The following is a 57,671-nucleotide window of genomic DNA, read 5'->3' on the forward strand; positions in this document are numbered from 1 at the left end:
TCCTGCGCGGGATCTCCGCTGGTCAGCGCTCGTTCCAAGCGCGGCACCAGCGTCCATCGGTGCAGCGCTCCCAAACCCAGCATTCCAGCGAACAGGGCCAGTTTGAACAGCAGCAACTTCCCGTAGGTGCTCTGGAACAGGGCCGAAAACGACCACGCGGTGAGATCCCCGTAGTGCGCGATGCCGGACACGATGAGCGCACCAACGAAGATCGTTCCCAGCGTCGAAAAACCATGCAGAAAGTCATGCGTTGATCGCAGACGCCCGCTGCCGTTCGTCTCTTTGCCGCGCAGCAGCATGGCAAGGAACATCAGGACCGCTGCGATCCAGCCGCCTGCCGCGAGAAGATGGACGATGCCTGCAGCAAGCCGGACCGCGCCTGCCAAGCCCTCGCCAGCGGCGGCGTGGCCGTTCCATGCCAGCGAAGCGAGTGCGCCGCCCGCCAGCATCGCCCCCAGCGGGAAGGCGGTCTCCACCTTCCCGCGGCGACGATGCCATCCGAGCACGAACATCAGGGCGACCAGCAGCGCGCCTCTCGCCATGGCTGCCCGGCCCGCGGACGTCTCGAGCAGATACCAGCCAAGCGATGCGCGATCAACCTCGGCAAGCGGCATTCCCATGATGCCCGCGGTCTTGAAGACGACATCGAGCCCGGTGAGCACGAGACCGGCTACGGCACCCGCCAATAGAACGCCCATGAGTGACCACCCGGCCAAGGCGTCGGCGAGTGCCGATCGACGCGACCCGTACCAACCGAAGAGTGGAACCCCGAAAAGAACCATGATGACAAGGTATTCCAGGAATCTCAGTGCATAAGCCGACAGGTCGAACATTCGCGACTCCTCAGCGCACCGTGAAGCTGAAGCTGCCCGGCATGGGGTGGTTGTCACCACCGACGGCGCGGTATTCCACGGTATAGACGCCCGGAGTCAGCGGCTGGGGCAACTTGGCACGCAGGGTCTTACCGTTGTTGACGATCTCGGTCGTGAAATTCTCGATCGGCATGGTGGAACTGCCGTGCTTCATGAGCAACTTGAGACGCGACGCCCGCGGAATCAATGTTTCGTTGAACACGAGATCGATCTGGCCCGGCGAAGCCACCACCGCATTTGCCGCCGGTGTGGACTGCTGCAGCGCGGCGTGGGCGTGCGCGATCTGCAGGGAGAACTGCCCAGCCGCAATCGCGAGGACGAGCGCGAAGGAGCGAAGGACGTTTGATGATTTCATAGGGATAAATCCTCATTGCGAATGTGATGCAAAGCCCCGTTCGGCGCCGTGCTGTGTTGGATCCGACAAGCGTTAGGTGTCGGGCTGTCACCGAAACCACGGTTGGTCGGCTTTTGATATTTGAGATGAGGATCCCGCCGCTCAGGCGGGATCCTCGACGCGTCAAGCCGCCATGGCGCTGCAGCTTTCCGCGCAACGGCGACAAACTTCGGCGCAGCGCGCCATCTCCGGGTCGTTCATGGCGTCGCATGCTTCGGCGCACTGGCGGCAGATCTCCGCGCAGGCACTGCAAACCACCGAGTGAGCGCTGGCGCCACGCAACATGGCGTCGGCGCTGGTGGCGCAGATATCGGCACACGTCGCCAGCAGGGCGATGTGCTCCGGGGCTGCGTGGGCACCTCCTTTGCTCAGGCAATAGTTGATGGTCTCAAGGCAAATCGCGTGGCATTGCGTGCAGTTGTCGATGCACTCGTTCATGGCCTGAGACCGGTGGTCTTCGGAATGGTGAGTCATGTGGATCTCCTGCTTCATCGCGGACGAGAATCGGCGCGCCCGCAACACCGCCCCCTGTTGCTCTTGCGGATCAATGCTGTGCGAAGGGTTCGGTGGTTCCGTCGTGATGGACCAGCTCGACCGTATACGGCTGCTGGCGTCCTTCCGGGACCTCCATGCCCGGCGAACCGAGCGGCATTCCGGGCAGGACCAGGCCGCGTGCGTCCGGCTTTTCTTCGAGGAGGCGCTTGATGTCCTCGGCCGGGACATGGCCTTCGATGACGTATCCGTCGACCTCGGCCGTGTGGCAGGAGCCCTTTGCATAGGGGACACCCAGGCGCTCCTTGACCGGACCCAGGTCATCCATGTCATGCACATCCACGGTGAACCCCGCCTTCTTCACGTGGTCGATCCAGCTACCGCAGCACCCGCAGGTCGGGGTCTTGTGGACGGTCATGCGTGGCAGGGCGGCTGGAGTCGCGTCGGCTGTTTCCGGGACGACCTGTGCAGTGGGCGCGATGGTGGATTGCGCGGGTGTAGCCGCTTGGGTGCAGGCACCCAGGCCGGCGACCGCAAAAGCCGCCCACGCCAGTCGGTTCAATCTGCAGGTTTTCATTTCTGGTTCTCCGCTTAGCGCTTGGTCCGCGAAGACCAGTGGATGTGGGCGATCCGCCAACCGTCGGTGGTCTGCTTCAGCACCATGGTCTCGGTGCTCTGGACGGTCAGTGGCTTACCGTCTTTCTGGGCGTGCAGCTCGCTTTCGGTTCCGACCCATGCGAACTCACCAGCGGTGCGTGCACGCTGACGGAGCAGCTGGCGATGGGCGCCCTTGAGGAATGCCGCATCGCTGACTGCGTGATGACCCAGATATTCCTCGCGGCTGCGCTCGGCACCCCCGGACTCGAGGATGAGGACGTCGGCAGCGAGCAGGGCTTCGACCGTGGCCAGATCGCCGCTAGACAGGGCCCTGTTGAAACGCTCCGCTACGGCGACCGCGGCCTCTGCAGTGACTGGGACGTCGACGTCCGCAGATGCCGCGGCAGCGGGGTGATGTGCGTGCGGCTGTGTCGCCTGCGCCATTGCGGGGGACACGACGGCCAGTGCCAGTGCGAGGGTGAACGAGATTGCTGTTGCGTTCATTGCGTGGGCTCCAAGGAGATCAATGGGTGTGCGCATGGCCGTCATCGGCCACGGGCGTGTGTGGTGCAGGGTGCGACTCCACCTTGCCGTCGGGATGGCCGTGGCTCACCAACCCGACTTCCGTGTCGCTGGGTGTCGGGCCGTGGTGATCGTCGTCCACGCCCGGCGGGTGCGCATGCGGCATGGAGTTGTTGCCCGGCTCGAATAGGGCAGGGTGATCCTCGGCCTTTTCGTCGTCATGGTGGCCTTGCGTCTCGCCGCCGCCATGCGAATGACCATCACTGCTGGCCACCAACGCCTGGTAACCGGCCTTGTCCAGCGTGGGCAGCTTCTGCAGGAAGGCCGACATGTTCCAGATGAACTCATCGTCCATGCTGCCGCCCCACGCGGGCATGCCGCTGGCCTTGATGCCGTGCTTGATCACCCAGAACGCCTCAGCTGGAGCGACCGACTGTTTGCTTAGGTTCGGTGGCGCGGGGTACAGGCCCTTGCTCATCTCGGTGGCCGCCGCCTCTGGCGAAAGATGGCAGGTCACGCACATGGCGTTGTAGTTGCCCGCACCCTGGCGGATACGCTCAGGATCATCCAGGTTCGTGGGCACCTGAAGCTTGGCGGCGCGCACCTCAATGGAACGCTCGCGCGCCGTTTCAAGTAGCGCATACACCGGGCGACTATGCGGATCGTCGGCGGCCACGTTGTACACGCCCAGAGAGACCGTGGCAGTTGCCGCGACCGCAACCAATCCCACGCCGGCACCGAGCCATACCCACATCCTTTTGTTGGATTTCATTGTCAGTTCCCCTTAGAACCAGGTACGAAGGCCGATGACCAAGCGCGTGTCTTCAAAGGACTCGCCATGCTCGCGTCGCATGTCTGCGGTATTGCCAAACGCGCGCTCGTACACCACGCCGATGTAGGGAGCGAACTTTCGGGTGAACTCATAACGAAGTCGTAGCCCCGCCTCAGCGGTACTCAGACCCGAACCTATCCCGCGCAATGGATCGTTCTTGCCATAGGCGGTGACTTCCACCAGCGGCTGCAAGATCAGCCGGTTGGTTAGCAGCAATTCGTACTCGGCCTCGACATTGGCGGCAGTCTGGCCCCCTTCGCCGAGATAGGCTGTGGCGGACACTTCGAACTTCATCGGCGCCAAGCCCTGTACACCGATAGCGGCGAAGTTTTGAGATGCCCCAGGCTTGAAGTCATGACGCACACCGGCCACCACATCCCACCACGTGGAGATACTGCGGCCGTAGAGCACTTCCAGATCAGCCGACTCGGTCTGACCATCCGTGCGTTCGCCTTCACTGCGGAGCCAGACGCGATTGAGGTCCGTACCGATCCAAGCCTGGCCCTCCCAGCCCAGCCCGGTGCCCGGATCGGCATCCCAGGCTTCCAGGCGATTGAGCAGCACGTAGCTCTTGATCGAGTTGTCATGCACCGGATGCGCGTGTTCCGGCGCGATGGCCGCCTTGCGATCCGCGTCCGTCACCGCGGGTATCGGGGTGCGCGGCTGCGTTGGCACTGCAGGCCCGTGTCCCATCTGACTGTGGTCCATGCCCTGCATCGACTGTGTCTGCGCTTTGGGCGTTGCGGGCGTGCTCGGAGGCGCGCCGTGCCCCATCTTGGAATGGTCCATCCCCTGCATCGCAGGCGTGGCCGTACTAGAGGTGTCGGCTGCAGCGGGCTGTGCCATCTGACTGTGATCCATGCCCTGCATCGACTGCGCCTGTGCTGTGGGCGCCGCAGGTGTGCTCGCGGGCGAGACGTGCCCCATTTGCGAATGGTCCATGCCCTGCATGGCAGGCTCGGCTGCTTTAGCCTGCGGCGCGGCGTGGCCCATCGTCGCATGATCGATCGTCGCTTCGCTCGGCTTGGCCGGTGTTGCAGGCTTTTGGGCTGGCGCAGGTTTTGATGTCGGCGCCTGTTGTGCAGAGTGATCCTGAGTCTGGGTCTGCGCGCCCTGCTCCATCGGCATGGAGCCGTGCTGCATGGATTGGGCGCTGGCCGCATTGGCCAGGGCCAGCGAGATAGCCAGCGTCAGCGCAGTCAGGGTGGTATCGCGTCTATTGATGTTCATTCGTCGACCCTCACCGTGCGCATCATTCCGGCTTCCATGTGATAAAGCAGGTGGCAATGGAACGCCCAGCTGCCCAACGCATCGGCACGCACGCGATACGTGCGTCGGCTACCCGGCGGCATATCCACCGTGTGCTTGCGCACCATGAAGTTGCCGTTGTCGTCCTCCACGTCACTCCACATGCCGTGCAAATGGATGGGATGGGTCATCATCGTGTCGTTAACCAATACGATGCGCATACGCTCGCCGTAGTTCAGCCGCAGCGGCTTGACATCGGAGAACTTCTGACCGTTGAAGCCCCAGGAGAATTTCTCCATATGTCCGGTCAGATGCAGCTCGATCTCGCGACCGGGGTCGCGTCCGTCAGGGTCTTCAAAGGTGCTCTTGAGCATGGAATACGTCAGTACATGACGGCCGTTATCGCGCAGGCCATTACCCGGATCATCCAAGCGCGAACTCACGCTCATGGCCTGGTTGTCCAACAGGGGATTGTTGGTCTCGCTGGCAGGGTGTGATTGCATGCCCCCGTGCTGCATGCCTGCCATGGCACCATCGCCGGCGGCGGGCATCGCATGGCCTGCATGGGCCGAGGTCGCGTTACCGCTGGCAGGTGGGGTCATGCCAGGCATGCCCATGGCCGCACCACAGCCGCCTTCCATGCCCTTGCTGCCGCCAGACATATCCATCGATCCATGATCCATGCCCATGTCTGCCATCGTCAGCAGCGGCCGGGGATCCACAGACGGAACGGGCGCGCGTAATCCTTCGCGCACGGCGAGCGTGCCGCTGACGTAGCCGGTGCGACCGGAGTCTTGGGCAAAGATGGTGAATGCGTCCTGCCCGGAGGGCTCCACGATCACATCGAAGGTTTCTGCTACCGCGATGCGGAACTCGTCGACGGAAACCGGATGGACATACAAGCCATCTGCTGCCACCACGGTCATCTTTAGCCCCGGAATACGCACATCGAAGTACGTCATGGCAGAGCCATTGATGAAACGCAGGCGCACCTTCTCGCCACTGCGGAACAAACCGGTCCAGTTGCCCAGCGAGGTCGTGCCGTTCATCAGGTAGGTGTAGGTGTTGGCGTTGACGTCGGACAGATCCGTGGGCGTCATCCGCATCACGCCCCACATCTTGCGATCTTCCAACGTGGCCGACAGGCCGTTGCGCTTCACATCGCGCGCAAAATCGCCGACCGTGCGCTTGTAGTAATTGTCATGGCCCGGCATCTTCTTCAAACGATCGAACAGGGCCGTCGGGTCCAGGTCTGTCCAATCGCTCAGCATCACGACGTAGTCGCGATCGAAGCTGAAGGGCTCCGGCTCCAATGGGTCGATGATGATCGGGCCATAGAGCCCGGCTTGTTCCTGGAACCCCGAGTGGCTGTGGTACCAGTAGGTGCCGCCCTGATGCAGGGTGAACCGGTAGTGGTAGGTCTCACCACGTCCGATACCGTCAAAGCTCAGGCCCGGCACGCCGTCCATGTTGGCCGGCAAAATGATGCCGTGCCAATGGATGGAGGTGTCCGCGCCATGGAGGGAGTTAGCGGGCAATGCATTGGAGACACGCAGGTTGACCGTGGTGCCTTCCCGCCAACGCAGCAACGGCGCCGGAACGGACCCATTGACGGTGATCGCGGTGCGGGTCTTGCCGGTGAAGTTCATCGGCGTCTCGCCGATGGTTAGGTCAAACTCGGTGCCCGATAGTACGTTGGGTTGTCCCGGGCCCTTGAGCGCCCAACTGGCTTTGGGCCAGAAACCTAATCCTGCGACTGCGCCTCCCAAGGCCAAGCCCTGGACAAATCGCCGCCGCGAAGGTAGCAGCGGCGGTCCACCGTGTGGACCACGAAAATCATCATGCGACATGAAAATGCTCCAAGCGTCGTGTTGCCACCGGCGGGCGGTGGTACAGAGCGGGCGGCTGGCCTATAAATAGGCATGCAAGCCACACCAACGGCGCCATTGCGGCGCTTAGGGACGCTTAGCCGATCGGTGGTCGGATCAGATGAGGCAAGGCAGGTGCCGCATGCCCTAGGGGCAGCGGCATGACATCCAGGCCCAAGGCCAGTTGCACCGAAACATGCAGGCGCGCCGGAAGTGCGCTCGCGCACGCGTGTACGCAGGCGCACCGGCACGCAGAAGACTTGCAACAGTCGGGACCGGCATGGTCGCCATGCCCAGTGCCAGCCCTTTCAATCGAGGTGGCATCGGGATGATTCTCAGCACTGTGATGGGCGACGCAGTCTTCGTCGCCTTGCACCGCGGCAGCCACTTCGCTGGCCTGCGCTTCCATGGCCGGGTTCATACTGATCGACGCAAATGCCGACCACGCGCCGTTAAGCACGAGCATGACGATCAGGAGCAGTCGCAGTAGAAGTGAGGAGGCTGACACGGGCGACATTGTAAATCACTTTAGACAAGGCGCGTGTGTATCGGTCGTGAACAAAATCTCAAGTAGGCCTGAGATGCCGCCACTTGTCAGTCGCACTAGTCACGGCCACTGCAGCTCCCTCCAGGAGCGCCCAATGGGCGGGTTGAGGCGAAGGGTTGCCCATAGGGCTAGCGCTTGTTCGGTTTACTTCTCGGGTGTGGCCTCGATCAGCTTCACCAACTCCCGCTTCTGCTGCTTGCTTAGCGAGCCCCAGCGCAGGAGCAACTTGGCCAGCAGATCATCGTCGGTGTAAAGGAAGGCGGCGGGGATCCCCAACGCTTGGGCCAACCGCTCAGCAGTCTCCAGCTTGGGCTCGTGCTTGCCACGTTCGTACTGGTTGACTCGGGGGCTGGCCACGTAAGGATCCAGACCGGCCCGGATGCCCAACTCCTTCTGCGACAAACCCGTGTGCAGGCGGGCTTGTTGGAGGCGTCGAGCGAAGGTCGGTGTTGAGTCGACGGACAAAGTCACGCGCACCCCCCATGGAAACCCCATAAGGATGGCGGATGTGGGGTTAAGCCGAGATACGTGCAAAAATGCCCCCCAGAATTTTTTTTTCTTCCGTGAAATCATTTGGTTGCCGGATTTTTGTTGGTACCTGAACTGTCGGCGCGATCGGGCCGCAACTGCGCCAGCAACTGCTCCAAGGTGTCCTGGCGCACACCGGCACGCAACGCTTCGGCCTCGGCTTGTTCACGCCGTTCTCGCTCCTTGGCCAAGTCGGCGTGAGCATTGGCCAGCTTGACCCGTGCGCTCTCCAACGCTTGGGCGTCCTGGGTCCAGCGTGCCAGCAAGGCCTGGTACTCCGCAGCCGTAAGCCGCAGCGCCGACGTCCCCCCGGTTTTGAGTAGCACGGCGATTTGGAGTCCAATCCCGCAACCCAAGGAGATTGGACGTGAAGAAGCGTTTTACCGAGGAACAGATCATCGGCTTCCTGCGTGAGGCCGATGCCGGCATGGCGGTGAAGGACCTGTGCCGACGGCACGGATTCAGCGAAGCCTCGTACTACCTGTGGCGCAGCAAATTCGGCGGGATGAGCGTGCCGGACGCGAAGCGGCTGAAGGAGCTGGAGGCGGAGAACGCCCGGCTGAAGAAGCTGCTGGCCGAACAGATGTTCGAGAACGACGTGATCAAGGACGTCCTGCGAAAAAAGCCGTGACCGCACCCGTCCGGCGCGACGTGGTGCGACAGATGATCGTGAAGGGACTGAGCGAACGGCGGGCGCTGGCGGCGGTGCGGATGAGCGCCAGCGCGTATCGCTATGCACCACGGCCCGACCGCAATGTCGAGCTGCGTGCGCGGATCCTGGCATTGGCGCAGCGGCACAAGCGCTATGGCGTCGGGATGATCCACCTCAAGCTTCGTCAGGCGGGAATGCACGTGAACTACAAGCGCGTGGAGCGGCTGTATCGGGAGGCACAGTTGCAGGTGCGGCGACGCAAGCGCAAGAAGGTGCCGGTTGCCGAGCGACAGCCGCTGCTGCGGCCGTCCGCAGCCAACCAGGTGTGGTCGATGGACTTCGTGTTCGATCGCACCGCCGAGGGGCGCGTGCTCAAGTGCCTGACGATCGTCGACGACGCCACCCACGAGGCGGTGGCGATCGAGGTGGAGCGTGCGATTTCCGGCTTGATGCTGACGCGGATCCTAGACCGTCTGGCGCTCAGTCGCGGCCTGCCCCAGGTGATCCGCACCGACAACGGCAAGGAGTTCTGCGGCAAGGCCATGGTGAGTTGGGCGCATGCGCGCGGCGTCGCGCTGCGCCTGATCGAGCCCGGCAAGCCGAACCAGAATGCGTACATCGAGTCCTTCAACGGCCGCCTGCGCGATGAATGCCTCAACGAGCACTGGTTCATCGGCCTGCTGCAGGCCCGTACCGTCATCGAAACCTGGCGGCGTGAATACAACGAGGAGCGGCCGAAAAAAGCACTCGGCGGCCTGACGCCCGCCGCCTATGCACGACAACTCGCGGCCAATACCGCTACGATGAGCACCGGACTCTAAACAGCCCCGCTACTGAAGACGGGAGGACGTCGCCGTCTGCGTTATGTGAAGTCGCGCTGACGCTTATTGCATCGTCCGGAGTTCGTCAGATTCTCATAGATGAAGCGGGAAATCTTCTCAACGCGGGGAGGTCGACACAGCAGCAATCTTTAGCGTTCATCAAGGCAATCACAAATCGCGGCGTCACTATTTCCATCGCCTCCACAATGAACCTGGTGAACGTCCTAGCTGCTGATGAGCAGCTTCAGTCACGCTTCACTCGAGTAGAAATCCCTATGTGGGCTGAGTCAGAGTCATTTCGGTCCTTCCTCGCAAGCATTGAACTAGAGCTCCGGTTGCCTCAGGCATCAGGCCTGAGCGACCAAGCGATTGTTCGGTGGTTGGTGTCCCGAGGCTGCTGTACTACATCGCGGGTTCTTGAAGTCATATGTAACGCGAAACGTATTGCTGACTCGCAAGGTCTGGCGCGCATCGACATTCGGCTACTTGATATCGCCCTAAGCCATGGATACGTGGGGGAGGGGACTCGGCATGGAGATTTCTAACCTTCCGGTGTGGGCCGACGTGTTCCCGGGAGAAAGCATTCGTTCCTGGCTGGATGCCACGCGCGTTCGTCTCGGGCTTGCGGAGGAAGAATGGTGGGCTTGGTGCGGGATTGACCCTGCTGAGCCAGAGCGCCTAGCACATAAGAAGTGTTGGTCAGGATTGCCTCCTGGACTCGGTCAGATAAACGAGATTCCCGTGGATCTTCGGGTTGCACCGGTTTGGCGGGAAATCTACTGTCCCAATTGTGCTCTCGAAGGCTTGTCAGGAATACGCCATCCGGTTCTAGCCAAGTGGCTGGATGTAAGAAGTATCAGCTGCGATGAGCACAGAGTTCTTCTTTGGTACAGGTCACCATCTAGATGCGTGAACATCTCGGATGATCCGGAGTTGGAGGCGTGGGATCGCTGGCTGCGCGAGTGGCGAGATGACAAAAGCCTTTATTTAGTCGAGCGTCGCTTCAGGCGAGATCTCCTTTTGGCGGCTTCAAGAAACTGGAGCCCGACCTCTGCGATGATCGCTAGCGTTGGTTGCAACTGGCTGTTGACTGAGAAGGGTTGGTTGGCTAAGTCTTTGCCCAACAATCTTCACCCGCCAAACGGCCCGAGCAGAGTTGGCGCGCTTGGGCCTGCGGATCGAATGTCAGCGCTCTTTTCTGCGTGGAGAGCTTGGATTGCCATGAGAGAAAGAATGCCCACCGCGTTGCCAAGATGGCCTCTGGAAGCATGGCAATGGTTGGAGGCGCGCTGGCGTACACGAGTGCACTACGGATGTGGGACGCAGTTAGCTGAAATTGCGAGAGCTTTGGAGCGGCGTCAAAGTGGGGATCTCAGGCGCCCCCCACGTAGGAGTCGCTCTTAAAAAAACGTGGCCGTTGACGATGATAGCTCAGGTTGTCCGCCCAGTTGCGAAGGCAACGCGCCGCAAAGCTGCTTCTTTTTCTTGAGGGATAGCAAAATGGAAAGTTGCGATTGAACGCGGGTTACCTGTTGGTTCGCCGACGGGGGGAGGAACGTTTGAGCTTTGGCCGCGCGGCCAGCAACGGGCAGTGCTTGTCCAAGAATTCGGTCATGTCGCTTCGTCGCTGCAGTACTCCGGAGGGAATCTCCACCTGAAGCTTCCGCGCAATGGAGACCGCAAAGTAGATTTGCGCACTTGTAGGTGGCTTGAGATCCCAATCCAGGCAGTCAGCGAGAACGGGGAGCACTCGCATGCTCAGCCGCTCGCCGAACGACTCTCGCTCAGGATCATGTTGCAGTCGGGACCATTGTTCTTGTATCGACTCTAGTAGCCCCGGAGTTGCGTCGAGAGCAATCAGGAGGTCGCAATCAGGATCAATTAGGAGCAGGGCCATGGCAAGGCTCGAGCGATACTTATAAGTAGTCTACTTATACAGTGGTAGCGATAGAAGTAGCCTGAGAACAATGCTCTGCTGTATGCAGCAAGACATTCAGGCCCGACAACTTGGCTTGGCAATTCGCGCCGTGCGTTCAGCTAAAGGCTGGAGCCAAGAGCAATTTGCCGATTCGATCTCAATGCACCGTGCTTACTACAGCGCGATCGAGAGAGGTGAGAAAAACATTACTATTGCGACTCTCAGCAGACTGGCCGTCGGCCTGGGTGTGAGGGCACACGAGCTTCTACGCGACGCTCAGCTGTAAGCGAGAGAGCAGAAGGCGATGACCCCCAACTTTCGTGTCATCTGAGCCTAGCTGACGCGCGGCTCGGCTCTGGCCCACTCAACCGCTGCGCGCCTAAATTCTGCACTGAACTCCCTTTGCTTTGACACGGACACTCGTCAAGGCCTCGGTTAGCCTTCTCGGGGTGCCGGTGAATACGGGGGGGAGCCCGGGTAATCGCTAACGACCCGGGGCTGGAACAATTCGCATTCGATCAAAAAGACAGTACTCAGTAAGGGCGAGCGATGACGGATGTGCTGAATGCGGCCGTTGCTTGGCCACTGCGCCTCATTCTGTCTGCTGATGTTGGTTTATGCGATGACTACTTCCAGGCCCTAGAACGGCGGTGAACGTTCCGATTAGGGTGCGTTATCAGGGGTAGGGCGGGGGTCAGCTTCTGGCCTGGGATTCAACCGCTCAATGCGGCCATCTGGTGTGCAGGTCATCTATTACGAAGCGATGCGAGTGCCTCCCTGTCACTGCTGGATGTTCGGCCCAGTGCGGATGGTCGCTAGGCAAATTATCGTGGCCGTGCTCGATTTCTTCAGGATCTGCTTTTGGCCATGAGCGCCATGCCGCCGCGAAGCCGACGATGGCTAGACAGGCCAGCGCACCTATGGCTATCGGCATTCCCCATTTCGCACCGACCATGCCTGCAAGCTGATAAGCAATCAGCCAGCAAATATGCGATAGCGAAAATTGCGCAGCGAACAAAAATGGCAGATCTGCGGAATCAGCGGAACGGCGAAGCAAGCGACCTCCGGGGGTGACCAGCCCCGCGTAAGCCACTCCGAGAAGTACCCAGCTTGGTATGACCACAAGCCAATTGACGGCTCCATTCAGTCCAATCCAGATTCCCAGAAGGCAGGCCAGCACCGCGCACATCAATCCGGCAGCCGAGAGCATGACTCGTCGATCTGAGACCTTGTCCAGAAGCCTCGGCAGAAGCATGGCGATGGCCATCGATCCGATACCAAAAGCAGCCAGCGCCCAGGCGACTTCACGCTCACCACCTTGAAGGACGCTACGCACCACAACCACCGTGTTGACGAAAACCAACGATCCGCCCGCAGCAGCGACAAGGTTCAGTGCCAGCAGACCACGCAGACGCGGTGTGCGCAGGTAGATGCGCATTCCTCGAATGGCTCGCGTGTACGGTCCCTCATCTCCTCGCTTGGCGGCGATCAAGGGAAAGACGGTTGAGAAAACTAGTACCGCGGAGAGTACGAAGCCAACAGAAGTCCCGGCAAATAACCCATGGAAACTGATCAGAGTAAGCAACGCCGCAGCCAACGCAGGGCTCAACAGACTTTCAAGGTCATACGCCAAGCGGGAGAGCGATAGTGCCTTGGTGTAGTCCTTCTCATCCTTGAGAATCTCTGGAATGAGTGACTGGAAAAGGGGAGTGAAACATGCGGAGGCAGATTGCAACAGCGCAATCAGGATGTACACCTGCCAGATTTCGGTGACGAATGGCAGGGTAAGAGCAGCCGCGGCGCGGGCCAGGTCAAGTGCGATCAAGACTGTCTTTCGCAATGCTGGAGGCACTACGGCCGCTGAGACTGGGGCGAGTGTCACATAGACGATCATCTTGATCGCCAGTGCTGTCCCGAGCACGGCGCCAGCTTCGGCACCGGCTAGGTCGTAGGCCAGCAGGGCCAATGCAACCGTCGCCAGGCCCGTGCCCACCAGAGCTACGACCTGGGCGGCAAACAGGTTCCGGAAGCTTGAGTTCTTCAGAACGTCGATCATGGAAGGAATCTCGAGAAGTGCATGCAAGGAGATAGAGCGGGACCAGCTGGGTCCCGCTCGCTCTTTCAAACAGATTACTTCTTCGCCGCACCCGCCTTTTGAGCATCACAGGAGGTCTTCAGCGCCTTGGTGGCCGAGTCATTGAGATTGACGTCGTACCTGGATGTATCAGCCAACTGCTCGCAGGTGGTGGGCTTAGGCTTCTTCACTACCGCTGCGGGAGCCGGGGTGGGCTCATGCAGGGCAGGGTCATGCGCGACTGCAGCTCCGGAGGTGGAGGCTGCTGCGAGGAAGCAAGCTACGAGAACATTGCGGATCTTCATGGGTAACACTCCGGAAAATGCGGTGTACACACCGCGGGTTGAAATCAAGTGTGGGGAGATCAAGGGCGATACAGGTCAGCCTGGAAACCGACGACTTCGACCGAAACGTCCACCGGTGTGGTGCCACGGTTCTGCCAGTACCAGCCGTGCGTCCCATCGAAGGGGGCAATGAACGTGCCTTCGGCTTGGCTCTGCGCGGCTTCGACTGAATAACTGGTCCAAGCGCCCTTAACGTCCGGGCGCTCGCCGTGCATATCCACGGCCACGTCGCCGGTAGCTTTCCAACGGTAGATAGCGCCGGCACCCTGCTTGAAATGTGCTTTTACTTCGGCGCCCTTGCCCGGCTCCAATGTCACGGTAAGCGTGTCCGTACGCACTGGACCTGCAGAAAGTGAGTTTGCAGCGGCATCGAGCGTCTGCCCCTTGTTCTCACCAAAAGCAGCTTTGGCCTTTTCGGCCAACGTCTGGTTGGCCTCGTTGTTGGAACCCGTGACAGGCGCGGCGGCAACTGGCGCATCGTCCGCAGAAGTTTCGGCCAGCGTGGTCAGGCCCAACGCCCGACCGACACCGGTCGGGTCAATGCCGTACTCGGCAGGCATGACGGTAGTGACCAGTAGTACAGATGCCACGGCTGCGGCGATGAAGGTGGCGCGGACCAGACGGCCGGTGCTGGGAAGAGGCTGATTTGCAGTAATGGACATTGAATTATCTCGATCAGGAAACGAAGTAACCGGTGAGCTGGTAGCCGATGAGCAGGAAGCCAGCGGTCATCAACACGGCGTTGGCACCAAAGGCTTGACGGGCAAACATCGGCGAGCGGCGCCAGAAACCCATGACGATCAGGATGAACGCCAGAGCAAGAAGCTGGCCGATCTCCACGCCGACGTTGAATGCCAACATGTTGGCGACGAGGCCTTCCGGGGACAGTGAGAAGTCCTGGAGCTTGGTAGCAAGGCCAAGACCGTGGAACAGACCAAAAATCATCACCGCGGCTTTGGTGTTGGGCTGAAAACCGAACCAACGGCGGAAGGCGCCCATGTTGTCCAGCGCCTTATAGACGACAGACAAACCGATGATGGCGTCCACGATGTACGGATTGACGTGGAAGCCGCCCAGCACGCCGAGCAGCAGCGTGATGCTGTGGCCGATGGCGAACAACGTGACGTAGATGCCTACGTCCTTCATCCGGTACAGGAAGAACACCACCCCCAGCAGGAAGAGGATGTGGTCGTACCCGGTGAACATGTGCTTGGCACCAAGATAGGTGAACGCGAGCAGATTCCGGCCGGAACTCTCTTCGAGGAACGCGGCGTCTCCCTCGCTGACGCCATGGGCCACCGCAGCTGCTGTTGTGGTCAGCAGCGCAAGGCCTGCGAGTGCTGCCGCAGGTAGCTTGATGTTGCGCAAGAAACTCTCCTTTACTTTCGGAATTGAAGGAGCGCTCATGCGCGCTCCGTGTTGTTGAGGTCCCCATCGCGATGGATGAGGCGGTAGAGCGCCGGTAGCACCAGCAGGGTCAGCAACGTGGATGACACGATTCCGCCGATAACGACTGTGGCGAGCGGGCGCTGCACTTCTGCGCCGGCACCAACGTTAAGGGCCATGGGCAGGAACCCAAGGCTGGCCACCAGCGCGGTCATCAGCACCGGTCGCAGGCGCGTTATCGCCCCCTCATGGACGGCGTGTTCGAGAGAGGCACCGTCCTCGCGCAGCTTCTTGATGAAGCTGATCATCACCAAGCCGTTGAGGACCGCGACACCCGATAGAGCGATGAAGCCAACGCCCGCTGAGATGGACAGCGGGATTCCCCGCATCGCCAGCGCCAGCACGCCGCCAGTGAGAGCCAATGGCACGCCGCTGAAGACGATCGCGGCATCCTTGCCCGAGCCGAAGGCCATGAACAGCAGGCCGAAGATCAGCACCAATACCACCGGCACCACAATCGAAAGGCGCTTGCTGGCAGAGATCAGCTGTTCGAACGTGCCGCCATACTCGACCCAGTAGCCTTCTGGCATCGCCACCTCCGTACCGACGCGCTCACGCAGCTCCTCCACGAAGGAACCAAGATCACGACCACGAACATTGCTGGTGATCACCACACGCCGCTTGCCGTTCTCGCGACTGACCTGGTTCGGGCCTGGGGCGATTTCCACCTTGGCCAGTTGGCCCAGCGGCACATAGCCCCGAGCTGCTCCCTCGCTCGCAGGCAACGCGACGGGAAGTGACGCCAGGGTCTTGGGGTTCTCGCGCATGCTTTCAGGCAGGCGGACCACGATGTCGAAGCGGCGATCACCTTCGAATACCTGGCCGGCGGCTTCACCGCCCAGGGCCATGGAGATCGTCTTCTGTACCGCGTCGATCGATACGCCGTAGCGGGCCAAGGCATCCAGGTCAGGAGTAATGGTCATCAGCGGCAAGCCGGTGACCTGTTCCAGCTTCACGTCGGCATTGCCTTCGATGCTGCTGGCAACCTTTTCAATCTGGCTGCCGATGGCTGCCAGCTGCTCCAGATCATCGCCGTACAGCTTGATGGCCACCTCGGCACGAACGCCCGCGATGAGCTCGTTCATACGCATCTGGACCGGCTGCGTGAACTCATAGTTGTTGCCGGGGATGGCACGCACGGCCTTCTCCAGCTCGGCAATGAGTTCGGCCTTGGGCTTGCGTGGATCTGGCCATTGGCTGCGGTCCTTCAACATGATGAAGGTGTCAGCCACCGAAGGCGGCATCGGATCGGTGGCCACCTCGGCAGTGCCGATCTTGGCCACGACTTCGTCCACTTCCGGGAACTCCTTGATCCGAGCTTCCAGTTGCCGCTGCATGCCGATCGCTTGGGTCAGGCTTGTGCCTGGAATACGCAGGGCATGCAGCGCGATATCGCCCTCATCCAGATTCGGAATGAACTCAGTACCCAGTCGGGTCGCAAGTACGCCGGAAAGGACGATCAGTACGGCGGCGGCTGCCACCACCAGCTTGCGGGCAGACATGACCTTGTCCAGCAGCGGGCCATAGAAACGGCTCACCGCACGCATCGCGCGGGTTTCCTTCTCCGAGACCTTGCCCGTCACGAACTGGGCCACTGCCGCCGGCACGAACGTCAGCGATAGCGCCATCGCTCCGGTCAACGCGATGACCACGGTCAGCGCCATCGGATGGAACATCTTTCCTTCCACCCCGGACAGGGCGAAGATCGGGATGTAGACGGCGGCGATGATGAACAAGCCGAACAGGCTTGGCTTGATCACTTCAGCGCTCGCACTGGCAGCCAGCTCAAATCGCTCCTTGCGGGTGAGCAGGCGTCCCAATGCATGTTGTTGCTCGCCAAAGCGACGCAGGCAGTTCTCCACGATGATTACCGCACCATCGACGATCAGGCCGAAGTCCAACGCACCCAGGCTCATCAGGTTTGCCGAGACGCGGTTCTGCACCATTCCGCTGATCGTCAACAGCATGGTCAGTGGGATCACCGCGGCGGTGATCAATGCCGCGCGCAAGTTGCCAAGCAGCAGGAACAGCACGGCAATGACGAGCAGGGCACCTTCCAGCAGGTTCTTGCGAACGGTTTCGATGGTGCGATCGACCAGTTCGGTGCGGTCGTATACCGCGTGTACACGAACCCCCTCAGGCAAGGTCTTGTCGATTTCCTTGAGCTTTGCAGCGCTGCGCTGCGCGACTTCCCGGCTGTTTTCCCCGATCAGCATGAACACGGTGCCAAGCACCACTTCCTTGCCATCCTTGGTAGCGGCACCCGTACGCAGTTCGCTGCCTTCAAGCACTTCGGCAACATCACCCACCCGCAACGGAAGGCCATCGCGTGTGGCCACCACAATTTTCCGAAGCCCGGCGATGTCCGCCACCTGGCCGGGTACGCGGATCAGGTACTGCTCGCCGGATCGTTCGATATAGCCGGCGCCGACGTTGGCATTGCTGCGGTCCACCGCATCAAGAACGTCCTGCATGGTCAGGCCATAGGCCTGAAGCTTCGAAGGGTCGGGGGTGACGTGGAACTGCCGCACATACCCGCCGACGGTGTTGACCTCGGTGACTCCCTTGAGGTGGCGCATCTGCGGGCGGACGACCCAGTCCTGCAGCGTGCGCAAAGCCATGGGGGTCCAGGTGTCTTCTGCGCCGGGCTCTGCTTCGACCGTGTACATGAAGATTTCGCCCAGGCCGGTGGCAACCGGCCCCAGCGAAGGTTTCAGGCCAGAGGGCAGGGCAGAGGCTGCCTGTTGCAGACGTTCGGCAACCTGCTGACGGGCGAAGTAGATATCGGTTCCGTCTTCGAACACCACCGTGACCTGGGAAAGGCCGTAGCGGGAAACCGAGCGGGTGTACTCAAGCTTGGCCAAGCCGGCCAATGCCGTTTCAACCGGGAACGTGACGCGCTGTTCTGCCTCCAAAGGCGAGTAGCCGGGCGCTTCGGTGTTGACCTGCACCTGTACGTTGGTGATGTCGGGCACAGCATCGATGGGGAGCCGGTTGTAGTTCCAGATGCCAAGGCCACACAGCCCAAGCACAAGGAGCAGCACCAGCCATCTGTGAGCGATCGACGCTCGTATGATTCTTTCGAGCATGGCCGTTCCTTAGTGGTCGTGGCTGGCGCCAGACTTCTCGATGTCTGCGCGGATCAGGTAGCTTTGCTCTGCCACATAAGGTGTGCCGGGCTTCAGCCCGCCCAGTACCTCGACGTACTCGCCGTCCCTGCGGCCCAGCTCAAGCATGCGCACCTCGTAGGTGTCCTTCACCTGCGCGAACACGACGGTGAAATCGCGGAATCGCTGCAGGCCGGATTCCTTCACTGCCAGCGGCACTTCTTCGGAAGACAACGTCACTTCGGCCGCGACCGTCATTCCTGGCCGCCAACGACCATCCGGATTGGGAAGGCTCACGCGAGCGACCACGCTCTGACCGCTGGATGCCACTGGCAGCAGCGAGGCAATAGTGGATTCCACGGTGGTCTCGCCGGTCGCCGAGCGCACCTGTACCGCCTGGCCGGCCGCCAAGCGCTCGGCATCGGTGCCGATGGCCCGCAGGTCCACCCAGACCTCGCCCAGGTTGGCGATCTCGATCAGGGTGTTGTCGGCAGCCACATCGCCCACGTTGGTTGCACGCGTCAGCACGACGCCATCAAACGGCGCGGTCACGGCGTAGGTGCGCATGCTCTCGTTGCCTTCGATGGTGGCCAGAGTTTGCCCGCGCGCAACGCGATCACCCACTTGAACCTGCACGGCGCGGACGATTCCCGGGAACCTTGCCTTGATTGCAGCAAGACGGTTCTCATTCAATGCGACCGTTCCCATCAATTGAACGGTGTCGCGAATCGTGGCCGGGCCGGCGCTCTGGATGACAACGCCGGCATCCTTTGCCGCCTCAGCATCAATCGTGGTTCGGCCTTCATAGGAGGCGTAGGTCCAGCTATAGGCTTTGCCGCCGAGCGTGGCATTGACCTTCACGTCGAACGAATGCGGCTCCACGACCTCGGCACTCGCGGCCAGGTAGTCCTTCTCAGCCTTGAAGCTGAAGGCGTTGACCTCGCCATCGAGTCGCGTGACTTCCATGCTCGCGGTCACCCCACTTGGGGCGATCGGCTGGTTGTCCCGATAGGCATACAGACGGAAGTGCGGCGGCGTGTTGGTTTCGTACACCGTCACTTCGATGGCGACGTTGCCATCGCGCAGCATTCGGCCGCGATGCGGTCCGCGCTCGTAATCGGCGCCGGCAGCTGCCGAGGCTTCTTCCGCAGCGGGTTCAGTGCTCTGCTTCTCGCCACAAGCAGCGAGCATCAGTGGTAGCAGGATCAGGAATGCATAGCGCTTCATCAGGAGGCATCCGGAATGTGGGCGGTCAGGCGTTCAACCTCGACCAGAAGGGTGTAATAGCGAGCGGCCGCTTCGATCTCGCGTTCGCGCAGGTCGAACAACGTCTTCTCGGCTTGCGCGAGGGCCAGGAATGAGAATCGACCGGCTTCAAAGCCACGGCGCGTCAGGCTGACCGCCTCTTGGGCCTTGGGCAGCATCCGGGTGCGGAGCGCTTCCACTTCCGAGCGGGCTTGCTGCATCAACTGATAGCGATCGAACAATTGCTGGCGTTGTTCCAAACCTGTGGCTTGGGCGCGAGCATGCACAGCGGCCAGATCCGCATCGGCTTCAGCGACGGAGTAGGACGCGCGGCGTTGGCTTCCAAGTGGCAGGGAGAAGGACATCACCAGCCCCTGATCACCCGTAGCCTCCAAACGACGAACGCCAAGACTGACGTTCACATCCGGCTTGCCACTTGCAACTGCAATCCGACGACGAGCGGCAATAGACGCTGTTTCGAGCTGCGCAAGACGCTGTTGCGGTGTTTGCGGCAGGCGGCCGGCCAAGGTTCCGAAATCCGCGAGTGGGGGCAGGGTGTCCAGATTCGCGTCAACGGTATCGAAGTCCGGGGTTAGGGCTCCCCAGCTGGCAGCAAGACGTGCCTTGGCTCCCTGGAGGGCTTGAAGCGCCTGCTCGTGTTTCAGTTCGGCATCGGCCAACGTAATCTCAGCGGCCCGAAGGTCGGAGTCCGGATTACGTGCTGCCTGCACCCACCTGGCAACTTCTCTACGCGTACTGTTCGCGTGGCGAACCCGCTCTTCGGCGTGTTCCACATGCTCCTGCGCGACAGCGGCCTGGATGAATCTCTGCGTGGTGCTATTGGTGATGTCGAGTCTGGCCACGCCTTCAGCGCCTCGCTGAAGGTTGATCTCGGCATCCCCCAATGCGGTGCGGGCATGACGCTTCCCACCCAGCTCTAGGACGCGCCCAATACGCAAGGTGGTTTCAGCTGAGTCAACACCGCTCAGCCCGCCGGTACCGGCCACGTTCTCAAAGTCGGCCCCCACTACATAGGGAGCAGGAAGGGCCTCTCGTTGTGCACGATTACGTACCGCCTCCAGGCGGGCGGCTTCGGCTTGGATTGTAGGATTTGCCTGGAGAGCGCGGGCAACCGCTTCTTCCAGGCGCAAAGGTTCAGCAGCGAAGCCGCACGGGGCAACGCTGCAGGTACCGACCAAAGTCAGTACCCACATGCAACGCAAATTCACGGAATCTTCTCCGATAGTTCGACGAATAGCGCAGCCGGCCACAAATTGCAGCCAGCACTGTCAGACCGCTACGAGGCGGCCGGATTCGTCAAACGATGGGAGGTCTGAAGGGACTGGAGGGTTGTTGCGAAGGACGCCAATGGACGTCGAGGGCAGGAACCGAGGTCTCGGGCGCGACTGTGGGCGCCCAATGACTGTGGTTCCAGAGGCTTACTGCACCGTTGGCATCAGCAGAGTGAAGCAGGGCGTGCGAGCCCTTGGCATGATCACGATCGGAATCCGAATCGTGATCGCCGGGGTGGTGGTGGCCATGCTCAGCAGCCGCCACAACCGCATGTTCTGTGGAGTGCAGGTCTCCAACCAAGTTCAACATCGGGCGCACCAACGAAACCAAAGCCAGCAGCGCAAAGAGGCTGACTCGGAGCAGATTGAAGGTGGCTGGGATGCGGAGCATTACAGTTAGCGTATATGGCTTTGGAGGCCTTTGTCGATACCCAAGTTGGAGCAGACACCCAGTCCAAGGCACGCTCATCTCCTTGGCTACTCGGACGGACATGGAAGTGGTTAGGGATGTTTATCGGGGGTAGGGAAGGCGGGCTTTCGATCCCATAGCGACGGAAGTTCGCGGCAATCTAGTCCGCGGTGAAGATCCGCTTTGTATCTCTTGGACTGCGGCTTAACATAACCGAACCCCATACAGTCAACTGTCGGAGTTCCATTGAGCTTTCTGAAGACACTCTCGATCGCCGGGTACCGCGGCTTCAATGAGCCTCGCTTGATTCATTTGGCCGTGCCCAAAGATCAGGGCGAGGGCAGTGGCCTAACGATCATTACTGGCGCCAATAATTCGGGCAAGTCCACGGCAATCGAAGCACTGCGGGCGCGATCTGGTCACCAAGCGCCGAGCTTCTCCGAGGGGGTTCGCAATAAGCACGCAGATTTCGTTCGGATCATTTACGAGTTCGAGGAAGGATCCGCGGGAGTAGACGGCCAGTCCGCAGTGGTCGAAGCTCGGATAGAAGTGGTCGAGAGCCAAACCGCAGGCAGCAGCCAATCGGTTCATATGCGAAGTGGCGTCCATAATACAGATCGAGTTGACGAACCAGACCCGATCCGAGTGGTTCCTTCGCGCCGCGGATTCCAGCCATATTTTGGACGCCAGCTGGGAACGTTGCAGGATTTTCAACGACAGGGCGGGTTACCCGCCCGTCGGATGGCAGAGCTGTCCTCGTTTGAGATGCGGCTCTTCGACATCGAGAAAGACCCGAGTAAGTTCAACACGCTGCTCGGTGAGCTTCTGGGATACACCCCGAAGTGGACCATCGACCAGACATCGGAGGGCAACTACTACATTCGCTTGGGTAATGGGGTTGTGAGCCACTCCAGCGATGGTGCAGGCGAAGGCATTGTCAGCCTGTTCTCCATTGTCGACGCGCTCACGAGTACCCCTCCCGGCGGCATCGTTGCTATAGATGAGCCCGAACTGTCCCTACACCCGGCGATCATTCGGCGCCTTGTGCGCGCTATCGTACGGTTGTCCGCCGAAAAGCAGGTCATCGTTGCGACGCATTCACCATACTTCATCGACCCCGAAGCAATCGCCCGAGGTGCTGCCCTTGTTCGGGTTACTTCCGAGATCGGGGGTTCGAACGTCTACCAGCTCAGCGACCAAGGAAGAGCGGCGCTCAAAAAGATCCACGATCCAGAGAACCCGAATACCAAGGCGCCCCACACGTTTGGCCTGGATGCCCGTGAGTTATTCTTTCAGGATGACGGCATCGTGCTTACTGAGGGCCAGGACGACGTGATGCTGTACCCGAGCGTGGCGCGTCAGTTGCCGATCGGCCGTGTGCCGGGCCATATGTTCGGCTGGGGTGTCGGCGGCGCTGGGAATATGCAACACCTCTGTCGTCTTCTGCAGGACATGGGTTACAGGAAGGTGGCCGGGCTTCTTGACAACGACCAGACAGCCACTTTGCCCAAGCTCGAACGCGATTTTCCGGACTACTTGTTCTTTACGATCCCCGCCAAGGACGTGCGTGACAAAAATGCGGAGGGCGCACGACCTGCGGTGATCGGCTTGCTCGAAAACGCGAAGATCCTGCGCGAGGAGTATCGCGAGCCGATGCAGTCGATCTTTGAATCGATTCTGGCTGCGTTCGGAGGCGATGCGACCCAAGCTCCAGCGTCGCCTGTTGGAGGTAATGCCTAGCGCCCGCTTGAGGACAAGCTGGCCCGGGGTTCGTCAGCTGATGCGGCTCGGCCTGCGTCAGCCGCCGCTTGGAAGCGAACTTCAGCAGAGAAGGGATAAGGAAGATTTATCAGGGGTAGGGATCGGTACTTAGCTGATTCGCACCGCATGTTGCGGGCTTTCGGCCCAGGACCGGCCGTTGCGTCTCTCGCAGTTGCTGCGAATGACAGAAGAGTCCGATCGGTCGATTGGAGGGCTCCCTGACGCAAGGGGGGGCGGTCATAGCCCCAGAAAGGAGGGCAACCAGACAAGCGGTTGCATCCAAGATCAGCCTTGAGGCGACCCAGCTCGGGCTGCGAGCCCGAATCTATGCTCGTAATTTTCTCTAGGGGCTATAATACGCAAAAAAGGGGGGGGCATGCCAGCAGTCTTCATACACTTGTCGGACATTCATTTCGGCCAAGAGAAGGACGGCGGACGGATTACGATAAATGACGATGCGAAGGAACAGTTGCTTCAAGACGCCGCATCTGAGATCGCGAAACTCGACACGAATGCAACGGGCATTATTGTGACCGGAGATATCGCCTATTCTGCAAAATATGAAGAGTATGAGAAGGCCGGCAAGTGGCTGGACCGGCTAGCAGAAGGCATTGGTTGTAGCCGCCTTGACATTCAGATGGTCCCCGGTAACCACGACATCGATCGGAACGCCATAACCCCCATCACGAAGTTCCATCTTGATGCCATCCGGGAGCATGGAGATAGCATGCTGGACATGCTCCTCGATGACGACGTCCAGCGCGAGGTGCTCTACGAACGATTCGCGGCATACCGGGACTTTTCTAGCGGCTACGGTTGCGCTCTAGATGTCGGCGGCGCGTACTCGGCCGACGTGGTTGTCACCGTGGCACCGGAGCGGACTGTTCGCTTCGTACACCTAAACTCCGCCCTAATCTGCTCACTGAAGGATGATGAGGGCAAGCTAATACTCGGTGCGCGGCAACGTGTATTTACGCCGATTGATGGGGAGGAAATGGTGGTGCTTGTCCATCACCCTCTCAACTGGCTTCAAGATTCAGACGAGGCGGCACGCTATTTCAAGTCAAGAGCCCGCGTTATCATTTCGGGGCACGAACACTTCCCCTCGTTGACCATTATGGGGGTTGAGGATAATTGCGACCTCCTAATGCTGGCTGCTGGCGCGACCGCGCCTGACGACGTAGACGAGAAGTACACGTATAAATATAACATCCTGACTTTCGATTGGGACGACGAGTCCGATGCGCTGGCAGTGACCATCAATCCGCGGACTTGGAACTTCGAGATGAAGCGGTTTGAGCGGGACACCCCCTTTCTGGAAGGCAGGTCAGAGCGCAATGTCCTCGGTTCTCCCAACTTTCGTAAGGGTGCTCCACCGGCTAAGCCAATACTGGGCATGCGGGACGAGCAGCCTCAAGCGCAGCCAGTCGCAAACCCAGTTACTGGGTCGAAAGAGGTGGACTTTTCCATGACCGAGGACGTTCGCTTGGTCCGTCTGCGTTTCTTTAGGGATATTCCTGAGGACGGTCGCCGACGTATCCTTGTCGGCCTCAACGTGATACCCGCCGATCTGACGGACCGTCTCGATAACACTATTGAACAGCGCTTTTTCGGAAAGCTGGTCGCACAGGGGCGCCTCGGCGAATTGTCAGCCGCGATAGACGCGGCGATACTAGAATCAAAATCAGGGGACGATGAATGAGTGCAATGGCGAAGTACGTCAGGATCTTCTGGCCAGACCCTAAGGATGAGGACGTCAGTCGTCGCAATACTGCGGTAGCTGCGATCCAGTCCTGGATTACGGAGTTCAAGGATCCTCAGTCGGCAATCCAGCTGGCCTCCGCGCTGGCCGATGGTGTCGCCGACGGGAAGGCGCGCGATGAGTTCGCCTCGAAAGTGGAGCAGGCAATCGTCAACGCAGGAAGCGCCGCGTTCGTGCGCGAGGGCCACGATCTTGAGATCATTGTCGTGACACTTGTTTCGGCCTTAGGCCTCGTCCAGAGCGAACGGGACCTGCCAGGTTGGACGCCTGTCGATACGCTTGCGGCCGCCCTCTGGTCGGCGCTCTCGTTCCAGCCCTCTGTTTTGGAGGAGCCCATCGAAGTTCTCCGTCAGGAGGTGCTCGTCGCCTCGCGGACTAGGACAATGTTGATCGCCGAGCGGTCGCGCAAGCGAGTGCCGGTTCCTGAGATCGGACCGCTTACGTTGCCGGAGGCTCAGCCTACGGGCTCGAGAGCGAGCGCCGTTTATCGGAAAGCGACCGAACCGTTGGTCAAAGCGTTGCGGGAGAACGCCGAGCTCGACCGCGAGGAGCTCGAGTTCCTGTGGTGGATGATGGAAGACTGGAGCGACGTGCTTGACGGTCGCTTCTCTGACGCTGATCCGCTTGTCCGCGCAGTGGTCGCCGGCATCGATGGCGCCTCGAAGCTGCGTCGCCTGCCAGCCTCGGGCCACCGAAATGTGGTGCTGCGCGGAGTGCAGCCCGGAAGCCCTGCCACGTTGACAGCCTTATTGACGGCACTTGGAAACCATCGTGAGACACTAGCTACATCAGTAGATGCGGATTACGTTCGCAAGTTCGCCGCTGTTTTCCCACTACTTGGGGCGATCACGAGCGGTGATGTCAGCACTGCCGGCGTGGAGACCGCGCGCGACGCACGTGATTGGGGCGCGCGGGCATTACTTGAGGGCGGCATTTTACAGGTCGCAAAGCTGCGAGGCGCTTGATTATGGTTCAGGGCCCATGCCAGCTGAGCGAGTGCACGTACAACGTGACGAAAGCATGTGTGTTGAACCGCCCCGTTGATACCTGCTCGAATCGGAGGGATCCGGGAGAGGCAGGGAACAAGTTCGAAGAGGACGAACTTGACGACTGCATTCCCATACCGGATCCAGTGACCGAAGGGCGGCCCTCTGTCGATCTGGGCGGTGCGGTACTGGCTAGCCCGGATGAAACCCCGCGACTGCCTTCGAGCCTGACGATGGGTCTAGAGGAGGCGACGTCACTTATGACGCGGCGCCACACCACGATGGTTGGCATCCTAGGGCTCCCTGATTCTGGTAAGACGGCCTGCCTTGTGAGCGCTTACCTTCTTCTCGCAAAGGGCGGGTTCGCAGGATACGACTTCGCTGAGAGCGCCACTCTAATGGCATTCGAGCAGATCTCACGCGGCAGCCGTCACTGGACAGAGGGCGACGAGCCAGGACAGCTCACCACCCACACCGAGATGGTCGACGATCGGCAGGCCGGGTTCTTGCATTTTAGGTTGCGCCGGCACAAAGACAACCGTTTCTTCGATATGTTGATGCCAGACCTCCCCGGCGAATGGTCGAAGGCCCTAATCGACAAGGCCGACAGCGACCGTTTTTCGTTCCTCGGATCGGCATCAGTGATCTGGTTGATGGTTGACGGCCGTGCGTTCGCAAGCCCGAAGACGAAGAGATATGCAACCTACAGGGCTGAGATGCTGGTCGAGCGCTTATCAGCAATCCTTCCAACGCCCCGGCCGCGGGTCATACTCGTCCCGAGTTGGCGGGACATCGGCGAATTTCCGGCAGATGCCTACGAGAGCATATGCGAGGCTGGCCGCGGGCATGGGATGGAGATCGCGCTTGCGCCAATTGCTTCCTTCTCGTTCGGAGACGTCGAACCAGGTTCGGGCATTGCGTCGCTGATCGAGAAGACACTGAACCATGGGCGAGCGGTGCCGGAATTCTGGTCCGACCACCAAAGCCCAAGTACAAGGAAGCTTATTTGCTTCAGGAGTGTCGCGTGACTAGGAGATCAATTGTTCTTCTGGGTGGTCCCGATTCGGGTAAGACCAACTACATCGGTCGCCTCTGGCCCTCATTCAAGAAGCGGAAGGGCGTGCTGCGGGCCGAGCGGTTGCCGGACAACATCGCCTATGTTGACGGGGCGGTCGAGCATTTGATGCAAGGCAGCTTCGCGCCACGCTCCGATCGGAACCTTGAGGTCGGTCGTGCGGATTTCTCGATCAGTGTCCGGGGCGCAAACGGCCAGGGCGCACTGACCGAGCTGATGGTGCCGGACATTTCGGGTGAGCTGTGGACCCATACTGTAGCGACGTTCGAGATCTCCCAGGAATGGCTGGATGTCCTGAACGAAGCGGAAGGCGCCGTAATTTTCGTTCGAGCGCTATCCGATCAGAATGTCAAGCCGCTCGACTGGGTTACTGCTCGCAACATCCTGCGTCTGTGCGCAGATGAGGAAGAGGTCCCCGACGGCAACGCTGATGGAGCGGAGCCCGAGGGTAACGCTGATGGAGCGGAGCCCGACGAAAAGTCTCAGGGCACCGTCGCATTGGCGTCCGAGCCGGATCTTCCCACGCAGGTGCTTTTATGCGAACTCGTCCGATATCTCGACCTTTACTTGGCGAACCGTGCCGACGGTAGTCGCCCCCATGTCGCCGTCGTCGTGGCAGCCTATGACCTGCTCGATCCGCAGATCCGCGACGCTGGGCCAATGGCCTATCTCAGAAAGGAATTCCCATTGTTCGCCGGGCGTCTTGCCGATACGGGCCGTCTGAACGTGAAGCTCTTTGGGCTTTCTGTGGTTGGCGGAGACTTGGAGGACGACGACGAATTCCGGAATAGCTACCTTGAACGTGACATCTCGGAGCAGGGGTGGGTGGTTGTCGAGGATGGGGACGGCTCGAGGACCGACGAGGATGTGATGCTGCCCATCGCTTGGGCGATGGGAAACTAGGTTGAACGGATTCGATCAGCAGTTGCATGGTTATCGGCAGGGGCATCAGCTCCTTTCAAGTACCATCCGGCTACCTAAGCCAGATCAGGATCTGATCGATAGGCTGTCTGACGTCGCCGGTCCGCTTTCGCCGGGCGAGCGCTTTGAGCCTTATCTTACCCTCTACCCCCTGCCGAGCGGGTCGTACTACGTGGTCGCCAGAACCTGGCAAGACTTCGAGGCGCCTCGGGCTGGTTGCGTTCGAACCCGTAGTGTCTTGGTGCCGATGGCTGACTGGCAGGAAATGCAAGGCGTGGCCGCCGTCGTTGCCGTCGCCACAGAGGGCGGAGCAAACCGGCCGGCGGAGCGCAGGGCGGTTGCCGCTGTTTCGAACCCTCTTCCGCCGGTCGATCCGCTGCAGGGAACCGAGCTCATTGAGGCGATGTTCCTCGAGGAGCGGGCTCCCATCGTCGTGTTCGATGCGGAGAAGCCGGAACCGCTCGCACTCCGATTGACTACCGCTCTTTGGCCGGGTTTCCGCCGGACCTTCAGCATGTCAACCTTCGCCCGCTCTCCTCGTACAATCGGCCGCCGTAGCTTTGATCTCGTTTTCGCTTCAAAAGAAGCCCGGTCCCGGTTCGGCGACTGGGAGGGGCGCCGGATCGATGGGCGGAAGCGGGGGGCAGCCCGCCATCCATGGTCTGAGCTCATCGTCCCCCGGGTGCTCAGCTCTCCTGAGCCGTCGCTAAAAAACTTCGATGCCCTCGGCGAGATGTCATCGGATGGCGTCGGTAGCGAGTCGGCTCTGCGTGTCTCGCTCCTTTGGGAGGATCTTCGTCGCAAGCTGCCTAGTTCGCCCACTGCGGCGTTAGGCATGCTCGACATCGCTAACACTCGTAAGGTCAGACAGATCGATTTGATCCGCGAGCTGGAGCCTGCGCTGGCCAAATCGGCGGCGTTGGCAGCCACCTCCATGCAAGCAGAGGATGCTTGGAGATATCTCAGCGCCCTTATTCAGAAGCTCGAAGGCCTTCTCCCGTCCATGTCAGTGGCGAGATCCATTCGGACTACAGCCGTGGACCTTGCGGCCCATCACCCGGTCGAGACTGTGGAAGTGCTTTCCGCGCTTAAAGTTGAGCCTCAGAGGGGGGTGCTAGTGAGTGCGGCGGCCGAGGGGCTCGCACGAACGCTCGATCTCGAAGTTGCGGAGCTGCTGAGCCGCCTCCATGGTGAAGATCTTCTCGATCTACTGTTCGCCAGCGCAAAGCTGGCTGAAGAAGCTATTGGCAGGTTCCCGGTCTTCTCATCCGCGCTGACAATGGCGCTCCGTACCGCCGACGACGAGGTGCGAGCGGAAGCGAGGCGCCAATTGCTTGGTCTCTTGGTTGACGATCACCACGTAGATCCCGCCCGGCTGCTCATCCATGATCTCGATTTCGACGGCTTGATCAAAGAGGTCACGCACATCCATGCAGTCAACGGGCTGAGCTCGCCTGGGATGCGTAGCGTTATCATCGAACGAGTAAGGGCGCTTCAAGCCGAAGTTGCCTTACGCGACGCGGTGATCGGGATGGGCGCGAGCGCTGGAGGCGACGCGCTCGTTGAGTCCATGTTGCGTCAAACTCCGGCAGATATGAATTGGCTGATCACCAGCCCTATGCTGAAGCAGGGCCGTCGGATCGAGTTGATCAGATCTCTTCTCGCCACAGCGAATTCGCAACAGCTGCGCGGCATGCTGGCCGACGAGAACACGCTGACCGGGACCATCGCCTTGCTGAATGCGGAGGACGGGTCGGACGCCGAATTGCTTTCCCGCATCGCCTACAACGTGACGATGCTGCGTCACCATTACATCGCTCTTGTGATCGCGCTGCTTCCAAACCTGAAGGGTCGCATCGGTGCAGAGCTGGTCAGCAAGGCGCTCGAACTCGCGCTACCTCAAGAGCCAAACGAAGTCTCACCCGCCGTACTCGATCAACTTCTGTCGGCAGTAGGATCCAAGATAGATGGAGGCAGGACAATGCGGGTGGGAGTGCGGCGGGGGGTGTCCCCGGCGGCGGCGTCCCGCAACCTCGTTGCATTCGGCCGCGCATCCGCCGCTACCCGTGGCTCTCTCCTCGTCGGTATCGAAGAGATGGCGGCGGCCATGATAGGGCGGCATCAGCTGGACATATCCCTCGAGGCAGCAGAGACCGCCGGGAAGCTGCTGTGGGAATCTGGATCAGTGGCTCCTAAGGGTTTCGTTCGGGCCTCGGCCATACTCCTGCCATTCGCGCTCGGCAATCGATGCGAAGCCGCGTCGCCTCTAATCGCGGCGGCGTTTCCGCCCGTGTACCGGGAGCTCGCCGAGGGTAGCGCGTTCGACCTGCTGAGCTACATGTTCGTCTTCCTCGATTGGGACAAGCGCAAAAGCGCACGACGGCGTCTGGCCGATGCCTTCGTCCATTCAGAATGGCGAATCTCTGATATAGCTATCGCAGCCGCGCGCGCCGGTGACCCGGCCCGTATCCTACGAAGAATTGCCCGGGAGCGCGGCGGAGAAGAAGTACTTCAGGGTCTCAACGCCGATCTGAGCCATCTGCCAGCAGAAGTGCGAAAGCCGATCCAAGTAGCCCTAAGAGAGCTTGGACTGACCTGACAACGGTTCGGCTCTGTACGCTGTTACGTTGGCTCCAAGCACTACTTCAGTAACCGTGCCGCTGGATTGTCTTCAGCGGCACCCGCTTGGAAATACCCAATCACGCTAGCTACAGATCGGTGCTCAGTCATCGCCATCACCGCGGGCAGCGGGACGCCTTGTTTCCCCGCTTCCGTAACGAAGCCCGACCGCAAGCTATGTGCCCCGAAATCCCCTTCCAATCCCGCCAAGCGGGCCCGGCGCTTTACGATGGTGGCCACTGAACCGGGGAGCAGGGCAGGACCGACCCGGCCTTTCCAGACCCGTCGAAAGATTGCCCCGTCTTGGATGTCAGCCCCTTCCAGCCAAGCTGCCAGCGCCTGAGCGCTTCGCCCCAAGATGGGCTTGTCCGGGGTCGAATCCACTGCCGCGCCGGCCTGCTGCGTCTTCGAGTACTCGAGCCGGTAGATGTAGCCGCCGTCGCCAACCTTGCGCAGGTCGCGCATGTCCGCGGCGGCGATCTCGCTGCGCCGGCGCCCGCCACTGGCGAACCCGAAGCAGAGTAGGGCACGGTCACGCAGTCCTTCCAAACTGTAATCACAAGTCGCCAACATGGCCTCAAGCTCGGGGCGCGTGATGGCGGTCTTCTTGGTTGGTCGCTCTCCACGTTTGACCGAGGCGCGCCGGGCGCGGCTCAACAGCGTCCTGACAGAAGGCAGCTCGCAGGGGTTAGTCAGGCGCTTGAGCTTGTGGGCTGTGGACAGCACAGCCATGCGCTGGACCACCGTCGATAGCTTCAACGGCCCGACCTTGGGGTTCAGCCGAGATACGTGTAAAAATGCCCCATAGAATCCGTTTTCCCTTTCTGATTCATAGGGTTGCCGGATAAAAATGGGACTCTCCGGTTTATCGGTGACCCCGCGCCTTTTCGCCTGACGCCGCGTCATCGGCAGACTGATCGGGTTTTAGCTGCGTCAGTAGCTGCTCCAGTGTTTCCAGGCGCACGCCGGCGCGCAAGGCATCGGCTTCGGCCTGCTCGCGACGTTCCCGTTCCTTGCTCGCCTCGACGCGCACGCTGGCCAGCTCGGCCCGCATCCTTTCCAGGGTCTGTGTGTCTTCTGCCCACCGCCCCTGCAGCGCCTGATGCTCTGCGGCCGTCAGCCGCAAGGCATCCAGTTCGTTCTGCTGGGCCTCGATGCCGCGGCGGACTTCGCCCAGTTCCCGCTCCAGGCGCCCATGGCGCTCCAGCCATTGGCTGTTGTCGCGATTGAGCCGCAGCAATTCATGGTTCTTGGTTGTCAGGGCCTCGTTGGCCTGGCGCAGTGCGACCTGCAGCTCCTGCACTTGGTGCTCGTGGCGGCGTTGCTCCTGCTCACGCTGCTCCTTCACTGATGTCCGGTAGTGCTCCAGCGCCTCTCGGGCGTGGGCATGCTTCTCCTCCAGCGACTCGGCATGGGCTTCGTGCTCAGCCACACGGGCGGTCAGGCCGGCAATGCGCTCGCTGAGCTGGGCGATTTCCGTCACCCGCTCCGCGAGGGATTGCTGGGCCGAAGCATGGACGGTCCGCTCCTCGTGCAGCGCGGCTTCGGTGCGCTGCAACTGGTTGCTCAATGCGATCGCTTCCTGCCGGGCTTGTTCCAGCACGTCGTTGCGCTCCTGCAACTGCGCGGCAAAGCGCTGCTGCGCTTCGGTGACGACTGTTTCGGCCTCCTCGTGCAGTCGGGCCGCCAGCCGGCCAACCAGGTCCTGCAGGGCCTCACTGACCGCGACCTTGGCGCCGAGGCCTTGCCCTTCTTCCTCTTCCAGTTCCTTGAGGTAACGGTGGATTGTGGTCTTGGAGCCGGTGTTGCCCAGCGCCACCCGGACCGCGTCCACTGACGGGTGCTTGCCCTGCGCCCGCAGGCTGTCGCGGGCTTTCTGCACGTCGCTCTTGTACACCCCACCGCGGGCCATGGCCGTCTCCTCGGACGATTTCGTAATGCATTACGTACCATGTAATTACATACTAATCAAGAAGCTGAGTAGTTCCTTCAAGCGCCAATTTTCAAGCGGGATAATATTGAATTATCCCGCGTAACCAGCGTTTCGGCCATTTCAAGTCGTCAAAACAGTACGAAACCGCCCAAGGCTGGCGATCCCTGGGTAGTATGGCCCAGAGCGGAAAGGAGGCCAGCCGGGGTGCAAGCAGGCGCCGCCACCGAACTCGTTGGCCATCAAAGGACTGTGCATGCCGATCGAACGTATCGTCATCGACAATTTCAAGTCGTTTCGCCATCTGGACCTGCCCCTCAACGCCCACATGAACCTGGTGGTGGGCGACAACGAGGTCGGTAAGTCCACCCTGCTGGAGGCCATCCACGTGGTGGTCACCGGGCAACTGCATGGGCGCAATCTCGCCTACGAGCTCACGCCCTACCTGTTCCACCAGCCCGCGGTGCAGGAATATCTGGCGACCCTTGCTGCAGGCACGCCGGCTTCGCCGCCACGGATCTCCATCGAAGCCTATCTGGGCGCAGATGTCGCGCTGGCGTCGTTGCGCGGCACCAACAACTCCCTGCGCTTGGATACCGCCGGCATCCGGCTGCTGGTCGAGCTCAACGACGACTACCGCGAGGAGTTCAACGCCTACCTGCAGCAGCACCAGGGTGCGGTCAGCCTGCCGGTGGAGTACTACACGGTGCGCTGGTATTCCTTCGCCAACAATGGCGTCACCGCTCGCAGCATTCCGTTCGATTCGACCATCATCGACACTCACGGCATCAAGACCTTGTCCGGTGCCGATCGCTATATCGCCGGCATCATCGATCAGGCACTGACGCCTGCGCAGCGCGTCTCGCTGTCGTTGAGCTTCCGCCGCATGCGGCAGAGTTTTTCCGAAGAGGCGGACGTGGCGGCCATCAATGCGTACCTGACCGAGCACACCGGGGACATCAGCCACCGGGCGCTGACGGTGGGTGTGGACACATCGCCGCGCTCAACATGGGAAACCAGCTTGTCACCTTACCTGGATGAGCTCCCGTTCACCCAGGCCGGCAAGGGTGAGCAAAGCGCGGTGAAGATGAAGCTGGCGATGCACGCGGCCGGCGCTGCCCACGTGCTGCTGATCGAGGAGCCGGAGAACCATCTGTCCTATTCCAGCATGACCCAGCTGATCGACAAGATTGCGGCCCTCTCCACCGCCCAGCAGGTGATCATCGCCACCCACAGCAGCTTCGTGTTGAATAAGCTGGGCGTGGACAACGTGATCCTGTTCAGCGCGCAGGGCCAGATGAAGCTGGACCAGCTGCCGAGCGATACCCATGACTATTTCATGAAGCTGCCGGGCCACGACACGCTGCGATTGATCCTGGCCAAGCAGGCGATCCTGGTGGAAGGCCCTTCCGACGAGCTGATCGTGCAGCGCGCCTACAGCGACCACCATGGCGTGGCGCCGATGGCTCGCGGCGTAGACATCATTTCGGTCAAGTCGCTGGCATTCAAGCGCTTCTTGCAGATTGCAGATCGGCTGAAAATCCAGGCCAAGGTGATCACCGACAATGATGGCGATATCGCCGTTGTGCAGGAGCGCTATGCCGAACACATCAACGCGATCTATTACGATTCCGACGAAAGCGCCCCATCGCTGGAAGAGCAGCTGATCAAAGCCAACTCGCTGGCCGAACTCAATACCGTGCTGGGCAAGACGTTTGCCGATGAGGTGGCGCTGCTCAAGTACATGAAGGGCCATAAGACCGATACGGCCCTGGCGATCTTCAACAGCCCGCACTCGATCAGGTTCCCGGACTATGTCCAGCGCGCCATCACCTAACCGGGTCCTGCTTTCGGCGGCCGGCTCGGGCAAGACCACCTTGCTGGTCCGGCAGGCCCTGGAGCGGCCTGGGCGTCGCATCGCGATTGTCACCTACACGCTGGAGAATCTAGAAGAGATCCGGCGCTCGTTTGAGGTCCACGCCGGTGCGGTCCCCGTGCATGTCACTTTGCACAGCTGGTATGGCTTCCTGCTGTGCCAGTGCATCCGCCCGTACCAGGCAGCGCTTTGCCCTGAGCCTCGCATCGAGACCATCCTGTTCGTAGAAGGTGTCACCAATAACAGGGCCCCACGCACCCAGGTGGCGCGCCACTACTTGGCAGGCAACCGGATGTATTCGGACCGGGCGGCCGATTTCGCTGTGCGCTGCGATGAGCTCACCCAAGGTCAGGTCATGGCACGCCTGGCGGCCATGTACGACGAGCTCTACATCGACGAAGTTCAGGACCTCGCCGGCTTTGATCTGGATCTGGTCGAGCGGCTGTTGAAGAGCGGCATTGCCATCACGTTGGTGGGTGATACGCGGCAGGCGACGTATGCCACCAACTATGCTCAAAGGCACAGCCAGTATCGTGGACCCAATCTGGCAGCGCTGTTTCAGATTTGGGAGGCGGACGGCTTATGCCAGCTGGATCACCGCCTCATCAGCCTTCGCTGCGTCCAGGCCCTGTGCGATATGGCGGACACGCTCTATCCGCAGATGCCGCGAACCCAATCAGGCAATGGCGAGGTCACCGGGCACGATGGCATCTACCTCGTCGCTCCAGCGGATGTTGAAGCGTACATGCAGGAGTTTGCGCCCACCGTGCTCCGGCATGACCGGCGGCAAGCGTGCGACGGACTACCGGCCGTGAACTTTGGGCAGTGCAAGGGCCGCACCTACAGCCGGGTCCTCATCTTTCCGAACGGCCCGCTGACACAGTACCTGCGCACGGCAGATGCAGCGCGTATCACCGCCCCACCAAAGTACTACGTGGCCTTCACCCGGGCGCGGCAAAGCGTGGCCTTTGTGTATGCCGGCGCGTGCGCGTTGCCGGGTTATCAGCTCTATGCGCCCGCCAACGCAGACGCATAGAGCCACGGGCGATCACATTTTCTTCAAGGGCGCCGCGGTGGGCTGTGGTGGCACCGGACCCGGGTCGTTGAAGCACAGCATGACCTGATCGATGTCAAATTGATCGGCCAGCACGCGGGCGATCACCGCATGCACCAGGTCCAGGTCGACCGAGGGCGCAGCGACGGTGATGGTGGCCGCGATCGCACGACCGCGCTCTTTGGCGGGGACTAGGCGCAGGTCATCCACCGCTTTCACGCCGGGGTCGGTAAACATCGCCGTACGCACTTGTTCCAGCTCGGCTTCATTCATGTTGGCGGTGACTCCAGGGAATGTGATTGTCAGGCGGGATAGGTCTGAATCTTGCAATCAAAAAACACCGGCCTTGCCAGCAAGGTTGGTAGGCGGGGGACAGGCTCCGGCCGATGACGACTGTCGCCAGCGACCGCTGCAACCCTGAGCGCGCATCTTTGAGGCTCCGGTGGGCTTCGGGCGCATTGAAACCAGAAGTCGCCACCACGGACCTACCTCGGGGTATTGCTTCCGGCCGGTAGAAGACCTCCACAAACGTGATCTCGATGCGCCACCTCTCACAGAGCGAGACTGACGACGGGTGGTCCCATCCGCCCTTGCGTCATATTTGTCGCGCTCGCAGTTGTCAAGAATTAGCCTCCATGATTTGGATTGGTTGATCGGATCCTATTTCCTGCGAGGCTTGGACCGAAGCCCCGGTGGTCTGCGTTGCTTAATAGGTTGCTTCAATCTCCACCGGCTCCATTCACTAGTAGATCCTTCAGCTATGAAGGTGACCAGAACCCACTTCAGTAAGGGAGAGAACCCCACCTCAGCATCACGAAGCAGGTTGGCCCAATACCTTCCGACTAGGAAGGAGAATAGACTCATGGCAGTGACAGACGATGCGAACCACGGCCAACTGATGTCACTGACGTTCGCTTGGATGCCTTTCTTGTACATGTAAACTGCAAACACCAGAGCAGCGCACTGCATCGAGATCACAACCGCGGTCGGCGTCGCCCGGGCTCTGTGGAGGGCGGCGGCGAAGAGAGTCTCCGCAAACGAGAAGCCGATCAGCAATAGAGCTGCACTCAGCATCGCTGGACCGAACTCCGCAATTCCGGCGAGTGACAGCACGATTGGAAGGAATGCAAAGGGGAGTGGCTCCAAGCAGAGGGTTGGATAGAATTTCACGAACAGTGGCCATCTCTTTACCGCGACCAGAATGATGTCTTGCATCATCGCAACTACCAATGCAGCAGCCGCACTCGTTAGCGCAATCGACACCGGTATCCAAAACATCATCTCTTCTGATGCCGGCGCGAAGGGCACCATGGCCGCTGCGCCCCAAATCGCTGCGGCCAAGAACGCGCCAATTGGGAGTGCGGCTGGCTTCCACATGGTCATACTCTGATCAGAATACGTGGCCAAATAGTCAGGCGCTCAAGGTCTGCACTGACGGCTCTGCAGCCATGTCTACGCCTCACCGTCATAGGGCCTCCCTTCCCCGGGGGGGGGGCATAGGCCTTGATGGCGGTATCAGTCGATACCCAACCCGCGGCAGCGTCTGGATCATCTTTTCCTCAAACGGACCATCAATGCTTCGCCGCAGGCTGGACATCTGTGATCGCAGAAGATCCCCGTCGGGCAGGTCGTCACCCCAGAGAGTGTGCTCAAGCTGCCGCCTGGTCACAGCGGCAGGACTTGCCCGCATCAGCGCTTCAAGGAGCTTCCTGCAAGCTGGGTACAGATGCAGTCGTTTTCCAGCCCGTGTGGCCTCCAACGTTCTCAGGTCCAACGTGAGCTCTCCGATCAGCAGCCGCCTCCTTGTTACGCGTCCCTCCGTACGGGAAACCAACGCCTCTAGGCGAACTTCGAGCTCCGGGAGCTCAAAAGGCTTGGTCACATAGTCATCTGCACCGGAGCGGAAAGCGATGATTTTGTCCGAGAGCGCAACCTTTGCAGCCAACATCACAACAGGAACTGAAACACCGTGATTCAACCGCAGCCTTCTCAGAACCTCCGGGCCTTCCATGCGAGGAAGCATCCAATCAAGAATGACTGCGTCGTAACCATTGGACGCCGCAAAGTGAAGGCCGGCGATGCCGTCCCCGATGGTATCAAGCTGATGCCCTCGGGCCTCGAAGTAGGCCAGAATCTTCAAAGCGACTTCTCGATCGCGCTCAATCACTAGAATTCGCATGTCACGACTGACGGAAGCCAAGGAGCCTCAGCGCATTGAATACAACCAACAAGGTTGAACCTTCATGCACTGCCACAGCCGGTCCAATGCCAAGACCTAGGATGGTCGCAGGAACCAACAACGCTACGACGCCCAGGCTCACATACACGTTCTGACGGATCACCCGTTTCGTGCGTCGACTAAGCGCTACAGAGAATGCAACCTGTCTCAAATCCTCAGACATAAGCGCGACGTCGGCAGTCTCCAGCGCTACGTCCGAAGAGGCGGCACCCATTGCAATTCCGACGCTGGCACTAGCCATTGCGGGTGCGTCATTCACACCGTCGCCGACCATTGCCACTCGCTCCGTCTCCTTCAACTGACGTATTGCCTTCACCTTGTCGTCAGGCATGAGATTTCCCCATGCCTCGTTTAGACCCACGTCCGTTGCCACGGCTTGAGCTACAGTCTGGTGGTCGCCAGAGATCATGATCATTCGTTGGATGCCCAAGCGCCTTAGCTTGTCCAGGGCTTCACGCGCCTCTGGCCGGGGCGTATCCATAAGGCCGATGACACCTAGGTCGCGATCACCTAGGCGAACGGCCATCGTGGTTCTGCCGGCGTTACGGAGCTCCTCAATGGCAGACTCCGCACCCGCGGATAGAGCGCCAATGCCGTCGTTACCGAACATTTCTGCCTTTCCTATCCACACGTCAATGCCGTTCACCTTCGCCTGAACGCCTCTTCCAGCGAAGTTAGCGAGGTCTGTCGCTACCATGACCGGTCCATCGCCCAGGCGAGTATTACCATCTCGAACGATAGCTGCGGCCAAAGGGTGGTCACTTAAAGCCTCGACGGCGACGGCAACGTGAAGCAGTTCCTGCTCTGTCGTTCCCTGCATCACTTTGATGTCGGTAATTCGCGGCTTGCCTTCAGTGAGCGTTCCAGTCTTGTCGAACGCGATGGCGCGGATCATTCCTAGCTCTTCGAGTGGCGCCCCACCTTTGATGAGCACACCACCACGTGCCGCTCTTGCGATGCCCGCCAGAACAGCACTTGGCGTGGCTATGGCCAGTGCACAGGGGCTCGCTGCCACCAAAACTGCCATAGCACGATAGAAGCTGTCACGGAATGGCTCATCAACCACAACCCAGGAGAAAAGGAGGAGCACAGCCAGAATCAACACCGCGGGAACGAATACTCTCTCGAACTTGTCCGTGAAGCGCTGCGTGGGCGACTTCCTAGTCTCAGCCTCACTTACCATCTTGACGACGCGGGCCAGTGCCGATTCGCCTGATCGACGCGTGACTTCAACCTCCAGGGCGCCGGAGCCATTGATAGTGCCGGCGAAAACACGTGACTCCATTACCACCGAATCAGGTCGATCCCGTGCTAGAGCAGCGTCATTGACTGCCAGCTTATCAACCGGGATGCTTTCCCCGGTGACAGGGGCTTGGTCAACGCTGCTAGCCCCTTTGATAACGAATCCGTCCGCCGGCATCCGGTCATTGGGACGTACGACCACCACATCTCCAGGTATCAACGATTCAACCTGGACTTCCACGACCTGCCCATTCCTCAGCACCCTGGCAGTTTCTGGGGCAAGCTTGGCGAGAGCTTCTATCGCACGTTTAGCCCGGCCCATCGCGTAGTGTTCAAGGGCGTGACCGAGACTGAAGAGGAACAGAAGCAAGGCGCCTTCGGCCCATGCGCCGAGCGCGGCTGCGCCTGCCGCTGCAACCAGCATCAGCGTATCGATCTCAAAGCGCTTCAGCTTGATGTTCCCGATCGCCTCGCCAAGCGTGAACCAGCCGCCAAAGACGTAGGCTGCTACGTAAAACGCTGTGGGGATCCAGGGCGTTTGGGTCAACCCAAGCTTTTCAATCGCAAATCCCACGATCAGGAGCAGGCCGCAAGCAAGTGAGAAGATCAGCTCACTATTGCCACCTAGCGTGCCCCCGTGGGAATGACCGGGGTCCTGTCGGTCCTTGTGATCGTGTCCTTCGTGCTGATCCTTCAAATCTCCCCTCGGACTCGGTGGCTCTTGCGCTACACCCAGCGCCTCAAGCTTCGCTCTCAGCTCCGCCTCGCCTGTCTTGGCTCTCTCGTACTCGATGCTTATGCCACCAGCTGGGCTGGTGGTGGCTTCAATGACGCCTGGTACGGCCTGCACTTGCGCCGCAATTGTCCTTGCCTTTCGTGCGTGAACGGCCGAACCAAGCTCCAAGAAAAGGTGGCCATACCGATCACCCAACTCAATGCCCACGGATGCCGCCACCTCTCGCACTCGCTGAAGCGAGACGATCTCGGGGTCGTAATGAATGCAGAGCGTTCCGAGAGCTTCGTCGCTACCCTCGCGAATGTGCACGCGCGATACTCCCTCCATGTCCTGAAGACCAGCGACCAGCCTCTGGACGCAGCTGTCGTCCCGAGAGACACCTGGGAGTATTACTGGCAGTTCGAGTTCTGTGGTCAGGTTCATTTGTTCCCTCCAACGTCATAAAAATGGAACGGGAAGTCCGGCAGGCAGATGCTCTGCCGGGCCCAAACACTCCATCATTCAGTGGACAGTTTCCGGTTGCCCTTTCGGGCCTGCCTTGGCCAAGCGCCCCGCAAATGTCGGCAGCACAAGAAGTGTCAGTACTGTTGCGGTCAACAGGCCGCCAATGACCACCGTGGCGAGAGGCTTCTGCACCTCAGCACCAGATCCACTCGCAATAGCCATTGGAATGAAGCCAACGATCGCCACCAGCGCGGTGGTCACCACCGCGCGAATTCGGCTGCCGGCACCGTTCATTGCAGCGATCAATGGACTGTCACCTGCATCAAGCCTCTCTCTGATGGCTTGCATGAGCACCAATCCATTCAGGGTCGCAACACCCGATACCGCGATGAATCCGACGGCGGCAGATACCGAGAACGGCATACCACGCACCAGCAACGCGAGAATTCCGCCAACCAGGGCCAGTGGGACGCAGGTGAACACCAGGCCCGCCTCCTTTGCGCTGCCCAATGCCATGAACAGCAGGCTGCCGATCAATAGGAAGACAATCGGAACAACTGTCATGAGTCGCTTTTCAGCCCGCTGCAAGTTCTCGAACTGACCTCCCCACGTCATGTGGGCGCCCGGCGGAAGCTGTACGTCCTTCACCGCCGCCTGGGCCTCTCCAACAAACCCGCCCAAGTCACGACCGCGAACATTTGCCTGCACCACCACACGACGGCTTCCATTGTTTCGACTGATCTGGTTCGGCCCCTCGCTGATCTCAATGCGTGCGACAGAGGAGAGCGGCACGATGCCCCCAGTTGGAGTTGCAATCGGCAGTGACGCGAGCTGATCGGGGTCATTGCGTGCATCGTCGCCGAGGCGCACAACAACATCGAACCGGCGGTCGCCCTCGAAGATCTTGCCTGCCGCAGCGCCGCCAATACCGGTTGAAAGCGCGTCGCTCACGTCCGCTGCCGTGAGGCCATACTGCGCAGCTGCAAGATGATCGATTGCCACATTGAGCGTGGGCAGGCCGGAAATCTGTTCAACACGGACATCCGCTGAGCCCTGGACATTCCTCAGCTTCAGCGCGACCTGATCGGCAACAGCTTGCAGTTGCTCGAAGTTGTCGCCGTAGATCATGACGGCCAGGTCCGTACGCACGCCTGAGATCAGCTCATTGAAGCGCAGCTCGATGGGCTGGCTGAATTCAAAGCTGTTGCCTATCTGCGAGGCGGCGATCTTCTCAAACCTTGCAATCAGATCCTCCTTGCTCAGGGAAGAGTCTGGCCACTCCTTTCTCGGTTTAAGTACGATCACACTGTCGGAGATGTTGGTCGGCATGGGGTCGATAGCTGCTTCTGCAGTACCGGTCCGCGAGAAGACCGTCACAACCTCTGGTTCAGCAGCAATGGCCTTCTCCAGCGCCAATTGCATAGCCAACGATTGCTCAAGCGACGTAGATGGCACACGCAACGCTTGCATAGCGAGATTTCCCTCATCAAGCGTTGGCATGAACTCTCGACCCAGCATCGTAAAGCCGACCACGCCCATTGCGAGCATCACGAGGGCGCCAGCGAACACTGCCTTGGGCCTACGAATCGCCGCTTGGATCACCGGTTCGATGCGGCCGCGCAGGACGCGGATGATGGCTGTCTCATGTTCTTCGTCCTGGTCGCCCTCGTGTCCTTCCTTCTTCGCGTGGAGCTTGGGCTCCCTGACCAGCAGGGCAGCCATCGCCGGTACGAAGGTAAAGGAGAAGATGAATGCGCCAACGAGGGCGAGCATGAAGGTGGCGGCCATCGGGTGGAACGTCTTGCCTTCCACACCTTCCAAGGTAAGGATCGGTGCGAACACCAACAGGATGATCACCTGACCGAAGGCTGCAGGACGCGCCATCTTCCTCGCCGAGTCGGCGGCTACACGCAGTCGCTCCATGGCATTGAGGGGTCGGCCAAGTTCGGCACGCCGCTTGCCAAGCATCAGCAGGGTGGACTCGATCACAATTACCGCGCCATCTACAAGGATTCCGAAGTCCAGCGCACCCAAGCTCATCAGGTTGCCGCTGATACCGAACTTGTTCATGCCGATAACAGCGAACAGGAACGACAGCGGAATGACCAATGCGGTGATGGCTGCCGCACGCAGGTTGCCCAGGAGCAGGAACAGCACAACTACGACCAGCAGGGCACCTTCGGTCAGGTTCTTGGCGACAGTCTTGACAGTGGAGTTAACCAGCACACTACGGTCCAGCACTGGCTCTGCGAAGATATCGGCGGGCAGAGATTCATTGACCTGTGCCAGGCGCTCAGCTGCAGCTTGAGCGACGGTGCGGCTGTTGCCGCCGGCGATCATGAGCGCCGTGCCCAGTACCGCCTCATGACCATTTCGGCTAGCTGCACCAAGCCGTGGGGCGCGCCCCATACCGACCTCGGCAACATCGGCCACCCGGATGACCACACCGTCCTTGGTGGCAACGGGCGACTGAGCCAAGTCGTCGGTCGTAAGGGCAAGGCCGTCGGCCCGAACGACCAGGCCTTCGCCCGCACGCTGGACGAATCCGGCGCCAGCCTGGACGTTGGAGCGTTCCAGTGCTTGGACCAGATCGGCCAGACCCAAGTTGTATGCCGCCAGTCGAGCGCTGTCGGGGTAGATGCCGTATTCCTTGACGTACCCACCCACCGTATCAACACCGGCCAGGCCGGGGCTGGAGCGCATCTGTGGTGCGATGATCCAGTCCTGGACAGTACGCAGGTACGTTGCGCGCTCCTGGGCGGTTCCAAGACGATCGCCCTCTGGTGTCAGGTAGACCTCACCCTCTTGCCAGCCAGCCTGGCCGGGCTTGGCCAGCTTCTTGGGGTCGAATGGCTTGAAGTCCACCGTCCACATGAGAACCTCGCCCAGCCCGGTTGTAACCGGGGAGAGCATGGGGGACACGCCCTCGGGCAGATCTCCGGCAGCCTCCCGCATCCGCTCTGCCACCTGCTGGCGGGCGAAATAGATGTCGGTCTGATCAGTGAAGATCGCGGTGACCTGAGAGAAGCCATTGCGTGATAGGGAGCGAGTGGTGTTCAGACCTGGGATGCCGGCCAAGGCCGTCTCCAGAGGATAGGTGACCTGGCGTTCAATCTGCTCCGGAGTAAGGGCAGGTGCGATGGTATTGATCTGAACCTGGCGGTTGGTGATATCTGGTACAGCATCGACTGGCAGCTTGCTCAGTTGGAACAAGCCAAAGCAGGCAATCGAAGCAGCCAGAAACACCACGAGCCAACGGAACTTGACCGCTGCTTCAATGATGATCTTGAACATGGTGTATGAGTTCCCTTAGTGGCCGTGCTCGGCTTCGCCCTTGGCCAGTTCGGCCTTGAGCAGGAAGGCATTGGCGCCTACGAGGCGCTCACTACCTGTCAGACCGTTAAGGATTTCGATTCGATTACCTGCACGACGGCCAGCGAGTACCGGCGTTGCCTTAAAGCCTCCCTCGACAGCAACGAACACAACACTTCTGCCATCAACGCTTTGGACCGCATCCGCCGGGACGCTCATGCCTTCAGCTGCGCCATCGGCGATGATGACGGCCGAAACGGGGGAGCCGGCCGGTGGCAACTTCTCCGAAATTGGTTTGGCGCGAATGGTCGCGGTGCCTCCCTGCTGCATCACATTCGCAGCGGCGGCAATCACCTCAGCTTCGAAGCTTCCGCCCGGGCCAGTCACTTCCAGCTTCATTCCGGGCACCGCGAGAGTGGCCAGTGCTGGCGGTGCAGTGAATACGAGTTCATTCATGTCCGGATTGGAAACCTCCGCAACAAGCGTTCCAGCTGAGACGACACCACCGGGCGTCACTTGGACGTTGCCAACCACGCCAGCGACAGGACTGGAGATTGTCACCCGGCCGGAACTGTCCGGAGATCCACTGGCCGCTACCTGTGCACGTGCAGCACTAGCGGCGGCATCAGCGGCCAAAGAGCGCGCGCGCGAGGCCTCCAGCTCCTGGCGAGCCACTACGCCCTGCTCGACAAGAGACTTGTCGCGGCCGTAGGCCAGGCGGATGGCTTCGGCCTCCGCCGCAGCGGCAGTGGCGGCGGCTTTGAAGGTCGCAGCTTCTCCACTGACAATGATCACCAGGGGCTGGTTGCTCTTGACGGCTGTACCCGGCGCAACAAGCACGCGCTCAACGCGGCCGGTGACCGTTGAGGCGATGGCAGCACGCCCCCCGATGGCCGGCTCGACGCGACCTGCAAGGCGGGTCGATGCGCCACCGCCGCGGCCGACAGCCACCACGCCGATGCCAGATGCCTTGATCTGGTCAGGCGTCAGCTTGACTACACCTTCCTCGGACTCCTCTTCGCCATGTTCGCCATCACCATCACCTTCACTGTGCGCCTCGGCGGAGCCCGGCTTTGCGTCAGCTGCGTGATCGTCGTGACCATCATCCTTTCCAGCCGGCTTTTCTGCCTCCGTACCGGTGGATTTGGCATCCTCCTGCGCCCCGCCACTGCATGAGGTCAGCGCGCCGGTCATCATCAAGGTAGCCAGCAGCGTCGCTCCGATGAGCGTCTTGTTTCCGTACTTGTTCATTTTGCCTCCACAAACGGTGCGCGCCCTTCAAGGCGGGCGAGGTCGATTTCTGCTGCCACCCGGCTAAGACGGGCATCCACAGCACTGCCACGCGCAGCGATCAGGGTTGATCGCGTGCTGCGCAGCTCCAATTGCGATATACGACCTGCCTCGAATCCGATGCGGGCCAGCCGATAGGCTTCATCTGCGGCCTGTACGCTTTCATCCGCTGCTCGTACGCGGCTGTTGGATGCCTTGAGACTCGCTACCGCTCCCAAACGGGCCGCCTCACTGTCACGCCTCTGAGCCTCCAGAACCGCTTCGGCAGCACGTTGTTCCGCATAGGCCGCCTGGATCGCACCGCGGTTACGATCGAATAGGGGGATCGAAAGGCTGATGCCCACGTTGTAAGCTTGGTCGCCCGCTTGGCGGAAGCGCGTCTGAGCCACGGATGCACTCAGTTGTGGCAACGCACGCTTGCGCTCGACATCGATAAGGCGGCCGGAGGCTTCCGCTTCAGCTTGGGCAATGCGAACGGCAAGCGGGGCGACCTCAATAGCGACTGGGTGAGAGGGCACGCGGTCAAGCAGGCTTTCACCGATGTCGGTCAGGGGGCTGTCCACCAAGGACACGCCGGCCAGGCGAGCAAGCGCCGCATCCCGGTAGGCCTCGGCCTCATCCAGGCTTGCCTTTGCATTGGCGACCTCGCTCCGTGCCTGCACACCGCGCAGGTTGGGCTCACGTCCCTCGCTGACCATCGCAGCTACCGCCTTGGCGTCCTGTTCAATCAAGGCCAATGCCTCGCTGGCCAACTCATATCGGCGCAGCGCAGCCTCTGCTTCGGCGTATGTCGCCGCCAGGCGACCCGCTGCGTCACTGCGCATCAGATCACCCCGCAAGCCTGCAGCCCCAGCCTCCGCACGCGCGGCGCGCACTCGGGCCCCTCGTTGACCCCAAATCTCCAGCGGCTGGGAGAGGGTGACAATGCTGTCAGCGTTTGAGAAACCTTTGTAGGGACCAGTGCCGTAGGCGTTCTCCGCTTCGATGGAGACCGTCGGATTGGGCAGTGCCCGAGCCTGTTGTACCCGCGCCTCGGCTGCCTCAGCCAGCGCGACGCCTTGGACCGTCGCAGGCATCTGGTTCAAGCGAGAAAGCAACGATTCGTAAGATGGTGCAGTTTGAGCAGCTACATGTCCGATTGGCACCAACGCCAACAGAATAGCGACAGTCAACCCGGTCGCTGAAAGCGACCGGCCTGGCAAAATCGACATAAAAACTCCCGTAAATTATCTGAGCGAACGACCCGCAAGTGCGAGGCAGAGCCAGATCAGATACGGGGGGGGCGCATGGGACCGTCGAGTCGTAGCGCGTAGACGTCCACGTGCTCGGTACTGTGCAGCGAGATCCGGCCATCGGCGAACAGATCGTCGTGACCGGCAGCTGGGAGGCTTGCCGTTGAATGGTGGCAATGCCCATGGCCACAGGCATCGGCACTGGACGAATCCTTGCTCTTGCTCGACTCGGAGTCTGAATCACTTTGCAAGGCGTGCACATCGCCCACGCTGACCGTCGCTTCTTGCGCGCACGCCAATGCCTCGGCCACAGGCACGACCACGAACGCCGCCAAAAGCAGCAGCATCAGGTATATACGAATAGCAGGCAGAGAGCGACGCATTGGGAAAGGTTAGCAACCTCTTTTGGACGGATACAATTACATAAAAACACTACGGTGGCTGTGCTTGAACGCACCCTAGCCCCGTTCAGGTCGGGACCCAGGGAATCAACCCACAAGGATAACGGCCCATGTGAGGGCGACATTGCAAAGAGCCACGAACACAGCGGCCGAACCCATATCTTTAGCGCGACCCGCCAGCTCATGGATCTCTGGGCCATACCGTTCGATAACCGCTTCGATGGCGGAGTTCAGCAGCTCCAAGGCCAGAACAGCCAGCACGCTCCCCATTAGAAGTGCTCGCTCAACCGCTGAGTGGCCCAGCAGAATCGCTGCCGGTAGTGCCACCACGGCCGCGACAACCTCGAGTCGAAACGAGGATTCATGCAGCCAAGCTGATCGTAGTCCTTGGAGGGACCAGCGGAGCGCCTTGAAAACGCGGGCAATGCTCCGCGGACGATGACCGTACATATCTGCCACTGTGTTGCTTCCTTAATTTAGGACCCCAAGAGCCGCTGCTGGGCGCTTCCAGCAGCGTGCTCGTTGTCGCCCGTTATGAAGTGGACCCGGCGTTGATGGAACAACCGGAGAAAAGATTCAGGCTTTCGTCCAACGACTTCGTCCGGACGTTCATGAGGCCGAGTACAGAATGGAAGAGGTTGTCGTGGCTGGCCGGGCGGTTTGATCGGTCCCGGACACATTGAAGGTCCAGGTTGTTGCTGCTCTTCATGCCCTCGGACATCCACATGACCATGGGCACTTTGATCTGAGTGTCGGGAGCAATGGCATAGGGGAGACCGTGGAGATAGACGTTCGCCTCTCCCAGTGACTCACCGTGGTCGGAAACGTAGATCAATCCAGTGTCATGGCTCTGATCCTGCTCAAGCATCCGGATGGTCTTTCCAAGGAAGTCATCTGTCGCAAGGACTGCGTTGTCATACGCATTGACGATCTGCTGGCGCGTGCACTTGCCCAGATCTGCATTGCGGCAGTCAGGCGTGAACTTCCTCAGATCCTCGGGATATCGCTTGTAGTAGCTCGGCCCGTGGTTCCCCAGCTGATGCAGAACGACCACAACATCACCCGGATTGTCATCGATAGCGTCATGCAATCCCCGCAACATGATCTCATCGCGACACGCTTGGTCATCGCACAACCCATCCTTGGTAGGCACGCGGAAGGACTCAAACGCCAGGTCCGCGCAAACCCCCTTGCAACCTGTCTGGTTGTCCCGCCATAACGTCTTGATGCCAGCTCGCTCAAGCACATGGAGCAGCGACTCTGAGCCCCTGATCTTGTCTCGATCGTAGTCTCGCCTTCCATACACCGAGAACATACAAGGCACGGAAACTTCAGTATTTGACCCGCAGGCAGTCACGTCCGAGAAGTTGACGACGTCCAACGCTGCCAACTGTGGCGTTGTCTGTCTGCCGTATCCATTCAAACCCCAGTTCTGCGCACGAACCGTCTCACCTACAACGATGACCAAGAAGTGGGGCTTCGCGCCTGGCGGATGAGGCGTCATCATGGCATCGGGGCCAACCACTTGGATCGGACCGCGCTCCGCACGGGTGTCTTCTCGCACAACCTTCGCAATGGAAGCGATGTAGTTTCCAGGGTTTGCAAGGTATCTGACTTGCTTGTGATTGCGTATGAGTGATGAGAGGTCGTCGAATGACGCAATTGCCGCGCCAACGATTACAACAACCGCCATGCCAAGTAGAAGCACTCTTGCAAGTATCGCCCGCGTCACATTGGAAGAACGTTGGAGCCTTACCATGCATACCGCGATAGCTGGCACGACGCCTTTAATTAGTACCGCAAGAAAGAAGCCCCAGGTCAGCAACTCTCCGGCTTCAGCGCCGTCGGTCTTCAGCACATTTCGTACCATGCTGGCGTCGAAGTAGACGCTGTAATTGTCTGAATAGTAGGCAGCAGTAGCGGACACGACGAGAAGCAATGCAAGAACCGGCTTCACCGTCCATCGAACGCATAGCAATCCGAGAATGAGCACATTCAAGGCAGTGAGGATCGCTCCCGTAGAGATAACAAGTAGCGCACGAGCTGCTCCGTCCGCACCACTCTTCGCAATTACTTCTGCGAAGAACGCGCTGTTGAGAAAGAACGTGAAGTACATCGCCACGATGATAATCAACGTGTTGACGCCCAGCTGCGGGCCGCAGATGGGCTTGCCAAGACGGCCCAGTGGATCTGAGCCTAGGCCCCCGCGCGAACTGCCTCGGTTGAATTCTGTTTTCACGTAATGCATTGGTGATTCCTTTTTATTGACCACCGCGCGCGCCCCTAGCGCACACGGCCGCCATTGCGCGTTCCTAGATGGAAAGCCATCCACACATATGCAACGCCTGACACCAGCGAAGGGGCCAGGACCGCGGTCCGCAGGTTTTGGGTCAGTGACAGCAGTGCAGCCGAGATCCACATGAAGAGACGCTTGTCTGGGTGCAGCTCCGCTCCCCGACGCGGGAACAGCGAGCTTCCGGTTGCCACCATTTGGGTGGCAACCAAGGCAAATCTCGGTTCGTCGACAGGCCCAAAATCGCGCACACCAAGAGATGCGCCGATGGCAAGCACGGAGGTTGCCATCAGTAGTGCCGCTCGATCGCGTGCAGTTCGGAGATTGGTAGATGTTGAGAAGGGCATTCAGGTCGCCTTCTTCAAGGCGGCGCAGTACTGGCCGGCGACTGCACGTGCAGCCACGCGTCGGCCGAGCGCACGGAGCGCCCAGCAACAAGATGTGTTCATGGAAAGACCTACACAAAGGTGATCGCAGAAGGACTGACAGGCGCGTTGCGCCTTTTATGCGATCAAAGCCTGGGAGGTCTAATCAGCGTGTCCGGGATGTGGGACGTCATGGGCTGTTCGTAGAACGTGTGCCCGCCTTCATTTCTTGCGGCTTCGGCACTGGTGAAACCGTTGGACGCCACAAAAGTGCTGCTGTGGTGGCAGTGACCGTGACCACAAGCGGCATGCGCCTTATCGGGGTGGCCATCGCCTGGCCCTGCCACTTCCTGGTGTGACTGCTCCTCAGAGAAGCAGACCGAAGCATCAACGACAGGCACGATGATCATCACTGCGAGCAGCAGTGCCAGAGCGTAGCGCTTGGCATGGATGACAATGGAAGGCACGTGTGGCTAGGACTGATACATTTGAGGCCGGAAAGATACCTTGGGTACCGCTCATCAGCAAGCTGACGCTTATTCATCAATCTCGCGGGCTCGAGTGGCCTCTGCGAGTCAGGTGGCCAGGCAAAAGCTGGCGCGGGAAATTGACGGAATCCGGCATCCGAAGAACAGAAAGTTAACGTTTTGCCTGAGCTTCCGCACGGTCACGCAGATTGAGCTGCGACGGATTAGGTCGGGGGCCAGCTGCGCCACGTGACAGTGCCGGGTTCAAGCGCAGCCGCCAGAGTCCGAGCTCAGTCGGCCAAGCCTGGTCATGCAGCCGTCTTGCGCGCGTCGGCACCTGCCCGGCGGGCATCACCTAAAATCTCGAAGGCTTCCTTGATCACATACAGGCCGATCAGGGCGCCGATCACGAAATCCGGGTACGGGCTGGCCAGCCACCACACCAACAGACCGGCCAGGATCACCCCAACATTGGCGACCACATCGGCCCGCGTGAACAGCCACGTCGCTCGCAGATGCACTTCGCCGGACTTTAGCGGTGCCAGCATGCGCAGCACCGCCATATTGACCGCCAGCGACAGCAGGGCGGTGCCAATCATCCAGCCGCTGACCGGCTCGGCGCCGTACATCACCCGGCGGCCCACCTCAACCAACACGCCCACACCCAGCACAAGCAGCACGCTGCCGCTGACCCAAGCGGCATTGGCCTTGAAGCGCGCCGTGCGCCCGATAGCGACCAGGCCAATGGCATAGGCGGTGGCATCGGACAGCATGTCCAGAGCGTCGGCCAGCAGGCCAGTGGAATGGGCAATCCAGCCGGCGATGCCGCCGATCACGGCCATCGCCGCGTTCAACGCTAGGGCGATCCAGAGGACGCGCCGCTCCTGCGCATTCTTGGCCTCGTGGTGGCAGCCGCAATCACTCATCGGAACATCTCCAGTCGCAGGGAAGCCGGGCCCGGGCGGGTCGCTGGCATGACACAGCAGGTGAGTGTAAAGTCCGTAGCTACTACGGAGTCAAGCGTACTACGAATGAAAATCAGTGAGGCTGCCGACGCCAGTGGATGCCACCTGGAGACGATCCGCTATTACGAGCGGATCGGCCTGTTGCCGCGCCCGGGGCGCTCGGGCAATGGCTACCGGGTCTATGGCCCGGCCGACATCGAGCGGCTGCGCTTCATTGCGCGCGGCCGGGACCTAGGCTTCAGCCTGGAGGAGGTCCGCAGCCTGCTGCAGCTGGCCGGCGATGAGGAGCTTTCGTGCGGGGACGTGGACCGGCTGGCACGCAGCCATCTGACCGACGTGCGGGCGCGCATGGCCGACCTGGAGCGCATGGCCACCGAGTTGGAACGGGTGATTGCCAGTTGCCACGGTGGGCAGCGGGCTGAATGCACCATCCTGTCGACCCTGCGGCAGCCGGTCGCTGTGGAGGCCACGCGCCAGTGACCGAACTGGACCGCTACCTCGATGCAGCCACGCGCCAGAACACGGTGCGCAGCTATGCGTCGGCGCTGCGGCACTTCGAGGTTGAATGGCAAGGCCACCTCCCAGCGACACCGGACAGCGTGGCGCGGTACCTGGCCGCGTATGCGCAGACCCTAGCCGCCAGCACGCTTCGCCACCGGCTGGCCGCCATTGCCTCTTGGCACCGCGACCACGGCTTTGTCGACCCGACCCGGTCGCCGCTGGTGCGCAAGGTGCTCAAAGGCATCCAGACCCTGCACCCGGGCCAGGTCAAGCAAGCCGCGCCGCTGCAGATTCGGCGGCTGGTCGAGCTCGATGACTGGTTGGCTGCCGCGATCGCGGCGGCGCATGCCCGGGGCGACGGAGCGGCGGCGCTGCGCCATCAACGCGACCGAGCGTTGGTGCTGCTCGGATTCTGGCGGGGCTTCCGTGGCGATGAACTGCTGCGTCTGGACGTGGCCCATCTCACGCTGGTGCCGGGACAGGGGATGACCTGTTTCCTGCCGCGCAGCAAGGGCGACCGCCAGGCCGCCGGCGTCACCTACAAGGTGCCGGCGTTGTCGCGGTTGTGCCCGGTGGAGGCGACCCAGGTGTGGCTGCAGGCGGCCGACCTGCACGAAGGGCCGGTGTTTCGGGCGGTTAACCAATGGGGCCAGGTGAGCGCCGAGGGCCTGCATCCCAACAGCTTGGTGCGCCTGCTACGCGAGTTGCTGACCAGTGCCGGCTTTGCCGATGCGGGGCTCCACAGCAGCCATTCGTTGCGCCGCGGCTTTGCCAGCTGGGCCAACGACCAAGGCTGGGACATGAAGGCGCTGATGGAGTACGTGGGCTGGCGCGATGTGCAGTCGGCCATGCGCTATCTGGACGGGCGTGACCCCTTTGCCCGTGACCGCATTGAAGCAAGCCTGCCCAGTCCAACCGCGCCGGTACCGGCGATGGCACTGCCGGCGCCCGAGGGCAAACCGGCCTTGCAGCTGCGCCTGCGCATGGTGCTGACCCCGTTTGCCCGCACGGGCCGCGGCGCGGCCAAGGCCCGAGGCCGGATCGAAGAGATCTGCTTGGCCCCGTTCCAGGCTGTGCGCCTGAACACTGCCAGCAGCGAGTACCAGTTGACTGTTCCCACCGATCCCGACCGGGATCTGGATGAAATCCTGGCCACGTTGCTCGATGACATGCACCGCATGGCCGATACGCACCAGTGTTTCCTGGAAGCGTCTCTCAATACAGACGACGGCCGGCACTGGGATTGATCCCCTCATAACCTCCGGATCCAATGGCTACCCTTCACGAGACCGCCTACCCGCGACTGAAGCCTGATCCCACCGCCAAGGAACTGGAGGAGATCTATACCCCCACCGCCGCTGAGATTGCATTCGCCAAGCAGCTGACCACCCAGCCGGGACCGCAGCTGGCGGTACTGATTCATCTCAAGCTCTTCCAGCGCCTGGGTTACTTCACGGTGTTAGCCGAAGTGCCCGAGCGGATCCGGAAGCACATCGCCAAGGCCGCCCGACTCGGGCGCGTATTGGACACCGACCAGCTCGAACGTTACGACGCTTCCGGTAGCCAGCGCCGCCATATGCCGCAGCTTCGGCAGTTCATCGGGGTACATCCCCTGGACAAATCAGGCTTGGCCTGGCTGGACACGGTGGCCACTGGAGCAGCCCAGACCAAGCACACCATCCCGGACATCGTGAACGTCCTGCTCGAAGAGCTGGTGCACCACCGCTACGAACTGCCAGGCTTCCGCACCCTGGAGCTGGCCGCCATCGGCGCACGTGAGCGGGTCAATCTAGGCTACTACCGCAGCATCAGTCACGCGCTGACGCCTGCCACGCGCACGCTCATTGACGAATTGCTGCGCGCACCGGAAGGCTCCAGATTTACTGGCTGGCAATCGCTCAAGCGCGAGCCTGGCCGACCGACCAACAAGGAGGTCCGGTTCTATCTGCAGCACATCCGCATGCTGCAGCAGTTGGCCGAGCAGCTGCCTCCCATCGATGTGCCGGTGCCCAAGCTCAAGCAATTCCGTGCAATGGCTCGCGCCTATGACGCCAGCGAGTTAGCCGAACTGGCTCCGGACAAGCGCTATGCGTTGGCCACCATCTTCATTCGCGCCCAGCATGCCAAGACGCTGGATGACGCAGCCGAGCTGTTCATCAAGCAGGTGCGCGGGCTGGAGAACACGGCCCAGCAAAAGCTGCTGGCCTACCAGCTCGAACATGCCAAGCGGGCCGACTTCCTGATCGGCCAGCTCAAGGAAATCCTGCAGGCCTATCAGCTCGACGGCAGCGATAGTCAGCGCGTGGATGCCATCGATAACAGTCTGGAAGCGGAAGTGTCGACCTTGTTGGCCGAATGCGAAGAACATATGGCATACGCAGGAAAGAACTATCTGCCTTTCATGCTGCAACCCTACGGCGCGGTCAGGCCGCTGCTGTTCAATGGGCTGGAGCTGATGAACTTGCGGGCAACCAGCCACGATGCCGGCATGGAGCCGTTGATTGCAGCGGTGCTGTCGCTGCGCAACCAACACCGTGAGCTGATCGAGGTCGCATCCCTCGGCCTGGACCCAGAAAAGGACTTCGATTGGATGTCCAAGCTCTGGCGTCAGCACGTGTTTGGCAAGCGGGCCAGCGCGGCAGGCGCCGGCTGGATGCACCGTAAGTACTTCGAGCTGGCCGTGCTGGTGCAGGTCAAGGACGAACTGAAGTCGGGAGATCTCTTCATCCCGAGCAGCGAACGATTTGACGACTACCGCGAGCAGCTGGTCGATGAAGCCACCTTGGCCCAGGAACTGGAAGCCTATGGCCAGGTGTCAGGCTTGCCCACCGACGCTGCGACTTTCGTGGCCGGGTTGCGCGCACAACTGACCGACTTGGCCGACGAAGTTGACGAGCGTTTCCCCGAGAATGTTCATGCGGACATTCTGGAAGGACGCCTGGTACTGCGGAAGGGGCAACGCGCCGAGGTCTCAAGCGCCATTGCCACCGTGGACCGCCTCATCGCCGAACGGCTCCCGGAGTCCAGCATCGTCGATGTCCTGATCGACGCCAGCCAATGGCTGGATCTGCACCGATTCTTCCGTCCGATCGCCGGCACCGAGAGCCAGGTTGAAGATCTCCCTCGACGGGTGATCACCACGCTGTTTTGCTATGGCTGCAACTTGGGTCCGACGCAGACGGCGCGGTCGATCAAGGGCTTCAGCCGTCGCCAGGTCGCTTGGCTCAACCTCAAATACGTGACCGAAGATGTCCTTGAGAAGGCCATCGTGGAGGTCATCAATACCTACAACAAATTTGACCTGCCGGGCTATTGGGGCAGCGGCAAGAGCGCGTCAGCAGATGGCACCAAGTGGAGCGTGTACGAGGACAACCTGCTGTCGGAGTACCACATCCGCTACGGCGGCTACGGCGGCATCGGCTACTACCATGTGTCCGACAAATACGTGGCGCTGTTCAGCCACTTCATTCCCTGTGGCGTGCACGAGGGCATCTACATCCTCGATGGCCTGCTGGCCAACACGTCCGACATCCAGCCCGAGATCGTCCATGGCGACACGCAGGCCCAAAGCTATCCGGTCTTCGGTTTGGCCCACATGCTGGGCATCCAGCTGATGCCCAGGATACGAAACATCAAGGATCTCACATTCTTCCGGCCTGAACCTGGCAGGACCTATAAGAACATCCAGGCACTGTTCGGAGACAGCATCGACTGGCAACTGATCGCCACCCATCTCCACGACATGCTGCGGGTAGTGATCTCGATCCGATTGGGGAAGATCACCGCGTCCTCGATCCTGCGCCGGCTGGGCACCTACAGCCGGAAGAACAAGCTGTACTTCGCCTTCCGGGAACTTGGCAAGGCCGTCCGAACGCTGTTCTTGCTGCGCTACATCGATGACAACGAGATTCGGAAAACGATCCATGCTGCGACCAACAAGAGCGAGGAGTACAACGGCTTCGTAAAATGGGTGTTCTTTGGCAGCCAGGGGATCATTGCTGAGAACGTCCAACACGAGCAGCGCAAGATCATCAAGTACAGCCAGCTGGTCGCTAACATGATCATCCTCCACAACGTAGAAGGCATGAGCCGGACCTTGGCTGAGATGCGGAAGGAGGGAGTTGAACTGACGCCCGAGATCCTGGCCGGACTGTCGCCGTTTCGGACCAGCCACATCAACCGCTTCGGCGACTACCATCTCGACCTTGATAGGGAAGTGGCGCCGCTGAGCTATACAGCGAAAGTCCTTGAACAGGCCCCATAGACGGGGAGATGCGCTATCGGGACAAGGAAATTATCATTGCGTTTCAATCGCTTAGGTGGTTTTTGGCCCTGTACGTAACGATTCCCTGCCGACCCTCCTGCTGGATTCCACCTCCGTCTACTCCAGCGAGCAGACATGAGCGGACGCCGCCTGCTGGAGATCGCCAGCAATTCCGTCGCGTCGGCGCTGGCCGCGCAGGCCGGCGGTGCCGACAGGATCGAACTGTTCGACAATCTGGCGCAGGGCGGCACCACGCCATCGCGCGGCAGCGTCGCCGTGGCCCGCGACCGGCTGCGGATTCCCCTGTTCGTATTGATCCGCCCGCGCCCGGGCGATTTCCATTACGACGCGCAGGAGACCGAGATCATGCTGCGCGACATCGAAAGCTGCCGGCAGCTGGGATGCGACGGCGTCGTGATCGGCGCGCTGACCATGGATGGAGACGTCGACATCCCACTGTGCCGCGAACTGGTCGCGGCCGCCGGACCGCTCGGCATCACCTTCCATCGCGCCTTCGACGCCGCGCGCGATCTGCCTTCGGCCATGGAACAGGTCATCAACCTCGGCTGCCAGCGCATCCTCAGCTCCGGCGGCGCCGTCAGCGCGATGGCCGGCAGCCACACATTGCGGCAACTGGCCACACAGGCAGGCGACCGCATCCGGGTGATGGCCGGCGCCGGCCTGGATGCAGGCAACATCGCCGATGTCACCGTCCAGAGCGGCTGCAACGAACTGCATGCCTCGGCCAAGGCATCGCGCACATCGCCCATGCGCCATCACAACCCGGCGCTTGCCGGCCTGGAGAACGATTGGGTGCAATCCGATGCGGAACTGGTGAGCGCGCTGCGGAGGGCATTGGATCAGATGGGTTGATCGGTTCGCGCCGCCATTATTTACATAATATACATTATGCGAAAATCTAGTACTTCTCCCGGTGTTGCGTGGAAGTCCTAGATTGGATCCTTCCGTTCGCAACAGAGCCCTTGTTCGATGGTACATATAGTGTTGCTTCCTCAAAAGGAAACAGCCTTTGCTCAACGTGCTTACGGATCCTCAGGTTCCAGCCTCACTGCGGGGCGCCTTACTAGTTGACGATGTTCACAGGCTGCCTCGTTACTGGGTTAGCGTCTGGGCGTTGATGTCCAACCATGACCTCGCCGCATCTAGCCAGGTAAAGAAGCTTCGGTACATCGAGAGTTTGTACGGCCATGCGGATCGTCACTTCGGCGCCCACGCGCTGGATGACGCCTTGGGCCACCTGAACGAGGTCGTGCTCGCCGAGATCCTAGAGTCTTGGTTCATATCGATCCGCAATCAACCTTCCGTTGGTCCGGCGGATGAATCACGTTGGCGCGCCGGCTTAGCATTTGTCGGGTCTGTGGTCACCTGGTTGTCCAAGTCAACGTTGCCAACCGACCGTCTCCGGCAGATTGAAGCTCGCCTGCATCGCCTATCCCACTTGTATGGGCAGCTTCACGTCCGCAGGAGCCGCCAACCGAGTCAGATCCGTTCATTGCCGGCGAGCGTGATCAAGACACTCTACGAAATGCTAGACCCGGTATCGGCTACCAATCCTTTTGCACGACAGCACACGCGATGGCTCGCCTTTATTTCCTTCCTGTTGATGCTCCATCAGGGGCTTCGACGCGGCGAGCTCCTGTTGCTCACCGCGGACGTGATCAAGGACGGATTTGATGAAGGGCAGCAGAGGGCTCGCTGCTGGATGAATGTGCAAGAGAGCCCTTACTCCGATGACGGCGATGACCTGCGGTATTCCAGACCAAGCATCAAGTCGGCGAACTCTGTCCGTCAACTGCCGGTGAGCGAAGCGGTCGCGGGGTTAGTACAAACCTATGTTGAAAACTATCGAGGTAGGCCAGGTCACGCCTTCCTGCTGAACACACAGCAGGAAAGCCCGCTGTCCACTGAGTCCTTGACGAAGATGTTCCTGAAAATTTCCGCTGCCCTACCCCCTTCCATTCTCCGAGAGCTGAAGGAACGAAGCGGAAAAAATTCAGTCACCCCCCACGACCTTCGTCATACGTGCGCCGTAGTGCGACTGAATCAACTTCTTCACCATGGGGACTCAATGGATGAAGCACTGCAGAAGCTCCGGGCCTTCTTCGGCTGGTCGCGAGAATCACAGATGCCCGTTCGCTATGCCCGAGCGGTGTTCGAAGACCGCCTATCGTCGGTGTGGAACAACGCATTTGATGACCGAGTAGAGGTTCTGAGAGCAATTCCTTCCTGAGTTGCGCCATTGGAAATACATATGGATATGCAACGTGATCATCATCGTAGGCTCGACGCGTCAACGCTACGCGAAGTCGCTGCGCAGCTTCCGCCATTGCCGCCCGTGATTAGGTACTACGACGATTTCGATGACACGACTCGCTCCATTCGAAATCCTGCGACAGCCAACCGCTTCGTAGTTCATGCGAATGGAAGCGTTATCAACATCGAGTTCGCTCTGGTTCAAGAGGCTTTTGGAACCATTCTCAAACACGTATTCCTGCGCATCATTGGAGAGGGCTTCGCGCCGAGGACCGCCGCAATGTACACGCTCGGAGGGAAGCACTTTGGAAGCGAAGATGTTACTGGGCTTCTGGGCTCTGGACCCACAGGAATCTCTTCCGTATGGACCGCCTTCCTCGCGAAGACCTTGCCCACCGACGCCTATTCCTGCGCTAAATCGATCCTCAAACTGCTCTGCCAACATCGCATCAAT

At 60.5% G+C, this 57,671-nt stretch carries 49 protein-coding genes and 1 pseudogene (2 of these 50 only partly in view); 18 read left to right on the forward strand and 32 right to left on the reverse strand.

Annotation, left to right across the window (positions count from 1 at the left end; all coding sequences use genetic code 11):
• From copD to ABB22_RS02175, 11 genes and pseudogenes are all read right to left on the reverse strand, one after another.
• A protein-coding gene (gene copD / locus ABB22_RS02130) for a copper homeostasis membrane protein CopD (RefSeq protein WP_017354978.1) crosses the window boundary here: on the reverse strand, nucleotides 1–833 show its 5' portion. Its footprint begins 97 nt before the window's first position; 833 of the gene's 930 nt are visible here — the first part of the coding sequence; the start codon lies at nucleotides 831–833; its stop codon lies off the left edge, out of view.
• Nucleotides 834–843: 10 nt separating this feature from the next.
• Nucleotides 844–1,227, reverse strand: a complete 384-nt coding sequence (copC, locus tag ABB22_RS02135; protein ID WP_017354979.1) for a copper homeostasis periplasmic binding protein CopC — start codon at nucleotides 1,225–1,227, stop codon at nucleotides 844–846.
• 162 nt (nucleotides 1,228–1,389) lie between these two features.
• Nucleotides 1,390–1,758, reverse strand: a complete 369-nt coding sequence (locus ABB22_RS02140) for a four-helix bundle copper-binding protein (protein ID WP_017354980.1) — start codon at nucleotides 1,756–1,758, stop codon at nucleotides 1,390–1,392.
• 52 nt (nucleotides 1,759–1,810) lie between these two features.
• Nucleotides 1,811–2,335, reverse strand: coding sequence for a DUF411 domain-containing protein (locus tag ABB22_RS02145; protein ID WP_229301210.1), 525 nt, complete (start codon nucleotides 2,333–2,335; stop codon nucleotides 1,811–1,813).
• Nucleotides 2,336–2,349: 14 nt separating this feature from the next.
• A complete protein-coding gene (locus tag ABB22_RS02150; protein ID WP_026070602.1) occupies nucleotides 2,350–2,859 on the reverse strand; it encodes a nuclear transport factor 2 family protein in 510 nt (169 codons plus the stop codon).
• A 19-nt stretch (nucleotides 2,860–2,878) separates the two neighbouring features.
• On the reverse strand, nucleotides 2,879–3,649 hold the full coding sequence (locus ABB22_RS02155) for a c-type cytochrome (RefSeq protein WP_026070603.1): 771 nt from the start codon (nucleotides 3,647–3,649) through the stop codon (nucleotides 2,879–2,881).
• 12 nt (nucleotides 3,650–3,661) lie between these two features.
• Entirely contained in the window at nucleotides 3,662–4,939 is a 1,278-nt protein-coding gene (locus tag ABB22_RS02160) for a copper resistance protein B (RefSeq protein ID WP_017354984.1), read from the reverse strand.
• Nucleotides 4,936–6,807, reverse strand: coding sequence for a copper resistance system multicopper oxidase (locus ABB22_RS02165; protein ID WP_017354985.1), 1,872 nt, complete (start codon nucleotides 6,805–6,807; stop codon nucleotides 4,936–4,938). Before ABB22_RS02165 ends, ABB22_RS02160 begins: the two co-directional genes overlap by 4 nt.
• 115 nt (nucleotides 6,808–6,922) lie before the next feature.
• A complete protein-coding gene (locus ABB22_RS17640) occupies nucleotides 6,923–7,342 on the reverse strand; it encodes a CopL family metal-binding regulatory protein (RefSeq protein ID WP_080354476.1) in 420 nt (139 codons plus the stop codon).
• A 174-nt stretch (nucleotides 7,343–7,516) separates the two neighbouring features.
• On the reverse strand, nucleotides 7,517–7,945 hold the full coding sequence (locus ABB22_RS02170) for a helix-turn-helix domain-containing protein (RefSeq protein ID WP_425477767.1): 429 nt from the start codon (nucleotides 7,943–7,945) through the stop codon (nucleotides 7,517–7,519).
• Nucleotides 7,942–8,199: pseudogene (locus ABB22_RS02175) on the reverse strand (DNA-binding protein); the annotation flags it as partial. The pseudogene ABB22_RS02175 and the gene ABB22_RS02170, both read right to left, overlap by 4 nt.
• Before the next feature lie 128 nt (nucleotides 8,200–8,327).
• Between ABB22_RS02175 and ABB22_RS02185 the strand changes: the two are divergent.
• The 3 genes from ABB22_RS02185 (at nucleotide 8,328) to ABB22_RS17650 (ending at nucleotide 11,577) form a co-directional block, all read left to right on the forward strand.
• Nucleotides 8,328–9,373, forward strand: a protein-coding gene (locus ABB22_RS02185) for an IS3 family transposase (protein WP_425477777.1) whose coding sequence is annotated in 2 segments (ribosomal slippage) — nucleotides 8,328–8,525 and nucleotides 8,528–9,373 — 1,044 coding nt in all. Because the reading frame shifts where the segments join, the coding sequence is not laid out codon by codon here.
• On the forward strand, nucleotides 9,271–9,918 hold the full coding sequence (locus ABB22_RS18985) for a TniB family NTP-binding protein (protein ID WP_082592137.1): 648 nt from the start codon (nucleotides 9,271–9,273) through the stop codon (nucleotides 9,916–9,918). The genes ABB22_RS02185 and ABB22_RS18985 overlap by 103 nt, the downstream gene beginning before the upstream one ends.
• A 1,434-nt stretch (nucleotides 9,919–11,352) precedes the next feature.
• Nucleotides 11,353–11,577 carry a helix-turn-helix domain-containing protein gene (locus ABB22_RS17650; protein ID WP_082592138.1) on the forward strand — a complete coding sequence of 75 codons (225 nt, stop codon included), beginning with the start codon at nucleotides 11,353–11,355 and terminating at the stop codon, nucleotides 11,575–11,577.
• A gap of 435 nt (nucleotides 11,578–12,012) precedes the next feature.
• Here the strand turns inward: ABB22_RS17650 and ABB22_RS02190 are convergent, their stop codons facing one another.
• The 7 genes from ABB22_RS02190 to ABB22_RS02215 form a co-directional block, all read right to left on the reverse strand.
• A complete protein-coding gene (locus ABB22_RS02190; protein WP_057505027.1) occupies nucleotides 12,013–13,347 on the reverse strand; it encodes an MFS transporter in 1,335 nt (444 codons plus the stop codon).
• Between the two features lie 74 nt (nucleotides 13,348–13,421).
• On the reverse strand, nucleotides 13,422–13,670 hold the full coding sequence (locus tag ABB22_RS17655; RefSeq protein ID WP_082592139.1) for a hypothetical protein: 249 nt from the start codon (nucleotides 13,668–13,670) through the stop codon (nucleotides 13,422–13,424).
• A 59-nt stretch (nucleotides 13,671–13,729) separates the two neighbouring features.
• Nucleotides 13,730–14,371, reverse strand: coding sequence for a hypothetical protein (locus tag ABB22_RS02195; protein ID WP_057505028.1), 642 nt, complete (start codon nucleotides 14,369–14,371; stop codon nucleotides 13,730–13,732).
• 13 nt (nucleotides 14,372–14,384) lie between these two features.
• Nucleotides 14,385–15,116 carry a HupE/UreJ family protein gene (locus tag ABB22_RS02200; protein WP_057505029.1) on the reverse strand — a complete coding sequence of 244 codons (732 nt, stop codon included), beginning with the start codon at nucleotides 15,114–15,116 and terminating at the stop codon, nucleotides 14,385–14,387.
• Nucleotides 15,113–18,244, reverse strand: a complete 3,132-nt coding sequence (locus ABB22_RS02205; RefSeq protein ID WP_057505030.1) for an efflux RND transporter permease subunit — start codon at nucleotides 18,242–18,244, stop codon at nucleotides 15,113–15,115. Before ABB22_RS02205 ends, ABB22_RS02200 begins: the two co-directional genes overlap by 4 nt.
• Before the next feature lie 9 nt (nucleotides 18,245–18,253).
• Nucleotides 18,254–19,489: an efflux RND transporter periplasmic adaptor subunit gene (locus ABB22_RS02210; RefSeq protein ID WP_057505031.1), complete on the reverse strand. Its 1,236-nt coding sequence runs from the start codon at nucleotides 19,487–19,489 to the stop codon at nucleotides 18,254–18,256.
• Nucleotides 19,489–20,721, reverse strand: a complete 1,233-nt coding sequence (locus tag ABB22_RS02215; RefSeq protein WP_082592140.1) for a TolC family protein — start codon at nucleotides 20,719–20,721, stop codon at nucleotides 19,489–19,491. Before ABB22_RS02215 ends, ABB22_RS02210 begins: the two co-directional genes overlap by 1 nt.
• Before the next feature lie 277 nt (nucleotides 20,722–20,998).
• On the opposite strand from ABB22_RS02215, the gene ABB22_RS18035 reads away from it, so the two are divergent.
• The 7 genes from ABB22_RS18035 to ABB22_RS02245 all read left to right on the forward strand — a co-directional run bounded on the left by ABB22_RS18035 (nucleotide 20,999) and on the right by ABB22_RS02245 (nucleotide 30,312).
• Nucleotides 20,999–21,199: a hypothetical protein gene (locus tag ABB22_RS18035; protein ID WP_152983998.1), complete on the forward strand. Its 201-nt coding sequence runs from the start codon at nucleotides 20,999–21,001 to the stop codon at nucleotides 21,197–21,199.
• Between the two features lie 255 nt (nucleotides 21,200–21,454).
• Entirely contained in the window at nucleotides 21,455–22,948 is a 1,494-nt protein-coding gene (locus tag ABB22_RS02220) for an ATP-dependent nuclease (RefSeq protein ID WP_082592141.1), read from the forward strand.
• Nucleotides 22,949–23,366: 418 nt separating this feature from the next.
• Nucleotides 23,367–24,671, forward strand: coding sequence for a metallophosphoesterase (locus tag ABB22_RS02225; protein ID WP_161809339.1), 1,305 nt, complete (start codon nucleotides 23,367–23,369; stop codon nucleotides 24,669–24,671).
• 5 nt (nucleotides 24,672–24,676) lie between these two features.
• Nucleotides 24,677–25,696, forward strand: a complete 1,020-nt coding sequence (locus ABB22_RS02230; RefSeq protein ID WP_057505034.1) for a GTPase-associated system all-helical protein GASH — start codon at nucleotides 24,677–24,679, stop codon at nucleotides 25,694–25,696.
• Between the two features lie 62 nt (nucleotides 25,697–25,758).
• Nucleotides 25,759–26,745: a TRAFAC clade GTPase domain-containing protein gene (locus tag ABB22_RS02235; protein WP_152983999.1), complete on the forward strand. Its 987-nt coding sequence runs from the start codon at nucleotides 25,759–25,761 to the stop codon at nucleotides 26,743–26,745.
• Nucleotides 26,742–27,695, forward strand: a complete 954-nt coding sequence (locus ABB22_RS02240) for a TRAFAC clade GTPase domain-containing protein (protein ID WP_082592142.1) — start codon at nucleotides 26,742–26,744, stop codon at nucleotides 27,693–27,695. Before ABB22_RS02235 ends, ABB22_RS02240 begins: the two co-directional genes overlap by 4 nt.
• Before the next feature lies 1 nt (nucleotide 27,696).
• Entirely contained in the window at nucleotides 27,697–30,312 is a 2,616-nt protein-coding gene (locus ABB22_RS02245) for a GAP1-N1 domain-containing protein (RefSeq protein ID WP_057505037.1), read from the forward strand.
• A gap of 41 nt (nucleotides 30,313–30,353) precedes the next feature.
• Here ABB22_RS02245 and ABB22_RS02250 read toward each other — a convergent pair whose 3' ends face one another.
• Both ABB22_RS02250 and ABB22_RS02255 read right to left on the reverse strand, forming a co-directional pair.
• Nucleotides 30,354–31,238, reverse strand: a complete 885-nt coding sequence (locus ABB22_RS02250; protein ID WP_244481326.1) for a site-specific integrase — start codon at nucleotides 31,236–31,238, stop codon at nucleotides 30,354–30,356.
• On the reverse strand, nucleotides 31,198–32,244 hold the full coding sequence (locus ABB22_RS02255; protein ID WP_046272805.1) for a DNA-binding protein: 1,047 nt from the start codon (nucleotides 32,242–32,244) through the stop codon (nucleotides 31,198–31,200). The genes ABB22_RS02250 and ABB22_RS02255 overlap by 41 nt, the downstream gene beginning before the upstream one ends.
• 274 nt (nucleotides 32,245–32,518) lie before the next feature.
• On the opposite strand from ABB22_RS02255, the gene ABB22_RS02260 reads away from it, so the two are divergent.
• Nucleotides 32,519–34,099 carry an ATP-dependent nuclease gene (locus tag ABB22_RS02260; protein ID WP_017354989.1) on the forward strand — a complete coding sequence of 527 codons (1,581 nt, stop codon included), beginning with the start codon at nucleotides 32,519–32,521 and terminating at the stop codon, nucleotides 34,097–34,099.
• A complete protein-coding gene (locus ABB22_RS02265; protein ID WP_017354990.1) occupies nucleotides 34,077–35,174 on the forward strand; it encodes a UvrD-helicase domain-containing protein in 1,098 nt (365 codons plus the stop codon). The genes ABB22_RS02260 and ABB22_RS02265 overlap by 23 nt, the downstream gene beginning before the upstream one ends.
• 12 nt (nucleotides 35,175–35,186) lie before the next feature.
• On the opposite strand, the gene ABB22_RS02270 is transcribed toward ABB22_RS02265, so the two are convergent.
• The 12 genes from ABB22_RS02270 to ABB22_RS02320 form a co-directional block, all read right to left on the reverse strand.
• Complete coding sequence (locus ABB22_RS02270) at nucleotides 35,187–35,465, reverse strand: hypothetical protein (protein WP_027080079.1); 279 nt, start codon at nucleotides 35,463–35,465, stop codon at nucleotides 35,187–35,189.
• A 387-nt stretch (nucleotides 35,466–35,852) separates the two neighbouring features.
• The gene (locus tag ABB22_RS02275; RefSeq protein WP_017354992.1) at nucleotides 35,853–36,575 is read right to left on the reverse strand and encodes a hypothetical protein; all 723 of its coding nucleotides are present in this window, start codon (nucleotides 36,573–36,575) and stop codon (nucleotides 35,853–35,855) included.
• Nucleotides 36,576–36,657: 82 nt separating this feature from the next.
• Nucleotides 36,658–37,371, reverse strand: coding sequence for a response regulator transcription factor (locus tag ABB22_RS02280; protein ID WP_017354993.1), 714 nt, complete (start codon nucleotides 37,369–37,371; stop codon nucleotides 36,658–36,660).
• 1 nt (nucleotide 37,372) lies between these two features.
• Entirely contained in the window at nucleotides 37,373–39,832 is a 2,460-nt protein-coding gene (locus ABB22_RS02285) for a heavy metal translocating P-type ATPase (protein WP_017354994.1), read from the reverse strand.
• 78 nt (nucleotides 39,833–39,910) lie between these two features.
• Complete coding sequence (locus ABB22_RS02290) at nucleotides 39,911–43,147, reverse strand: efflux RND transporter permease subunit (RefSeq protein WP_017354995.1); 3,237 nt, start codon at nucleotides 43,145–43,147, stop codon at nucleotides 39,911–39,913.
• A gap of 15 nt (nucleotides 43,148–43,162) precedes the next feature.
• A complete protein-coding gene (locus ABB22_RS02295; protein ID WP_014159610.1) occupies nucleotides 43,163–44,416 on the reverse strand; it encodes an efflux RND transporter periplasmic adaptor subunit in 1,254 nt (417 codons plus the stop codon).
• Complete coding sequence (locus ABB22_RS02300) at nucleotides 44,413–45,666, reverse strand: TolC family protein (RefSeq protein ID WP_017354996.1); 1,254 nt, start codon at nucleotides 45,664–45,666, stop codon at nucleotides 44,413–44,415. Before ABB22_RS02300 ends, ABB22_RS02295 begins: the two co-directional genes overlap by 4 nt.
• A 56-nt stretch (nucleotides 45,667–45,722) precedes the next feature.
• A complete protein-coding gene (locus ABB22_RS02305) occupies nucleotides 45,723–46,034 on the reverse strand; it encodes a hypothetical protein (RefSeq protein WP_017354997.1) in 312 nt (103 codons plus the stop codon).
• Nucleotides 46,035–46,175: 141 nt separating this feature from the next.
• Complete coding sequence (locus ABB22_RS02310) at nucleotides 46,176–46,547, reverse strand: diacylglycerol kinase (protein ID WP_017354998.1); 372 nt, start codon at nucleotides 46,545–46,547, stop codon at nucleotides 46,176–46,178.
• Between the two features lie 73 nt (nucleotides 46,548–46,620).
• Nucleotides 46,621–48,336 (reverse strand): phosphoethanolamine transferase, encoded by a 1,716-nt coding sequence (locus ABB22_RS02315; RefSeq protein WP_017354999.1) that lies wholly within the window; start codon nucleotides 48,334–48,336, stop codon nucleotides 46,621–46,623.
• Nucleotides 48,337–48,892: 556 nt separating this feature from the next.
• A complete protein-coding gene (locus ABB22_RS18040; protein WP_062167471.1) occupies nucleotides 48,893–49,213 on the reverse strand; it encodes a hypothetical protein in 321 nt (106 codons plus the stop codon).
• 308 nt (nucleotides 49,214–49,521) lie between these two features.
• The gene (locus ABB22_RS02320; protein ID WP_014159605.1) at nucleotides 49,522–50,139 is read right to left on the reverse strand and encodes a cation efflux transmembrane domain-containing protein; all 618 of its coding nucleotides are present in this window, start codon (nucleotides 50,137–50,139) and stop codon (nucleotides 49,522–49,524) included.
• A 105-nt stretch (nucleotides 50,140–50,244) separates the two neighbouring features.
• On the opposite strand from ABB22_RS02320, the gene ABB22_RS02325 reads away from it, so the two are divergent.
• From ABB22_RS02325 to ABB22_RS02345, 6 genes are all read left to right on the forward strand, one after another.
• Nucleotides 50,245–50,658, forward strand: coding sequence for a MerR family transcriptional regulator (locus ABB22_RS02325; RefSeq protein ID WP_014159604.1), 414 nt, complete (start codon nucleotides 50,245–50,247; stop codon nucleotides 50,656–50,658).
• Nucleotides 50,655–51,926, forward strand: a complete 1,272-nt coding sequence (locus ABB22_RS02330; RefSeq protein ID WP_017355000.1) for a site-specific integrase — start codon at nucleotides 50,655–50,657, stop codon at nucleotides 51,924–51,926. The genes ABB22_RS02325 and ABB22_RS02330 overlap by 4 nt, the downstream gene beginning before the upstream one ends.
• Nucleotides 51,927–51,949: 23 nt before the next feature.
• Nucleotides 51,950–54,943 carry a Tn3 family transposase gene (locus tag ABB22_RS02335; RefSeq protein WP_057505039.1) on the forward strand — a complete coding sequence of 998 codons (2,994 nt, stop codon included), beginning with the start codon at nucleotides 51,950–51,952 and terminating at the stop codon, nucleotides 54,941–54,943.
• 135 nt (nucleotides 54,944–55,078) lie between these two features.
• Complete coding sequence (locus ABB22_RS02340) at nucleotides 55,079–55,816, forward strand: copper homeostasis protein CutC (RefSeq protein WP_055769158.1); 738 nt, start codon at nucleotides 55,079–55,081, stop codon at nucleotides 55,814–55,816.
• Nucleotides 55,817–56,081: 265 nt separating this feature from the next.
• Entirely contained in the window at nucleotides 56,082–57,194 is a 1,113-nt protein-coding gene (locus ABB22_RS17660; protein ID WP_082443641.1) for a tyrosine-type recombinase/integrase, read from the forward strand.
• 21 nt (nucleotides 57,195–57,215) lie between these two features.
• Nucleotides 57,216–57,671, forward strand: the start of a protein-coding gene (locus tag ABB22_RS02345; protein WP_057505040.1) for a site-specific integrase. The gene runs 1,059 nt beyond the window's last position; the window shows 456 of its 1,515 coding nt (coding positions 1–456); the start codon lies at nucleotides 57,216–57,218; the stop codon falls past the right edge of the window.

It is taken from the genome of Stenotrophomonas nitritireducens (assembly GCF_001431425.1).
In the GTDB taxonomy this organism is placed as follows: Bacteria; Pseudomonadota; Gammaproteobacteria; order Xanthomonadales; family Xanthomonadaceae; genus Stenotrophomonas; species Stenotrophomonas nitritireducens.

What these genes read in the sequence shown, in the direction of transcription:
- copC (WP_017354979.1), bottom strand. Translation starts at nt 1,227, where the DNA reads ATGAAATCATCAAACGTCCTTCGCTCCTTCGCGCTCGTCCTCGCGATT.
- ABB22_RS02140 (WP_017354980.1), bottom strand. Translation starts at nt 1,758, where the DNA reads ATGAAGCAGGAGATCCACATGACTCACCATTCCGAAGACCACCGGTCT.
- ABB22_RS02145 (WP_229301210.1), bottom strand. Translation starts at nt 2,335, where the DNA reads ATGAAAACCTGCAGATTGAACCGACTGGCGTGGGCGGCTTTTGCGGTC.
- ABB22_RS02150 (WP_026070602.1), bottom strand. Translation starts at nt 2,859, where the DNA reads ATGAACGCAACAGCAATCTCGTTCACCCTCGCACTGGCACTGGCCGTC.
- ABB22_RS02155 (WP_026070603.1), bottom strand. Translation starts at nt 3,649, where the DNA reads ATGAAATCCAACAAAAGGATGTGGGTATGGCTCGGTGCCGGCGTGGGA.
- ABB22_RS02160 (WP_017354984.1), bottom strand. Translation starts at nt 4,939, where the DNA reads ATGAACATCAATAGACGCGATACCACCCTGACTGCGCTGACGCTGGCT.
- ABB22_RS02165 (WP_017354985.1), bottom strand. Translation starts at nt 6,807, where the DNA reads ATGTCGCATGATGATTTTCGTGGTCCACACGGTGGACCGCCGCTGCTA.
- ABB22_RS17640 (WP_080354476.1), bottom strand. Translation starts at nt 7,342, where the DNA reads ATGTCGCCCGTGTCAGCCTCCTCACTTCTACTGCGACTGCTCCTGATC.
- ABB22_RS02170 (WP_425477767.1), bottom strand. Translation starts at nt 7,945, where the DNA reads ATGATTTCACGGAAGAAAAAAAAATTCTGGGGGGCATTTTTGCACGTA.
- ABB22_RS17650 (WP_082592138.1), top strand. Translation starts at nt 11,353, where the DNA reads ATGCAGCAAGACATTCAGGCCCGACAACTTGGCTTGGCAATTCGCGCC.
- ABB22_RS02190 (WP_057505027.1), bottom strand. Translation starts at nt 13,347, where the DNA reads ATGATCGACGTTCTGAAGAACTCAAGCTTCCGGAACCTGTTTGCCGCC.
- ABB22_RS17655 (WP_082592139.1), bottom strand. Translation starts at nt 13,670, where the DNA reads ATGAAGATCCGCAATGTTCTCGTAGCTTGCTTCCTCGCAGCAGCCTCC.
- ABB22_RS02195 (WP_057505028.1), bottom strand. Translation starts at nt 14,371, where the DNA reads ATGTCCATTACTGCAAATCAGCCTCTTCCCAGCACCGGCCGTCTGGTC.
- ABB22_RS02200 (WP_057505029.1), bottom strand. Translation starts at nt 15,116, where the DNA reads ATGAGCGCTCCTTCAATTCCGAAAGTAAAGGAGAGTTTCTTGCGCAAC.
- ABB22_RS02205 (WP_057505030.1), bottom strand. Translation starts at nt 18,244, where the DNA reads ATGCTCGAAAGAATCATACGAGCGTCGATCGCTCACAGATGGCTGGTG.
- ABB22_RS02210 (WP_057505031.1), bottom strand. Translation starts at nt 19,489, where the DNA reads ATGAAGCGCTATGCATTCCTGATCCTGCTACCACTGATGCTCGCTGCT.
- ABB22_RS02215 (WP_082592140.1), bottom strand. Translation starts at nt 20,721, where the DNA reads ATGTGGGTACTGACTTTGGTCGGTACCTGCAGCGTTGCCCCGTGCGGC.
- ABB22_RS18035 (WP_152983998.1), top strand. Translation starts at nt 20,999, where the DNA reads ATGATCACGATCGGAATCCGAATCGTGATCGCCGGGGTGGTGGTGGCC.
- ABB22_RS02230 (WP_057505034.1), top strand. Translation starts at nt 24,677, where the DNA reads ATGGCGAAGTACGTCAGGATCTTCTGGCCAGACCCTAAGGATGAGGAC.
- ABB22_RS02250 (WP_244481326.1), bottom strand. Translation starts at nt 31,238, where the DNA reads ATGACGCGGCGTCAGGCGAAAAGGCGCGGGGTCACCGATAAACCGGAG.
- ABB22_RS02255 (WP_046272805.1), bottom strand. Translation starts at nt 32,244, where the DNA reads ATGGCCCGCGGTGGGGTGTACAAGAGCGACGTGCAGAAAGCCCGCGAC.
- ABB22_RS02260 (WP_017354989.1), top strand. Translation starts at nt 32,519, where the DNA reads ATGCCGATCGAACGTATCGTCATCGACAATTTCAAGTCGTTTCGCCAT.
- ABB22_RS02265 (WP_017354990.1), top strand. Translation starts at nt 34,077, where the DNA reads ATGTCCAGCGCGCCATCACCTAACCGGGTCCTGCTTTCGGCGGCCGGC.
- ABB22_RS02270 (WP_027080079.1), bottom strand. Translation starts at nt 35,465, where the DNA reads ATGAATGAAGCCGAGCTGGAACAAGTGCGTACGGCGATGTTTACCGAC.
- ABB22_RS02275 (WP_017354992.1), bottom strand. Translation starts at nt 36,575, where the DNA reads ATGACCATGTGGAAGCCAGCCGCACTCCCAATTGGCGCGTTCTTGGCC.
- ABB22_RS02280 (WP_017354993.1), bottom strand. Translation starts at nt 37,371, where the DNA reads ATGCGAATTCTAGTGATTGAGCGCGATCGAGAAGTCGCTTTGAAGATT.
- ABB22_RS02285 (WP_017354994.1), bottom strand. Translation starts at nt 39,832, where the DNA reads ATGAACCTGACCACAGAACTCGAACTGCCAGTAATACTCCCAGGTGTC.
- ABB22_RS02290 (WP_017354995.1), bottom strand. Translation starts at nt 43,147, where the DNA reads ATGTTCAAGATCATCATTGAAGCAGCGGTCAAGTTCCGTTGGCTCGTG.
- ABB22_RS02295 (WP_014159610.1), bottom strand. Translation starts at nt 44,416, where the DNA reads ATGAACAAGTACGGAAACAAGACGCTCATCGGAGCGACGCTGCTGGCT.
- ABB22_RS02300 (WP_017354996.1), bottom strand. Translation starts at nt 45,666, where the DNA reads ATGTCGATTTTGCCAGGCCGGTCGCTTTCAGCGACCGGGTTGACTGTC.
- ABB22_RS02305 (WP_017354997.1), bottom strand. Translation starts at nt 46,034, where the DNA reads ATGCTGCTGCTTTTGGCGGCGTTCGTGGTCGTGCCTGTGGCCGAGGCA.
- ABB22_RS02315 (WP_017354999.1), bottom strand. Translation starts at nt 48,336, where the DNA reads ATGCATTACGTGAAAACAGAATTCAACCGAGGCAGTTCGCGCGGGGGC.
- ABB22_RS02320 (WP_014159605.1), bottom strand. Translation starts at nt 50,139, where the DNA reads ATGAGTGATTGCGGCTGCCACCACGAGGCCAAGAATGCGCAGGAGCGG.
- ABB22_RS02325 (WP_014159604.1), top strand. Translation starts at nt 50,245, where the DNA reads ATGAAAATCAGTGAGGCTGCCGACGCCAGTGGATGCCACCTGGAGACG.
- ABB22_RS02335 (WP_057505039.1), top strand. Translation starts at nt 51,950, where the DNA reads ATGGCTACCCTTCACGAGACCGCCTACCCGCGACTGAAGCCTGATCCC.
- ABB22_RS02340 (WP_055769158.1), top strand. Translation starts at nt 55,079, where the DNA reads ATGAGCGGACGCCGCCTGCTGGAGATCGCCAGCAATTCCGTCGCGTCG.
- ABB22_RS17660 (WP_082443641.1), top strand. Translation starts at nt 56,082, where the DNA reads ATGTCCAACCATGACCTCGCCGCATCTAGCCAGGTAAAGAAGCTTCGG.